This is a genomic window from Amycolatopsis sp. WAC 04197, from assembly GCF_003947475.1.
GTDB classification, from domain to species: Bacteria; Actinomycetota; Actinomycetes; order Mycobacteriales; family Pseudonocardiaceae; genus Amycolatopsis; species Amycolatopsis japonica.
Window position 1 is genome coordinate 170,419 of the sequence record NZ_QHJK01000010.1, and the last position, 55,890, is coordinate 226,308.

General features: G+C 69.4%; 55 protein-coding genes, 1 pseudogene and 1 riboswitch (2 of these 57 cut by a window edge). Of the genes and pseudogenes, 19 read left to right on the top strand and 37 right to left on the bottom strand.

Annotated features, from left to right (window positions below; genetic code table 11):
• The 8 genes from pcaC to DMC64_RS33355 all read right to left on the bottom strand — a co-directional run.
• Positions 1-359 carry the 5' portion of a 4-carboxymuconolactone decarboxylase gene (pcaC, locus tag DMC64_RS33320; RefSeq protein WP_125736735.1) on the bottom strand. It extends 46 nt beyond the left edge of the window, so the window shows 359 of its 405 coding nt (coding positions 1-359); the start codon lies at positions 357-359; the stop codon falls past the left edge of the window.
• Entirely contained in the window at positions 356-1,150 is a 795-nt protein-coding gene (gene pcaD / locus DMC64_RS33325; protein ID WP_125736736.1) for a 3-oxoadipate enol-lactonase, read from the bottom strand. The genes pcaC and pcaD overlap by 4 nt, the downstream gene beginning before the upstream one ends.
• Positions 1,143-1,691, bottom strand: coding sequence for a protocatechuate 3,4-dioxygenase subunit alpha (gene pcaG / locus DMC64_RS33330; protein WP_125736737.1), 549 nt, complete (start codon positions 1,689-1,691; stop codon positions 1,143-1,145). The genes pcaD and pcaG overlap by 8 nt, the downstream gene beginning before the upstream one ends.
• Positions 1,691-2,425, bottom strand: a complete 735-nt coding sequence (pcaH, locus tag DMC64_RS33335) for a protocatechuate 3,4-dioxygenase subunit beta (RefSeq protein WP_037342185.1) — start codon at positions 2,423-2,425, stop codon at positions 1,691-1,693. Before pcaH ends, pcaG begins: the two co-directional genes overlap by 1 nt.
• A gap of 28 nt (positions 2,426-2,453) precedes the next feature.
• Positions 2,454-3,632 carry a thiolase family protein gene (locus DMC64_RS33340; RefSeq protein ID WP_125736738.1) on the bottom strand — a complete coding sequence of 393 codons (1,179 nt, stop codon included), beginning with the start codon at positions 3,630-3,632 and terminating at the stop codon, positions 2,454-2,456.
• The gene (locus DMC64_RS33345; protein ID WP_037342182.1) at positions 3,629-4,384 is read right to left on the bottom strand and encodes a CoA-transferase subunit beta; all 756 of its coding nucleotides are present in this window, start codon (positions 4,382-4,384) and stop codon (positions 3,629-3,631) included. The genes DMC64_RS33340 and DMC64_RS33345 overlap by 4 nt, the downstream gene beginning before the upstream one ends.
• Positions 4,381-5,190, bottom strand: a complete 810-nt coding sequence (locus tag DMC64_RS33350; protein ID WP_125736739.1) for a CoA transferase subunit A — start codon at positions 5,188-5,190, stop codon at positions 4,381-4,383. The genes DMC64_RS33345 and DMC64_RS33350 overlap by 4 nt, the downstream gene beginning before the upstream one ends.
• A 147-nt stretch (positions 5,191-5,337) precedes the next feature.
• A complete protein-coding gene (locus DMC64_RS33355) occupies positions 5,338-5,865 on the bottom strand; it encodes a hypothetical protein (protein ID WP_125736740.1) in 528 nt (175 codons plus the stop codon).
• 159 nt (positions 5,866-6,024) lie between these two features.
• On the opposite strand from DMC64_RS33355, the gene DMC64_RS33360 reads away from it, so the two are divergent.
• Entirely contained in the window at positions 6,025-6,990 is a 966-nt protein-coding gene (locus DMC64_RS33360; protein ID WP_125736741.1) for a D-glycerate dehydrogenase, read from the top strand.
• A complete protein-coding gene (locus tag DMC64_RS33365) occupies positions 6,987-8,111 on the top strand; it encodes a glycerate kinase (protein ID WP_125736742.1) in 1,125 nt (374 codons plus the stop codon). Before DMC64_RS33360 ends, DMC64_RS33365 begins: the two co-directional genes overlap by 4 nt.
• Positions 8,112-8,139: 28 nt before the next feature.
• On the opposite strand, the gene DMC64_RS33370 is transcribed toward DMC64_RS33365, so the two are convergent.
• Together DMC64_RS33370 and DMC64_RS33375 are read right to left on the bottom strand one after the other, a co-directional pair.
• Positions 8,140-8,451 carry a hypothetical protein gene (locus DMC64_RS33370; protein ID WP_037342176.1) on the bottom strand — a complete coding sequence of 104 codons (312 nt, stop codon included), beginning with the start codon at positions 8,449-8,451 and terminating at the stop codon, positions 8,140-8,142.
• Positions 8,452-8,547: 96 nt separating this feature from the next.
• A pseudogene (locus DMC64_RS33375) lies at positions 8,548-8,748 on the bottom strand (hypothetical protein); the annotation flags it as partial.
• A gap of 172 nt (positions 8,749-8,920) precedes the next feature.
• Here DMC64_RS33375 and DMC64_RS33380 point away from each other — a divergent pair.
• The 4 genes from DMC64_RS33380 (at position 8,921) to shbA (ending at position 10,969) form a co-directional block, all read left to right on the top strand.
• The gene (locus DMC64_RS33380) at positions 8,921-9,376 is read left to right on the top strand and encodes a GtrA family protein (RefSeq protein WP_125736743.1); all 456 of its coding nucleotides are present in this window, start codon (positions 8,921-8,923) and stop codon (positions 9,374-9,376) included.
• Positions 9,377-9,412: 36 nt separating this feature from the next.
• Positions 9,413-9,763, top strand: coding sequence for a YidH family protein (locus DMC64_RS33385; RefSeq protein ID WP_125736744.1), 351 nt, complete (start codon positions 9,413-9,415; stop codon positions 9,761-9,763).
• Positions 9,760-10,062 carry a DUF202 domain-containing protein gene (locus DMC64_RS33390; protein WP_125736745.1) on the top strand — a complete coding sequence of 101 codons (303 nt, stop codon included), beginning with the start codon at positions 9,760-9,762 and terminating at the stop codon, positions 10,060-10,062. Before DMC64_RS33385 ends, DMC64_RS33390 begins: the two co-directional genes overlap by 4 nt.
• A 250-nt stretch (positions 10,063-10,312) precedes the next feature.
• Entirely contained in the window at positions 10,313-10,969 is a 657-nt protein-coding gene (gene shbA / locus DMC64_RS33395; RefSeq protein ID WP_016336345.1) for an RNA polymerase sigma factor ShbA, read from the top strand.
• A gap of 251 nt (positions 10,970-11,220) precedes the next feature.
• Here shbA and DMC64_RS33400 read toward each other — a convergent pair whose 3' ends face one another.
• Genes DMC64_RS33400 through DMC64_RS33410 form a run of 3 tightly spaced genes read right to left on the bottom strand, consistent with a single transcriptional unit; the run spans position 11,221 to position 13,312 of the window.
• A complete protein-coding gene (locus DMC64_RS33400) occupies positions 11,221-12,045 on the bottom strand; it encodes an amidohydrolase (protein WP_125736746.1) in 825 nt (274 codons plus the stop codon).
• Positions 12,042-13,013, bottom strand: coding sequence for an aldo/keto reductase (locus tag DMC64_RS33405; RefSeq protein ID WP_125736747.1), 972 nt, complete (start codon positions 13,011-13,013; stop codon positions 12,042-12,044). The genes DMC64_RS33400 and DMC64_RS33405 overlap by 4 nt, the downstream gene beginning before the upstream one ends.
• Positions 13,010-13,312: an L-rhamnose mutarotase gene (locus tag DMC64_RS33410; RefSeq protein ID WP_016336348.1), complete on the bottom strand. Its 303-nt coding sequence runs from the start codon at positions 13,310-13,312 to the stop codon at positions 13,010-13,012. The genes DMC64_RS33405 and DMC64_RS33410 overlap by 4 nt, the downstream gene beginning before the upstream one ends.
• A 106-nt stretch (positions 13,313-13,418) precedes the next feature.
• Here DMC64_RS33410 and DMC64_RS33415 point away from each other — a divergent pair, with 106 nt between their 5' ends.
• The gene (locus DMC64_RS33415; RefSeq protein WP_125736748.1) at positions 13,419-14,129 is read left to right on the top strand and encodes a FadR/GntR family transcriptional regulator; all 711 of its coding nucleotides are present in this window, start codon (positions 13,419-13,421) and stop codon (positions 14,127-14,129) included.
• A gap of 110 nt (positions 14,130-14,239) precedes the next feature.
• Here the strand turns inward: DMC64_RS33415 and DMC64_RS33420 are convergent, their stop codons facing one another.
• From DMC64_RS33420 to DMC64_RS33445, 6 genes are read right to left on the bottom strand one after another with little or no spacing between them, the layout of a single operon-like run.
• Positions 14,240-15,256 (bottom strand): ABC transporter permease, encoded by a 1,017-nt coding sequence (locus DMC64_RS33420; RefSeq protein WP_037342171.1) that lies wholly within the window; start codon positions 15,254-15,256, stop codon positions 14,240-14,242.
• Positions 15,253-16,773: a sugar ABC transporter ATP-binding protein gene (locus tag DMC64_RS33425; protein ID WP_125736749.1), complete on the bottom strand. Its 1,521-nt coding sequence runs from the start codon at positions 16,771-16,773 to the stop codon at positions 15,253-15,255. The genes DMC64_RS33420 and DMC64_RS33425 overlap by 4 nt, the downstream gene beginning before the upstream one ends.
• Positions 16,770-17,807, bottom strand: coding sequence for a sugar ABC transporter substrate-binding protein (locus tag DMC64_RS33430; protein WP_233629901.1), 1,038 nt, complete (start codon positions 17,805-17,807; stop codon positions 16,770-16,772). Before DMC64_RS33430 ends, DMC64_RS33425 begins: the two co-directional genes overlap by 4 nt.
• A gap of 25 nt (positions 17,808-17,832) precedes the next feature.
• Positions 17,833-18,594 carry an SDR family NAD(P)-dependent oxidoreductase gene (locus DMC64_RS33435; protein ID WP_038509646.1) on the bottom strand — a complete coding sequence of 254 codons (762 nt, stop codon included), beginning with the start codon at positions 18,592-18,594 and terminating at the stop codon, positions 17,833-17,835.
• Positions 18,591-19,892, bottom strand: coding sequence for an enolase C-terminal domain-like protein (locus DMC64_RS33440; RefSeq protein WP_125736750.1), 1,302 nt, complete (start codon positions 19,890-19,892; stop codon positions 18,591-18,593). The genes DMC64_RS33435 and DMC64_RS33440 overlap by 4 nt, the downstream gene beginning before the upstream one ends.
• Positions 19,892-20,752, bottom strand: a complete 861-nt coding sequence (locus DMC64_RS33445; RefSeq protein ID WP_125736751.1) for a fumarylacetoacetate hydrolase family protein — start codon at positions 20,750-20,752, stop codon at positions 19,892-19,894. Before DMC64_RS33445 ends, DMC64_RS33440 begins: the two co-directional genes overlap by 1 nt.
• A 230-nt stretch (positions 20,753-20,982) precedes the next feature.
• On the opposite strand from DMC64_RS33445, the gene DMC64_RS33450 reads away from it, so the two are divergent.
• Positions 20,983-22,242, top strand: a complete 1,260-nt coding sequence (locus DMC64_RS33450) for a Bcr/CflA family multidrug efflux MFS transporter (RefSeq protein WP_125736752.1) — start codon at positions 20,983-20,985, stop codon at positions 22,240-22,242.
• An 86-nt stretch (positions 22,243-22,328) separates the two neighbouring features.
• On the opposite strand, the gene DMC64_RS33455 is transcribed toward DMC64_RS33450, so the two are convergent.
• Positions 22,329-23,552 (bottom strand): NAD(P)/FAD-dependent oxidoreductase, encoded by a 1,224-nt coding sequence (locus DMC64_RS33455; protein WP_125736753.1) that lies wholly within the window; start codon positions 23,550-23,552, stop codon positions 22,329-22,331.
• 196 nt (positions 23,553-23,748) lie between these two features.
• Here DMC64_RS33455 and DMC64_RS33460 point away from each other — a divergent pair, with 196 nt between their 5' ends.
• The 3 genes from DMC64_RS33460 to DMC64_RS33470 all read left to right on the top strand — a co-directional run bounded on the left by DMC64_RS33460 (position 23,749) and on the right by DMC64_RS33470 (position 27,922).
• Positions 23,749-23,967, top strand: a complete 219-nt coding sequence (locus tag DMC64_RS33460; protein WP_039922712.1) for a hypothetical protein — start codon at positions 23,749-23,751, stop codon at positions 23,965-23,967.
• 58 nt (positions 23,968-24,025) lie between these two features.
• Positions 24,026-25,999 (top strand): SDR family oxidoreductase, encoded by a 1,974-nt coding sequence (locus tag DMC64_RS33465; protein ID WP_125736754.1) that lies wholly within the window; start codon positions 24,026-24,028, stop codon positions 25,997-25,999.
• A 114-nt stretch (positions 26,000-26,113) separates the two neighbouring features.
• Positions 26,114-27,922, top strand: a complete 1,809-nt coding sequence (locus DMC64_RS33470; RefSeq protein ID WP_125736755.1) for a hypothetical protein — start codon at positions 26,114-26,116, stop codon at positions 27,920-27,922.
• 70 nt (positions 27,923-27,992) lie between these two features.
• Here DMC64_RS33470 and DMC64_RS33475 read toward each other — a convergent pair whose 3' ends face one another.
• On the bottom strand, positions 27,993-29,309 hold the full coding sequence (locus tag DMC64_RS33475) for a PLP-dependent aminotransferase family protein (protein WP_125736890.1): 1,317 nt from the start codon (positions 29,307-29,309) through the stop codon (positions 27,993-27,995).
• A gap of 106 nt (positions 29,310-29,415) precedes the next feature.
• On the opposite strand from DMC64_RS33475, the gene DMC64_RS33480 reads away from it, so the two are divergent.
• Both DMC64_RS33480 and DMC64_RS33485 read left to right on the top strand, forming a co-directional pair.
• Complete coding sequence (locus DMC64_RS33480) at positions 29,416-30,243, top strand: ABC transporter ATP-binding protein (RefSeq protein ID WP_037342156.1); 828 nt, start codon at positions 29,416-29,418, stop codon at positions 30,241-30,243.
• 32 nt (positions 30,244-30,275) lie between these two features.
• A complete protein-coding gene (locus DMC64_RS33485) occupies positions 30,276-30,932 on the top strand; it encodes an O-methyltransferase (protein WP_037342155.1) in 657 nt (218 codons plus the stop codon).
• Between the two features lie 124 nt (positions 30,933-31,056).
• Here DMC64_RS33485 and DMC64_RS33490 read toward each other — a convergent pair whose 3' ends face one another.
• On the bottom strand, positions 31,057-32,997 hold the full coding sequence (locus DMC64_RS33490; protein ID WP_125736756.1) for a transglycosylase domain-containing protein: 1,941 nt from the start codon (positions 32,995-32,997) through the stop codon (positions 31,057-31,059).
• A 100-nt stretch (positions 32,998-33,097) separates the two neighbouring features.
• Between DMC64_RS33490 and DMC64_RS33495 the strand changes: the two genes are divergently transcribed.
• Together DMC64_RS33495 and DMC64_RS33500 are read left to right on the top strand one after the other, a co-directional pair.
• Entirely contained in the window at positions 33,098-33,427 is a 330-nt protein-coding gene (locus tag DMC64_RS33495; protein WP_007031391.1) for a helix-turn-helix transcriptional regulator, read from the top strand.
• Between the two features lie 4 nt (positions 33,428-33,431).
• Positions 33,432-35,102 carry a SulP family inorganic anion transporter gene (locus tag DMC64_RS33500; RefSeq protein WP_125736757.1) on the top strand — a complete coding sequence of 557 codons (1,671 nt, stop codon included), beginning with the start codon at positions 33,432-33,434 and terminating at the stop codon, positions 35,100-35,102.
• Here DMC64_RS33500 and DMC64_RS33505 read toward each other — a convergent pair.
• The 11 genes from DMC64_RS33505 to DMC64_RS33555 form a co-directional block, all read right to left on the bottom strand.
• Positions 35,076-35,786, bottom strand: coding sequence for a FadR/GntR family transcriptional regulator (locus tag DMC64_RS33505; RefSeq protein WP_052120855.1), 711 nt, complete (start codon positions 35,784-35,786; stop codon positions 35,076-35,078). The genes DMC64_RS33500 and DMC64_RS33505 overlap by 27 nt on opposite strands.
• An 88-nt stretch (positions 35,787-35,874) precedes the next feature.
• The gene (locus DMC64_RS33510) at positions 35,875-37,248 is read right to left on the bottom strand and encodes an L-serine ammonia-lyase (RefSeq protein WP_125736758.1); all 1,374 of its coding nucleotides are present in this window, start codon (positions 37,246-37,248) and stop codon (positions 35,875-35,877) included.
• A gap of 16 nt (positions 37,249-37,264) precedes the next feature.
• Positions 37,265-38,266: a lipoyl synthase gene (gene lipA, locus DMC64_RS33515; protein ID WP_016336367.1), complete on the bottom strand. Its 1,002-nt coding sequence runs from the start codon at positions 38,264-38,266 to the stop codon at positions 37,265-37,267.
• Positions 38,263-39,531: a serine hydroxymethyltransferase gene (glyA, locus tag DMC64_RS33520; RefSeq protein ID WP_037342146.1), complete on the bottom strand. Its 1,269-nt coding sequence runs from the start codon at positions 39,529-39,531 to the stop codon at positions 38,263-38,265. Before glyA ends, lipA begins: the two co-directional genes overlap by 4 nt.
• A gap of 1 nt (position 39,532) precedes the next feature.
• Entirely contained in the window at positions 39,533-39,910 is a 378-nt protein-coding gene (gcvH, locus tag DMC64_RS33525) for a glycine cleavage system protein GcvH (RefSeq protein WP_038509617.1), read from the bottom strand.
• A 17-nt stretch (positions 39,911-39,927) separates the two neighbouring features.
• Positions 39,928-41,019 carry a glycine cleavage system aminomethyltransferase GcvT gene (gene gcvT, locus DMC64_RS33530; RefSeq protein WP_125736759.1) on the bottom strand — a complete coding sequence of 364 codons (1,092 nt, stop codon included), beginning with the start codon at positions 41,017-41,019 and terminating at the stop codon, positions 39,928-39,930.
• Positions 41,020-41,027: 8 nt separating this feature from the next.
• Positions 41,028-43,859, bottom strand: coding sequence for an aminomethyl-transferring glycine dehydrogenase (gene gcvP / locus DMC64_RS33535; protein ID WP_125736760.1), 2,832 nt, complete (start codon positions 43,857-43,859; stop codon positions 41,028-41,030).
• A 43-nt stretch (positions 43,860-43,902) separates the two neighbouring features.
• Positions 43,903-44,004: riboswitch (glycine riboswitch) on the bottom strand.
• 556 nt (positions 44,005-44,560) lie between these two features.
• Positions 44,561-45,328 (bottom strand): 3-oxoacyl-ACP reductase, encoded by a 768-nt coding sequence (locus DMC64_RS33540; RefSeq protein WP_037342142.1) that lies wholly within the window; start codon positions 45,326-45,328, stop codon positions 44,561-44,563.
• 2 nt (positions 45,329-45,330) lie between these two features.
• Positions 45,331-46,695, bottom strand: a complete 1,365-nt coding sequence (locus tag DMC64_RS33545; RefSeq protein WP_125736761.1) for an aldehyde dehydrogenase — start codon at positions 46,693-46,695, stop codon at positions 45,331-45,333.
• Complete coding sequence (locus DMC64_RS33550) at positions 46,692-47,405, bottom strand: gamma-glutamyl-gamma-aminobutyrate hydrolase family protein (RefSeq protein ID WP_125736762.1); 714 nt, start codon at positions 47,403-47,405, stop codon at positions 46,692-46,694. The genes DMC64_RS33545 and DMC64_RS33550 overlap by 4 nt, the downstream gene beginning before the upstream one ends.
• Positions 47,386-48,750: a glutamine synthetase family protein gene (locus DMC64_RS33555; RefSeq protein WP_199755176.1), complete on the bottom strand. Its 1,365-nt coding sequence runs from the start codon at positions 48,748-48,750 to the stop codon at positions 47,386-47,388. Before DMC64_RS33555 ends, DMC64_RS33550 begins: the two co-directional genes overlap by 20 nt.
• 228 nt (positions 48,751-48,978) lie before the next feature.
• On the opposite strand from DMC64_RS33555, the gene DMC64_RS33560 reads away from it, so the two are divergent.
• Positions 48,979-49,503, top strand: coding sequence for a general stress protein (locus DMC64_RS33560; protein ID WP_016336377.1), 525 nt, complete (start codon positions 48,979-48,981; stop codon positions 49,501-49,503).
• A gap of 52 nt (positions 49,504-49,555) precedes the next feature.
• Here the strand turns inward: DMC64_RS33560 and aspS are convergent, their stop codons facing one another.
• The 3 genes from aspS to DMC64_RS33575 form a co-directional block, all read right to left on the bottom strand.
• A complete protein-coding gene (aspS, locus tag DMC64_RS33565) occupies positions 49,556-50,809 on the bottom strand; it encodes an aspartate--tRNA(Asn) ligase (RefSeq protein ID WP_199755177.1) in 1,254 nt (417 codons plus the stop codon).
• Between the two features lie 405 nt (positions 50,810-51,214).
• The gene (locus DMC64_RS33570; protein ID WP_125736764.1) at positions 51,215-52,441 is read right to left on the bottom strand and encodes a DUF1700 domain-containing protein; all 1,227 of its coding nucleotides are present in this window, start codon (positions 52,439-52,441) and stop codon (positions 51,215-51,217) included.
• Positions 52,438-52,761: a PadR family transcriptional regulator gene (locus DMC64_RS33575; RefSeq protein ID WP_034323457.1), complete on the bottom strand. Its 324-nt coding sequence runs from the start codon at positions 52,759-52,761 to the stop codon at positions 52,438-52,440. Before DMC64_RS33575 ends, DMC64_RS33570 begins: the two co-directional genes overlap by 4 nt.
• 164 nt (positions 52,762-52,925) lie before the next feature.
• Between DMC64_RS33575 and DMC64_RS33580 the strand changes: the two genes are divergently transcribed.
• The 3 genes from DMC64_RS33580 to DMC64_RS33590 are packed head-to-tail and all read left to right on the top strand — an operon-like array spanning position 52,926 to position 54,873.
• On the top strand, positions 52,926-53,303 hold the full coding sequence (locus DMC64_RS33580) for a GntR family transcriptional regulator (RefSeq protein WP_016336380.1): 378 nt from the start codon (positions 52,926-52,928) through the stop codon (positions 53,301-53,303).
• The gene (locus DMC64_RS33585) at positions 53,300-54,187 is read left to right on the top strand and encodes an ABC transporter ATP-binding protein (RefSeq protein ID WP_037342136.1); all 888 of its coding nucleotides are present in this window, start codon (positions 53,300-53,302) and stop codon (positions 54,185-54,187) included. The genes DMC64_RS33580 and DMC64_RS33585 overlap by 4 nt, the downstream gene beginning before the upstream one ends.
• A complete protein-coding gene (locus tag DMC64_RS33590; RefSeq protein ID WP_125736765.1) occupies positions 54,184-54,873 on the top strand; it encodes an ABC transporter permease in 690 nt (229 codons plus the stop codon). Before DMC64_RS33585 ends, DMC64_RS33590 begins: the two co-directional genes overlap by 4 nt.
• 124 nt (positions 54,874-54,997) lie before the next feature.
• On the opposite strand, the gene DMC64_RS33595 is transcribed toward DMC64_RS33590, so the two are convergent.
• A protein-coding gene (locus tag DMC64_RS33595) for an MAB_1171c family putative transporter (protein ID WP_125736766.1) crosses the window boundary here: on the bottom strand, positions 54,998-55,890 show its 3' portion. 292 nt of this gene lie beyond the right edge of the window; only the last 893 of its 1,185 coding nucleotides appear in the window; its start codon lies beyond the right edge, outside the window; its stop codon occupies positions 54,998-55,000.

A 55,890-nucleotide genomic window follows, 5' to 3' on the forward strand; every position in this document is an offset into this window, starting at 1 on the left:
AGTACCCGCTGGGCCACCGCGAACGCCGCGTTGGCGGCCGGGGCGCCCGCGTAGACGGCGGTGTGCAGCAGCACCTCGGAGATCTCCTGCGCGGTGAGTCCATTGTGGACGGCGGCGCGGACGTGCATCGCGAGTTCTTCGTGGGCGTGCAGCGCGGTGAGCGCGGCCAGGGTGACGCAGCTGCGGGTCTTGCGGTCGAGCCCGTCCCGCGACCAGACCGATCCCCAGGCGCCCCGGGTGATGTAGTCCTGGAACGGGCGGCTGAACTCCGTGGTGCGCGCGACGGCCCGGTCGACGTGCTCGTCCCCGAGGACCTCGCGGCGCACCCTCATGCCGGTCGCGTAGGGGTCTTCGCTCATCGGGCGGCCTCCAGATGTTCGAGGATCAGGGCGCTGAACCGCTCGGGCTGCTCGAAACTCCCGAGATGGGCGGCGTCTTCGACGACCTCGAGCCGCGCGTCCGGGATGCCGCCGGCGATCACCTCGGCGTGCTCGACCGGGGTGGCCGGATCCTGGGCCCCGGCGATGACCAGGGTCCGCGCCGCGATCTTGGGCAGATCGTCGACGAGGTCCATCCGTTCGATGGCCTGGCAGGACGCAGCGTAGCCCTCGGAGGGGACGCCCGCGATCATCTCGCGCAGGTACTCGGCCTGTTCCGGATACGCGGCGGCGTACCCGGTGGTCAGCCAGCGGCCGACCCCGGCCTCGGCGACCGCCGCGGTGCCGTGCTCCCGGACCGTCTTCGCCCGGTCCGCCCACATGCTCGGCGGGCCGAGTTTCGCGGACGTGCAGCACAGCACGAGACTCGCGATCCGGTCCGGGGCGTTGACGCCGAGCCACATCCCGGTCATCCCGCCGAGCGACAGCCCGACGACATGGGCTCGTTCGGCACCGTGCTCGTCGAGCAGCGCGAGCAGGTCACCGCCGAGATCCGCGAGCGTGTACGGCCCGGCGGGCACCGGGGACGCGCCGTGCCCGCGGGTGTCGTACCGGATCACCCGGAAACCCCGCTCCACCAAGGGTTTCACCTGCGGCTCCCACATGCGGTGATCGCTGCCGAGCGATCCGCTGAACACCACGATCGGGCCGTCGGCAGGCCCCTCCGCGACGCTGTGCACCTTCACCGGCTCGGATACCGAAGACCTAGACATCGAAGAACACCGTCTCCCCTTCGCCCTGCAACCGGATGTCGAACCGGTAGCCGTCGCCGGTCTTGGTGGCGATCAAGGTGCCTTGGCGCGCCTCCGGGACCGACGCCAGCACCGGATCCCCGGAGTTGTCGTTGTCCTCGAAGTAGATCCGCGTGACCACCCGGTGCAGGAGCCCGCGCGCGAACACCGAGACGTCGATATGCGGCGCCTGCTCGCCGCCCGCCGGTCCGGGCAGCGAGCCGGGCATGATCGTCCGGATCTCGTAGTCGCCGTTCGGGCCGGTGGGACAGCGGCCGAAGCCCCGGAACCCGCTCGCGACCGCTCCGCGCGGGTCGTCGGGGTGGTCGAACCGGCCGTCGGCGTCGGCCTGCCAGGTCTCGATCATCGCGTCCGGCACCGGTTCGCCGGCGCCGTCGAGGACGCGGCCGTGAATGCGGATCGCGGCCGGCTCGTCCGCGGGGACGACGTCCGGGCCGTCCGGCCAGGGCAGGCCGATGGACAGGTACGGGCCGACGGTCTGGGAAGGCGTCGTCTCCGGCATCAGTGCTCGTCCTCCTCGTCCTCGAAGACCGAAGCCTCCCGGCCGCGCACGACGATGTCGAACTGGAAGGCCAGCGCCCACTCGGCTTCCGTGCGGTCGAGGTCGAAACGCGCGATCATCCGCTGCCGCGCCTTCTCGTCCGGGATGGAGTTGAAGATCGGGTCCTGCGAGAACAGCGGGTCTTCCGGGAAGTACATCTGGGTGACCAGCCGCTGGGTGAACGCGCTGCCGAAGACGGAGAAGTGGATATGCGCCGGCCGCCAGGCGTTGTCGTGGTTCTTCCACGGGTACGCGCCCGGTTTGACGGTGGTGAAGGTGTAGCGCCCTTCGGAGTCGGTGAGCGTCCGGCCCGCGCCGTCGAAGTTCGGGTCGAGCGGCGACGGCCAGCGGTCGCCGGTGTGCCGGTACCGGCCGCCCGCGTTCGCCTGCCAGATCTCGACGAGCGAATCGCGGATCGGCCGCCCGTCGCCGTCGAGCAGCCGCCCGGTGACGATGATCCGCTGGCCCTGCGGCTCCCCCGCGTGCCCCTTGGTGAGGTCGTTGTCGAACTCACCGATCCGGCCAGGGCCGAGCGCGGGCCCGGTGACCTCGGTCAGCAGATGCGGGAGCACGATCAACGGCTCCTTGGGGTGCCGCAGCGCCGTCGACCGGTAGCCGGCGGAATCGAGCGGCGGATGCGTGCCCTCCGGATCGCGCCGGTAGCGCGGGAGCCTCAGTTCTGCGGGTGCCGACATGCTGTTCCCTCCAGCGCGGGTCAGTGGGTCACTGGGCTTCGACGACGATGGCCAGCCCCTGGCCGACGCCGATGCAGATGGCGGCCAGCCCCCATCGGCCGCCGGTGCGGCGCAGGTGGTGGGCCAGGGTGCCGACGATCCGGCCGCCGGAGGCGCCCAGCGGATGCCCGATCGCGATCGCTCCGCCGTTCATGTTGACGATCTCCGGGTCGAGCTTCGACCAGTCCCGCAGACAGGCCAGCGACTGCGCGGCGAAGGCCTCGTTCAGCTCCACCGCGGCCAGGTCCTCCCAGCCGATCCCGGCTCGCTCCAAGGCGATCTCGGCCGCGCGTACCGGGCCGATGCCGAAGACGTCCGGATCGACACCCGCCGCGCCCCGGCCGGCGATCCTGGCCAGCGGCGCCTTGCCCAGCCGCTTGCCCGCCGCCTCGTCGCCGAGCAGCAGCGCGGAGGCGCCGTCGTTCAGCGGCGACGCGTTCGCGGCCGTGACCGTCCCTTGTGGACGGAAGACGGGCTTCAGCTTCGCGAGCTTCTCCGGGCTGGAGTCCGGGCGGATACCTTCGTCGCGGGTGAGTTCGACCCCCGCGACCGGGACGACGTGGTCGTCGTAGAAGCCCTCGTCCCAGGCGCGGGCGGCGTTGACGTGGCTGCGGACGGCGAACGCGTCCTGCTCGTCGCGGCCGATGCCGTAGCGCTCCGCGAGCTGCTCGGTGGACTCGCCGAGCGAGACCGTCCACTGCTCGGGCATCTTCGGGTTGACCATGCGCCAGCCCAGCGCGGTGGAGTACAGCGTCTGGTTGCCCGCCGGGAAGGCCTTCTCCGGTTTCTGCATGACCAGCGGCGAGCGGCTCATCGACTCGACCCCGCCGGCGACCGCGAGCGAGGCGTCGCCGACCTGGATCGTCCGGCTGGCCTGCATGACGGCGTCGAGGCCCGAGCCGCACAGCCGGTTCACCGTGGCGCCGGGCACGGTGGTCGGCCAGCCCGCCAGCAGCGCCGCCATCCGCGCGACGTTGCGGTTGTCCTCGCCCGCGCCGTTGGCGTCGCCGAGTACGACCTCGTCGACGGTGGCCGGGTCGAGGTCGTTGCGCTCGGCCAGTGCCCGCAGCACGGTGGCGGCGAGATCGTCCGGGCGCACCCCGGACAGGGCGCCGCCGTACTTGCCGAACGGGGTACGGATGGCGTCGAACAGGAAGACGTCGGTCATGCGCTCGCCCTTTTGAGGTCTCGGAGGATGCGGAGTTCTGCCTCGGTCGGCGCCGGGGTGGTGCCCAGGTCGCCGGACACCTTCAGTTTCCACCCGGTCGCTTCGACGACCTGATCGACCTCTACACCGGGGTGCAGTTCGGTGAGCGTGAGCTCGGCGGTCTCCGGGTCGGGCCGCATCAGGCCGAGGTCGGTGACCACCAGCGTCGGCCCGGCGCCGGGGAGTCCGAGGCGTTCGCGATCGCCCTTGCCGGTGCCGTGGCCGAACGACGTCACGAAGTCGACCTTCTCGACGAACGTGCGGGGGCTCTGCCGGAGCACCACGAACACCTCGCGGCAGGAGGCGGCGATCTCCGGCGCCCCGCCCGCACCGGGCAGACGCACCTTGGGGTTGGCGTAGTCCGGGCCGATGACGGTGGTGTTGATGTTGCCGAACTTGTCCAGCTGGGCGGCGCCGAGGAAACCGACGTCGATCCGCCCCGGCTGGAGCCAGTAGTTGAAGACCTCGGGGACGCTGACCACGGCGTCCGCGGTGTCGGCGAGTTCGCCGTCGCCGATGGACAGCGGGAGCCTGGTCGGTTTGGCGCCGAGGCAGCCGGATTCGTAGATCAGCGTCAGGTTCGGCGCGTGCCCGCGGCGAGCCAGGTTGGCGGCCGTGCTGGGCAGGCCGATGCCCACGAAACAGGACATCCCGTCGCCGAGCGCGCGGGCCGCGGCGACGCTCATCATCTCGTCGGAGGTGTACTCGGTCATGCCTTCACTCCCGTCAGCTCGTCGAGCCAGCGGGTGAAGCTCTCCCTGTCCCGGCCGATCGCGTCCCATGCCTGGTAGGCGTCGTTGTCCCGTTCGTAGTAGCCCGCCGCGTACGACGGCCTCGCGCCGCCGGGAACCTCGGCCACGGCGGTGACGGCCCACGACGGCAGCACGATCGCGCCCGGCCGGGGCTCCAGCTCGTCGACGATCTCCTCGACGGTGACCAACGACCGTTTCGCCGCGAGCACCGCCTCCTTCTGGACGCCGGTGATCCCCCAGATCTGGACGTTGCCCGCCCGGTCGGCGCGCTGGGCGTGGACGATCGTGACGTCCGGGTTGAGCGCGGGGACCGCGGCCAGCCGCTCACCGGTGAACGGGCAGGTGATGGGTTTGATCGTGTCGGTCTGCGCCGGGAGATCGGTTCCGGTGTAGCCGCGCAGGACGGCGAACGGCAGGCCCGAAGCACCGGCGACGTACCGATTCGCCATACCCGCGTGGCTGTGTTCCTCTATCTCCAGTGGCACCGGCCAGGAGTGCTGGACCGCGTCACGGAACCGGTGCAGCGAGCCGACCCCGGGGTTGCCGCCCCACGAGAAGATCAGCTTGCTCGCGCAGCCCGCGCCGATGAGCTGGTCGTAGACGATGTCCGGCGTCATGCGGACCAACGTCAGGCCGGTGCGGTCCTGGCGGATGATCTCGTGCCCGGCGGCCACGGGGATGAGGTGCGTGAAGCCCTCGAGCGCGACGGTGTCGCCGTCGTGCACCAGCCGTGCCACGGCCTCCTTCAACGACAGCAGCTCCGCCATCCCCACCCTCCAGGCTGTTCATGATGCTGTTCGGATCGCGCACACATGTTCTACATATGAACATAGCTCAGCCGGCGCGACCGTGCAACCAAACGCGAACGTGGCCGGAACCCGGGATCCGCGAAGAAGATGGCGGAGCTGCTGTGGTCAGCCGAGCCCACTGCCGGGCGGGAACCATTCGACGGCCTTGAAATCCCCGCTTTCGACCCGTTCGAAGGTCGCGCTGCTCAGACACGGCGGCACGATCTGCTTGTGCTCGGGATCCGGCCCCCAGCTGTAGCCGAGCCGATCACGCTTGCCGCTGTCGTACACCGTCATCCCGACGCGGCGGTCCTTGAGGCCGGGGACGTCCGTGTCCTCGACGATGCCGGTGACGACGGCGACCGGGCCGCCGACGACCAGGCAGTCGATCCTGCCGCGGAAGTAGGCGGAGAATCCGTCGCCCACGTGGCTCACCCGGAACGTCCCCCCGCTCTCCGGGAAGAGACCGTGCGCGTCGAAGGCGAACCGGACGTCCTGGCCGTCCTTGCGCAGCATCTTGGCGCTGCCGACGAGACTCGGCTCGGCCGGTTCGCCCTTGCCCGCTTCCGCACCCGACGCCGGACCGGCCGCGACGAGTGTCGTGGCGAGGACCATCGCGGCGCCGACGGCCGCGAGTTCTCGTGATCGTTTCATGTTCCACCCCTTGAATCCCCTGGTCGCGGAGCGTTTCCGCACCACTCACCATCCCGGGATATCGGACGGTGACGACTCCCCCGCGCAGGGGAAGCGCCTCCCTCATAACGGGGATTTCCCGTATTTGGGATACCAACCGCCGCACACTAGGCTGAGCGCGTGACCTCGACGATCGCGGTGACCCGGTGGATTCCCGACGAAGCGCTGAAAGTGCTCGCCGAGGCCGGGGAGGTGAAACTGTCGCGCGCCGACCGGCCGCTGACGCCGGACGAACTGCGCGAGTTCGTCCGCGGCTCGTCCGCGATCGTCGGCATGCTGCACGACCGGATCGACGGGGAGGTCGCCGACGCGGCGGGCCCGGACCTGAAGGTCGTGGCGAACGTGGCCGTCGGCTACGACAACATCGACGTCCCGGCGCTGGCCGGCCGCGGCGTCACCGTCACCAACACCCCCGGCGTGCTCACCGACGCCACCGCGGATCTGGCGTTCGGGCTGATCCTCGCGGTCACGCGACGGCTCGGCGAGGGCGAACGGCTGATCCGCTCGCGCACGCCCTGGTCGTTCCATCTGGGTTTCCTGCTCGGCTCTTCGTTGCAGGACAAGACACTCGGGATCGTCGGGCTCGGACAGATCGGGCAGGCGGTCGCGCGGCGGGCGCTCGGTTTCGGCATGCGGATCGTCTACTCAGGACGATCGAGGGCCGACGAAGACGTCGAGAAGACCTTGGGCGCGAAGTACATGCCCTTCGACGAACTGCTGCGAAGCTCCGACGTCGTGTCCCTGCACTGCCCGCTGACGCCGGAGACCCAGCATCTCGTCGACGCGGACGCGCTGAAGGCGATGAAACCGGGCGCGTATCTGATCAACACCACACGCGGTCCCGTCGTCCACGAGGCCGCGCTGGCCGACGCGCTCGAAGCCGGGGAAATCGCCGGGGCCGGCCTCGACGTGTTCGAAGCCGAACCCGAGGTCGAACCACGCCTGCTGGATCGCGAAAACGTCGTCTTGACGCCGCATCTCGGATCGGCGACGGTCGAGACCCGTACTGCCATGGCCGTGCTCGCGGCCGAGAACGTCGCGTCGGTGCTCACCGGCGGAAACCCGCTGACGGAGGTTCGTCCATGACTCGTGTGGTCATCGCGCCCGACAAGTTCAAGGGAAGCTTGACCGCGGTCGAGGCCGCGGAGGCGATCGCCCACGGCGTCCGCGACGCGCTGCCCGAAGCCGAGGTTTCGTCCTGCCCGGTCGCCGACGGCGGCGAAGGAACACTCGACGTCCTCGTCGCGGCGGGTGGCCGTCTCGTGGAACTCCCCGTCCGCGGGCCGCTCGACGACACCGTCGACGCCCGCTACGTGACCCTCGACGGCACGGCCTACATCGAATCGGCCCGCGCCTGCGGGATCGAATTCGTCGAGCCGAGCCCGCAGGTGGCGCTCGCCGCGCACACCTGGGGCGTCGGGGAACTGCTTGCGCACGCGCTCGACAACGGCGCGCGGCAGCTGGTGCTGACCGTCGGCGGGACGGCGAGCACCGACGGCGGCGCCGGGATGCTGGCGGCGCTGGGTGCGGGGGTCTTCGACGCGTTCGGCGCGCCGGTCGGGCTCGGCGGCGGCACGCTGGGCCGGGTCGCGCTGGCCGAACTCGGCCCGGTGCGTGAACGGCTCGGTTCCGTCGAGGTCGCCGTCGCCACCGACGTCACGAACCCGCTGCTCGGCCCTCGAGGCGCGGCCGCGATCTTCGGCCCACAGAAGGGCGCGGGCCCGCGCGAAGTCGAGCAACTGGACGAGTCCCTGTCCCGCTGGGCGCAGGCGTTGCGGACCGCCGGTGCGCCCGATGTCTCCGATGTTCCCGGAGCGGGCGCGGGTGGCGGAGTCGCGGCGGGCGCGATCGCGGGACTCGGCGCGAGCGTCGAATCCGGTTTCCAGCTCATCGCCGGGCTCACCGGGGTCGCCGGCGCCATCGAACACGCCGACCTCGTGATCACCGGCGAAGGCTCGCTGGACGAGCAGAGCCTCGACGGCAAGGCACCGGCGGGCATCGCGGCCCGCGCACGGGAACACGCGGTACCGCTGATGGTGCTGGCCGGGCGGATCCAGCTGGACGAGAGCCAGCTCACCGGCCTCGGGGTCGTGGGCAGCGCCGCCCTGATCGACCACGCGCCTTCACTCGACCACGCGCGTGCGCACGCGGCGGAACTCCTGCGCGAGCGAGCCGGCGAGCTGGTCCGCGCCTGGGCCCGTACTTGAGCCTGGGCAGCGACGCCTGCCCGCGGGCTCAGCTACCGGGCTGGGGCTGAGCCTGCGGAAGTACGGCGAAGGCGACTTCGCCGGTTTCGTCCTGCTGGACGTCGAGGACCTTGTCGTCGAGCAACGCGGCCGCTTCCGGCTCCAAGAACACCTTCGGGCCGCCGTCGGCGCCGAGGACCTTGTCGCCGCTTTCCGGCTCCGGAGCGACGGAAACCGCGAGCTGGGGATTGTCCCCCTGCTGGGAATGCATGGCGAACCGCAGCCCGCCTCCGTCCTGGCCGTTCTCCTGCCCGGTCAGTGCGGTGATCGCCTCGGCGGCGGCTTCGGTGACTGTCAGCATCTCTGCCCTTCCTTCGTCGCGGTCTTGCACTTGACCGACCACGCTAGGGGGTGTCGGCATGGCCCGCCGTCTGAGTGAAGATCATTTCTCGCCGACGTCCGGCTCCTCCTCCGCCAGCCGCATGGCGTGCGACTCCCCTTCGCGGATCTCCGCGGGTGTGGTCCCGAACCGGTCGGCGCCACTCCAGTGCTCGGGCGGTTCGACCCCTTCTTCGAGCGGGTCGACGCGGAGTTCGTCCTCGTCGAGCGCCTCACTGGGATCCAGCGTTTCCGGCTCCGCGCTCTCACGATCGCTCATCGGCCGCTCCCTCCTGGTCGGACGTTGCCCGGGGCGTGCTGTACTCGACCCCGTCCCGGTGGCGTACCCGGCGTCTCCGCAGGCCAAACGGCGGCGCTGTCGCGGGGATCACAGTTTCTCAGGTGGTTCATTAGCTTCACAAGTTTGTGAAACAAGGAGTAGCGTCGTCGGTATGACCACCACCAGGTGGGCGCCAGGGCACCGGATCATCCGGCGCGCGCCGGAGCGGCACCACGAACTCGGCAACCACGCCGCTTGGTACGTCGTCGCCGGCGTCGCCGCCACCGGCCTGCAGGCGGTGCTGTTCCTTCTCCTGCAACCGATCCTCGGCCCGCAGTTGGCCAATCTGGTCGCGCTCGCGGTCACCACCGTCGGGAACACCGAGTTCCACCGCCGGGTCACCTTCGCCACCCGCAAGAGTCACGCGGGCAAGCGGCATTTCCAGGATCTGGTGACCTTCGCCTTCTACGCCGTGTACGGCTCGATCGTGCTCGCCTCCCTCGACGCGGTGGTCACCGAGCCGACCGCACTGGAACAGACCGGCGCACTGCTCGCGGCCAGCGTCGTGGGCGGCATCGCGCGCTTCGCGGTTCTTCGCTGGTGGGTCTTCGCGCGCCGGAACGCCTAGGCGCAGGCTGGCCGGACACCGCCTAGTCTTCATCGCGTGGCAGAGATCAACGGCCCGCACGACGGCGGCTCGGAACCCGACTACCGCTTCACGCTCGCCAACGAACGGACGTTCCTCGCCTGGCTCCGGACGGCACTGGGCCTGCTGGCCGGCGGCGTCGCCGTCCATCAACTGGTCCCCGATCCGAGCGCGCTGAGCACCGTCCTGGCCGGGCTGTGCGTCGTACTGGCCGCCGTGCTCGCGGCGAGCGCCTATCCGCGCTGGCGGCGGGTGCAGACCGCGATGCGCACGGGGCGGCCGCTGCCGAAGAGCGGGATGCTGCTCCTGCTGACCGCCGGAATCCTCGTGATCACCCTGACCGCCGCGGCACTGGTCGTCTTCTCGTGAACCCGGCCGATCACGGAGCGCAAGCGGAACGGACGGGGCTCGCCTGGCGCCGGACCGCGCTCGCGGCTACTGGCTGCACACTCCTTCTCCTGCACACCGCGGCCCGGCGAGGATGGGGCACGGCGGTCATCCCGGTCGCCTTCGCGGGGGCCATGGTGATCACCTTGACCGCCGTCGGCGCGATCCGTGAACGAGCACTGCGCCGTCCGGAAACCCCGAAACCTCTTAACCCGATCCTTGCTGTCACAACGTCGGCACTCGTCGTAGCGACGGCGGCCGCGCTGATCGCGGTGCGCTAAGTCCCGCGCACATCCAGCGACGCCGGAGCCTCTTTTCGCGACGCAGAGTCTCGGTTGTATTAAGCCGACTCCGGCGAACGGGCTATCTCTAGTTGAAATCTTTACTGCCGTCCGATCCACGCTTACGATTACGCTGCGTCGCAACGGCGGCAGATGGATCTGATCTTACGGAGCATCTGCCGCCCTCAATCGTTACGGAGTGTTGACCCCTCGACAGCGACGGTCGCAGGGTCGGCCGGGGAGGACGACCATGCAAGCAACTTCAAGCGCGTCCAGAACCGTCACCCCCGATGCGGTCCCCGGATACACGACTCCGGAGCACCTGCCTCGACCGGGCGGACGGCTGACGAAGGAGGACCTCGATCCCCTCGTCAAGGACGCGGGCGACGGGAATCCCGCCGCGATCCAGTCCCTGCTGCGGATGATCGGCCCCGTCGTGGTCCGGTACTGCCGCGCCAGAATGGGCGGCCGCGACCTGTCCTACCTGTCGGCGGACGACGTCGCGCAGGAAGTGTGCATGGCGGTGCTGAAAGCACTGCCCGGCTACCAGGATCGCGGCGGCTCGTTCCTCTACCTCGTGCACGCCATCGCCGCCAACAAGGTCGCCGACGCCTACCGCGCCGTCTCCCGCGACCGGTCGGAACCGGTACCGGAACTGCCGGAGCGGCCCATCGGCGACAACGAACCCGAAACCCACGCCCTGCACCTGGACCTCGGTGCCCGCCTCAACCGCCTGCTCTCCACCCTCCCGCGGGTACAGCAGGAGATCCTCGCCCTCCGCATCGCCGTCGGCCTGTCCGCCGCCGAAACCGCCGAGGCACTCGGGATCTCCGCCGGCAACGTACGCGTGACACAGCACCGCGCACTGGCCCGCCTGCGGACGATGGTCAAACAGGACGAGTTCTGATCTTTTCTCCCCCTGCCGCAGGTCGTCGATCGGCGGTTCTCAGGCGCCCGGACCCCGCGCCGCCCACTTTCTTCCTTCCCCCGGTTTCCCGCCGGGGTTTCGTCGTATCTCGTGACTCGCGTGAAGGTGGCGTCCTCGCCTGACGGGTTCAAGGGACGGTTCTCTTGTCCGGTTTCGCGGGGAGTCGTGAGTGGTAAAGAGGGTTAGAACGACCATCGCCACTCACGACCCCCGGGCAATACTGCGCAGCGTCACGTAAGGCGATAGGCCCGCCGCGCCGTCCCGTCGAAGAACTCCAGCCGCTCGGCGTCGCTCAGCGAACCCGTGAGCGAAAACGCCGTGTCCACGACGACCTCGTACGCGGCCGCCAGTTCGCAGACCGGCCAGTCGGAGCCGAACATCAGCCGCGAAGCCCCGAACGACTCCAGCACGTGCTCGGACCAGCGCGCCAGCTGACCGACCTTCCACCGCGCCCAGTCCGCCTCGGTCACCAGCCCCGAAAGCTTGCAGTACACGTTGTCCAGCTCCCCCAAGGCCGCGACACCGTCCGCCCACGGCTGCCATTCACCCGAGGCGATCGGCGGCTTCGCGGCGTGGTCGAGGACGAAAACCTGATCCGGCAACGCTTTCGCGGCGGCGAGGGCCGCGGGAAGCTGCGGCGGCTTGACCAGCAGGTCGTACGCCAGTCCAGCCTCGCCAAGAGCGGCGAGACCGCGCAGGACCTCGGGCCGCGTCAGCCACGACGGGTCCGGCTCGTCCTCGACCTGGTGCCGGATTCCCACCAGCGGCCCGGAAAACGCGGCCAAGCGCTCGGCGACGTCGGGAGCGGTGAGATCGGTCCAGCCGACGACGCCGGCGATCAGCGGTTCGTCCCGCGCCGCGGAAAGGAACTCGCGCGTCTCCTCCTCCGACGAGACCGTCTGCACCAGCACGGTCCCCTTCACCCCCGCCGCCTTCGTCACCGTGCGGAGATCGTCCACTGTGTACGGACGCCGGATCGGCTCCAGCGCCGTGCCGGTCATCCACGGGTAGTCCCGTCGCGACGGGTCCCAAAGGTGGTGGTGCGCGTCGATCACGACTGTCCTTCCTCCCGCAGCACGGTGTCCTCACGCAACAGTCCCGCACGGATCAGGTCCGTCCACAACTCGCGCGGCACCGGGCGGCGGAAGCGTTCGGCGTTGAGCCGGACCTGGTCCGGATCGTGCGCGCCGACGACGACGGACACCACCGAGGGATGCGCGGCGGGCAGCGCCAGCGCGGCTTGCGGGAGTTCGACACCGTGCCGCGCGCAGACGTCGGCGATCCGCTGGGCGCGTTCGACCAGTTCGGCCGGGGCCTCGGCGTAGTCGTACATCGTGCCCGGTGCCGTGGTCGCGAGGATCCCGGCGTTGAACGCGCCGCCCGCCACCACGTCCACCCCGCGTTCCGCGCACAACGGGAGGAGATCGTCGAGAGCGGGCTGGTCGAGCAGGGTGTACCGGCCCGCCAGCAGGATCACGTCGAGATCGAACCGGCGGACGAACTCCGCGAGCATCGGCGCCTGGTTCATCCCGGCGCCGATGGCGTCGACGACACCCTGCTCGCGCAATTCGAGCAGCGCGGGGAACGCTCCGTTGACAGTGTCCTCGAAGTGCTCGTCGGGGTCGTGCACGTAGACGACGTCGACGCGGTCGAGTCCGAGCCGCTCAAGACTGTCCTCAAGCGACCGAAGGATCCCGTCGCGGCTGAAGTCCCACCGTCGTTTGTACGCGGCGGGAACGACGAAACCCTGCGAGTCGGTCCGCGAAGCACCGTCGGGATCGGGCTCCAGTACCCGGCCGACCTTGGTCGACACCACGAAGTCCGCGCGGGGATACGCCGAAAGCGCCGCGCCCAGCCGTCGTTCCGACAGCCCGAGCCCGTAGTGCGGGGCGGTGTCGAAATAGCGGATGCCTTCGTCCCACGCCTGGCGGACGGTCGCTTCGGCCGTCTCGTCGGTGATGGCGTGGTACAGGTTGCCCAGCTGCGCGCAGCCGAGCCCCAGTGGGGACAGGGGAAGCTTCACGGAAGCTCCCAGACGAGGCCGATCCCCGAATCGTTGCCCGAGTAGTCGTCCTCGACGTCGAGCAGTTCGGACATCCGAGCTTGCCAGGGAATATTGGCCGGATGATCGCGCAGGACCGCGCGCATCTTCGCGTAGTCCTCGACCTCGACCACGTGGAACAGGTCGAGACCGTCCCGCCAGATCCGCCACGAACGCACCCCCGCACCGCGCAGGGCTTCGTCCAGGTCGGGCGGGATGACGGCGTGGACCGACTCGTATTCGGCCTCCTTGCCCGGCTTCAGCCGGGTGTGGAGTGCCACTCTTTGTAGTGCGACACCGTGGGTCACCGCGCCTCCTTCATTCGAAACATGGCACTCTGTCAACTAACACTCAAACATCCGAGGTCTTCGGGGAGGGCGGTGGAACATGCCGGTCACCGATGTCGCGATCGACAAGATCAAGGACATGATCATCTCCGGCGAGCTTGCTCCGGGCGACAGGCTGCCGAAGGAGGCCGAACTGGCCCAGCGGCTCGGCCTGTCCCGCAGTTCGCTGCGCGAAGCGGTGAAGGCACTGTGCCTGATCCGCGTGCTCGACGTCCGCCAGGGCGACGGGACGTACGTCACCAGCCTCGAACCGAATCTCCTCCTCGACGCGATGACGTTCGTGGTGGACTTCCACCGCGACGACACCGTGCTGGACTTCCTCGCCGTCCGCCGGATCCTCGAACCGGCGGCGACGGCGCTGGCCGCACTGCACATGAGCGACGAGGACATCGCGGAACTAGGCCGCCTGCTCGACGAACTGGCCGACTCGCCGACGGTGGAGGCGCTGGTCGCGAACGACCTGCAGTTCCACCGCAAGATCGCCGACGGCTCCGGCAATCCGGTGCTGTGCTCGCTGCTGGACAGCCTGTCCGGCCCCACCGCGCGCGCCCGCATCTGGCGCGGGCTCACCCAGGAGGGCGCGGTCGCGAAGACCCGCGAGCAGCACACGGCGATCTACGAGGCCATCGCGGCCCGTGAACCCGAACTCGCGCGTTCGTGGGCCACCGTGCACGTGGCCGGCGTCGAGCAGTGGCTCCGCAATGCGCTCGGCACCGCCGACGACCCCACCGCGGCCGCCGAAGCTTCCTGACACCGCTCTCTCCTCTCTCACGCCCTCTAACCGGCCCTTCGCGCGCTAGGAACGGTCCTTTCCTCGCAAAATTTGCAAGGAAAGGACCGTTCATCGCATCGGCGAGGGGGCTAGGTCTGGGCCTTCCCACCGGCGTAGCGGGAAATGATCAACGCGACCAGGATGATCACGCCGTAGATCGCCTTGAGCCATTCCGGCGGCACCTGCGCCACCTGCAGCAGGTTGGTGACGGTCTGCAGCAGCAGCACACCGGTGAGCGCCCCGACCAGGGTGCCCTTCCCACCGTCCAGTGAGACACCGCCGATCACCGCAGCGGCGAACACCTGAAGGATCAATCCGTCGCCCTGGTCCGCGCCGAGCGCGCCGACGTACCCGGTGTACGCGAGCCCGCCCAGCGCGGCCAGCACACCGGCCACGACGAAGACACCCCACGAGATCCGGTCGACGCGGATACCGGCGGCCCGCGCGGCTTCCCGGTTGCCGCCGATGGCGTACAGCGACCGGCCGATCCGGTGATACCGCAACCCCAGCCCGAACACGGTGAACAGCGCCGCGGCCAGCCACACCGACATCGGCAGCCCGATGAACGTGGTGGTGGCGAGCGCGGTGAACACGTCCAGCTGGTCGAAGAGCGTCTTCCCCTGGGTGGAACCGATCTGCGTGCCGCGCAGCACCGTCAACATCGCGAGCGTGACGATGAAGGCGTTCAGCTTCAGTTTGACGATCAGGAAACCGTTCACGAAGCCGACCGCGGCACCGGCCACCAGCACGGCGAGGATGCCCGCGAAACCGGGGATCTCGGTGCCGAATCCCGAAGAAGCCACCGGGATGACCAGCATCGCGCCCAGCGCGGGCGCCATGCCCATGGTGGATTCCAGTGACAGGTCGAACTTCCCGGTCAGCAGTACGAGCGATTCGCCCAGCACCACCATCGACAGCGCGGCGGAGGCGGACAGGATCCCGACGATGCTGCCGAAGGTCAGGAACGTGTCGCTGATCAGTCCTCCGATGATCAGCACCACGACGAGCGCCGGCACGAGCGCGAGTTCGCGCAGCCAGCGGAACTTCCGGCGCTTCGGCGGGGCCGTGAGCGTCGAAGTCTTCGGATCGGTCATCAGTTCGGTCACCGCTCGACTCCTTCGATGTCGGCCACCAGGTCGCCGTCGGACCAGCCCGCCCGGTGTTCGGCGACCACGGCGCCGGCACGCAGCACCAGCACCCGGTCGCTCAGGCGGAGATCGTCCAGCTCGTCGCTGACGATCAGCACCGCCTTGCCCTCGGCCCGCACCCGGTCGACGACCGCGAGCAGCGCCTCCTTCGATTTGACGTCCACACCCGCGGTCGGGTTGATCAGCACCACCAGGCGCGGGTCACCGGCCAGCGCACGGGCCAGGACGACCTTCTGCTGGTTGCCGCCGGAAAGGTCGGACACCGGCTGGTCCGCGCCGGCAGCGACGATGTCGTAGTCCCGCAACGCCCGCACGGCCCGGCCGTACCGCGCGCCCGGCGCGGCGAGACCGCCCTTGCCCATGCGATCCAAAATGGACAGTGTGGCGTTGTCCGCGATGGAGTGCTCCAGCACCAGTCCTTCGTGATGGCGATCCCTCGGCACACAGCCGATCCCGGCGCGGATCGCGGCCGGGATGTCGCCCGGTTTCAGCGGTTTCCCGTCCACCCGGACCGTGCCGGAGGACGGCGAACGGAGTCCGTACACGGTTTCGGCGACCTGATGCTTGCCGCTGGCGTTGCTGCCAGCAAGCCCGATCACCTCGCCGCGGTGGATCCGGAACGTCACGTCCGCGAAGCCGTCACCGGAAAGCCCGTCGACGGCCAGGACCTCGGCGGCGTCCTCGTCCAGCGCCTCGCGCGTGGCGGCGTCGCGGACGGAAAGGCCGCCCTGTTCGCCGGTCATCGCGTCGATCAGTTCGGCCCGGCCGACCTCGGAGACCGGCGCGGTCAGGATGTGCTTGGCGTCGCGCAGCACGGTCACCGCCTGGCACACCTCGTACACCTCGTGGAGGTGGTGCGAGATGAACAGGAACGTCACGCCGTTCGCCTGCATCTGCCGCATCCGCGCGAAAAGCCGGTCGATCGCCTGGCTGTCCAGCTGCGCCGTCGGCTCGTCGAGCACGATGAACCGGGCACCGTACGAGAGCGCCCTGGCGATCTCGACGAACTGCCGGTCCTCGACCGAGAGCTCGCCCGCCGGAGTGTCGACGTCGACCCTCACGTCCCAGGAGTCGAGCAATTCCCTAGCCTGACGGCGCAATCGCTGCCAGCCGATCGCGAAACCCTTGCCCGATTGGCGATTGAGGTACAGGTTCTCCGCGACGGTCAGCTGCGGGACGACCATCGCGTGCTGGTAGACGCAGGCGACCGCGCGTTTCCAGTCGTCCTGTCTGGACAAGGGCGGCGCGGGGACACCGCCGAACTCGACGTGACCGGTGTCCGTTTTGGACAGTCCGGTGAGGATGGAGACGAGCGTCGACTTCCCGGCACCGTTGCGGCCGACGAGCGCGTGCGACTCGCCGGGGTGCACGGTGAGGCTGACGTCGGACAGCGCCACGGTCGGCCCGTAGCGTTTGCCGACACCCTGTGCGCTGACCACCGGCACGGCGGCGGACCCGGCGGGCAGCGCGCTCACAGGTTGTTCCCCCAGAGTGCCTTGTCGTCCACGTTGTCCTTGGTGACGACGGGCGCGGGGAGCTGGTCTTCGAGGATCCCCGGCCGGACCTCGACGACGGTGCTGCCGTGATCGGTCGGCCCCGCCTTGAAGGTCTCCCCCGCCATCGCCTTCTTGATCCAGTACATGCCGTACTTGGCGTAGTCGTCGGCGGGCTGCGAGACGGTCGCGTCGAGTTCACCCGCGCGGATCGCGGCCAGCTCCTGGGGAATGCCGTCGTTGCTGACCAGCACCACGTGCTTCGGATCGCCGACCGGGAAGGAGAGGTTCTTGCGTTTGAGCGCCTGCTGGGTCGGTGCCAGGTACACGCCACCCGCCTGCATGTACACGGCCTTGATGTCCGGGTTCGCGGTCAGCAGGCTGTCCAGGCCGGACGAGGCTTTGTCCGCCTTCCATTCGGCGGCGACCTCCAGCACCTGGACGCCCGGGAACTTCGCCTTCATGCACTGCCGGAACGCTTCGGAGCGGTCGCGGCCGTTGACCGAGGCCAGATCGCCCATGACCTGCACGACCTTGCCCGAAGTGACCTTCGCGCCGATCGCCTCGCACGCCTTGGTGCCGTACGCCTTGTTGTCCGCGCGCACCACCATCGCGACCTTGCCGCCTTCCGGCGCGACGTCGACGGCCACCACGGGGACACCCTTGTTCTCCGCCGCCTTGAGGCCCGCCACGACGGCGGCGGAGTCCAGCGGCGTCACGACCAAGCCCTTGATGCCCTGGTTGAGCAAGGTGTTGATGTCGGTGATCTGCTTCGCCGGATCGCTGTCCGCGTTGACCGTGGGCAGCGCCTCGACGCCCTGCTCCTTCGCCTTCTGCGGTACGTAGTTGTTGTAGGCCTGCCAGAACGGCGAGGTCAGCAACGGGATCGTCGCGCCGACCTTGCCGCCCCCGCCCTGGGGAGCATTGGCTGCGTTGTTCTTAGTGGACCCGCAGGCCGACAGCGCCAGCCCGAGCGCGGTGGCCGCGGCGGCCACCTTGATCACCCTCGTACGCACCGCATCCTCCTTGATGGCAGCGAAACTACTGGTGGTGGACCGGGCCGCGCGGACGCAACCCGTACATCCCTCCGTCGACCGCGAGCGCCGTGCCGGTGGTCGAAGCCGACAGCGGACTGGCGAGATACACGACCGCGTTCGCGACCTCGTCCGCGGTGACCAGCCTGCCCATCGGCTGACGGGCGGCCAGCGCGGCGCGTTCGGCCTCCGGATCGCCCGCGGCGTCGAGCAGCCTGCCGACCCACGGGGTGTCCGCGGTGCCGGGGCAGACGCAGTTGACGCGGATCCGGTCGGCGAGGTGATCGGTCGCCATCGCCAGGGTCAGCGAGAGCACCGCGCCCTTGCTTGCCGAGTACAGCGCGCGGTTGGGCAGGCCCGCCCACGCGGCGATCGAACAGGTGTTGACGATCGCGGCCGACGGCGAGTTCTTCAGATGCGGCAACGCCGCCCGCGCGAGCCGTACCATGCCGACGACGTTGATGTCGAGCACCCGGTGCCATTCGTCGTCGCTGTTGGCGGTGACGTCGCCCTGCGCGCCGATACCCGCGTTGTTGACCAGGACGTCGAGCCTGCCGAATCGCTCGGCGACCGCGTCGATCGCCGAGCGGACCTCCTTGTCGGAGCCGACGTCGCAGCGGAATCCGGTGAGGCCTTCGGGAAGGTCGCCGGGATTCAGGTCGAGCACCGCGACCTTCGCCCCGCGCGCGGCGAGCAGGTCCGCGGTGGCCCTGCCGATTCCCGAGGCACCACCGGTGACGGCGGCGACGAGGCCTTCGAACTCACTCACTGGTTTGTCTCCGTCCACTCTGGACCGTCGGGGAAGGTGAACCGGCGCAGGGTCGCGTCGTGCATCCGGGCCGAGAAACCCGGCGCGGACGGGGCGACGTAGCGGCCGTCGACGACGGCGGCCGGATCGGTGAAGTGCTCGTGGAGGTGGTCGACCCATTCGATGGACCGGTCGGTGTCGCTCCCGGACACCGCCGCGAAATCGAACATCGACAGGTGCCGGACGAGTTCGCACAGCCCGACCCCGCCGGCGTGCGGGCAGACCGGGACCCCGAATTTGGCCGCCAGCAACAGGATCGCCAGGTTCTCGTTGAACCCGCCCACCCTGGCCGCGTCCAGTTGCAGCACCGAGATCGCGCCCGCCTGCAGCAACTGCTTGAACACCACGCGGTTCTGGACGTGCTCGCCGGTGGCCACCCGGATCGGGGCGAGCGCCTTGGCGATCGCGGCGTGCCCGAGCACGTCGTCCGGCGAGGTGGGCTCCTCGATCCAGTACGGGTCGTACGGCGCCAGCGCGGTCATCCAGGTGATCGCGGTCGAGACGTCCCAGCGCTGGTTCGCGTCGACGGCGACCCGGATGTCCGGGCCGACGGTCTCACGGGCGAGCTTCATCCGGCGGACGTCGTCCTCGAGATTCCCGCCGACCTTCAGTTTGATCATCTCGAAGCCGTCCGCGACCGCCTGTTCGGCGAGCCGGACCAGTTTCGCGTCCGAGTAGCCGAGCCAGCCGGGGGAAGTGCTGTACGCGCGGTAGCCGTCGCGCTCGATCTTGGCGATCCGTTCGGCGCGGCCGGGTTCGGCGGCGCGGAGGATGTCGAGCGCCTCCTGTTCGGTCAGCGCGTCGGAGAGATACCGGAAATCGACGAGGGAGACCAGGTCCTCCGGCGACATCCCGGCGGCGAACCGCCAGACGGGGAGACCGGCGATCCGCGCGGCGAGATCCCAGGCGGCGTTGACCACCGCGCCGATCGCCATGTGCGCGACCCCCTTTTCCGGGCCGAGCCAGCGCAGTTGCGAGTCGCCGACCAGTGCCCGCGACAGGTCGCCGAGCCCGGCCGCGTCGGTGGGCACGTCCCTGCCGACGACGTGCGGTTCCAGCGCGCGGATCGCCGCGGCCTGGACGTCGTTGCCGCGTCCGATGGTGAAGGCGAGCCCGTAGCCGTCCGGACCGCCGTCGGTGTGCAGCACGACGTACGCGGCCGAGTAGTCCGGGTCCGGGTTCATGGCGTCCGAACCGTCCAGCTCCCGCGACGTGGGGAAGCGGACGTCGAGCACCTCCATGCCCACGATCTTCGCCATCACGCCTGCCTGACGTTCTGACGCTGACGGCCGAGGCCGTCGATTTCGAGCTCGATGACGTCACCCTCGGTCAGGTACGGCTTCGGCTCGGGCTGGCCGAGCGCGACGCCCTGCGGGGTGCCGGTGTTGATGAGGTCACCGGGGCGCAGCACCATGTACTGGCTCACGTAGTGCACGATCTGGGCGACCGAGAAGATCATGTCCTTGGTCGACGAGTCCTGCTTCTTCTCGCCGTTGACCCACAACCGCAGGCCGAGGTCCTGCGGGTCGGCCACCTCGTCGGCGGTGACCAGCCACGGGCCCAGCGGGTTGAAGTTCTCGCACGACTTGCCCTTGTCCCAGGTGCCGCCGCGTTCGAGCTGGAACTCGCGTTCGGACACGTCGTTCGAGACGGTGTAGCCCGCGACGTACTCCAGGGCCTCTTCGACGCTTTCGAGGTAGCGCGCGGTCTTGCCGATGACGACGCCGAGCTCCACCTCCCAGTCGGTCTTGGTCGAGCCGCGCGGCACGAGCACGTCGTCCTCCGGGCCGACGACGACGTCGGGGGCCTTCATGAACACGACGGGTTCGGTCGGGACCTCGGCGCCGGATTCCTCGGCGTGCTGCCGGTAGTTGAGGCCGATGCAGACGACCTTGCCCGGCCGCGCGATCGGCGAGGCGACCCTGGCCGAGGTGAATTCGGGCCCGGCTTCGGGCAGCTCACCGGCGGCCAGCGCGGCCGCGACCCTGGCGACGCCGTCGCCCGCGAAGAAGCTGCCATCGATGTCGGCGGTCAGCGCCGAGAGGTCGCGCAGCGTGCCGTCCCCGGCACGTACGAACGGACGCTCACTTCCCGGCTCCCCGAGTCGCAACAGCTGCACGGATTTTCCCTTCCAGCCGAACCGTCAACAATCAACGGCTCCCACAGCAACGAACAGACATCCGATGTATACCCGACGACCTTCGCCAAGATCTAGGGGCCATCCGGATTTGTCCCGAAAATTGATCGGATCAGTCTTGCGAAGTCTGGGTGGCGAGACTCACAGCGGGAATAGTTACCTACTCTAAGCAAGTTGTTCGTCGCGGAACCTTGGCTGGGGAAAGGAAGAGCATGACCATCGCGCCCGAGCGAGTGGAAGAAACCGTCGCGCGCCCTCTCACGACCGGACGCGCCCGGTTCGTCCTGATCCTCGGCGGCCTGTCCGCCTTCGGGCCCTTGTCCATCGACATGTACCTGCCCGCGCTGCCGCAGATGGCGGGCGAACTGCGCGCGGCGGACGCGACCGTGCAGCTCACGCTCAGCGCGTTCATCATCGGGCTCGCCCTCGGCCAGCTGATCCTCGGACCGTTGTCCGACGCGATCGGCCGGCGCAAACCGCTCGTGGCCGGGCTCGCGCTCTACATGGTCGGCTCGATCCTGTGCGCCGTCGCCCCGACCGCCGAACTGCTCATCGCCGCGCGCGGGGTGCAGGCCTTCGGCGCCGCGGCCGGCATCGTGATCGCCAGGGCGACCGTGCGCGACCTCTACTCCGGCACCGCGATGACGAAGTTCTTCTCGCTGCTCATGCTGGTCAACGGCCTCGCCCCGATCCTGGCGCCGATCATCGGCGGCCAGATCCTCAACTGGACGTCGTGGCGCGGCGTGTTCGTCTGCCTGACCGTGTTCGGCGCGGTCCTGCTCGCCGTCGTCTTCTTCCTGCTGCCGGAACCCCTGCCCGAGGAACGCCGCACTCCCGCGCGGTTCGGCTCGGTGCTGCGGAAGTACGCGAGCCTGTTCGGCGATCGCGGCTTCCTCGGCTACGCGCTGGCCTCCGGGCTGATGTTCGGCAGCCTGTTCGCCTACATCTCCGGCTCCTCCTTCGCGCTGCAGGGTGTCTACGGGCTCAGCCCGCAGGCGTACAGCCTGGTGTTCGGGCTCAACGGCATCGGCATCGTGGCCGTCGGACAGCTGAACGGGCGCATCGTCGGACGTTTCCCGGAGCGGACGCTGCTGACCGTCGGCCTGGTGATCGCGGCGGTGGCCGGTTTCGGCGTACTGGCCGCGACGGTGCTGGACCTCGGGCTGGTCGGGCTGCTGATCCCGCTGTTCATCCTGGTGTCGAGTATCGGCATGGTGGCGCCGAACGCGAGTTCGCTGGCGCTCGCCGAACAGGCGCGGTCCGCCGGTTCGGCGTCGGCGCTGCTGGGCGTGCTGCAGTTCGTCGTCGGCGGGCTGGCGACGCCGCTGGTCGGGCTGGGCGGTCCGGGGACCGCGGTCCCGATGGGGATCGTGATGGCGGGCTTCGGCGTGCTGGCGCTGCTGGCCTTCGGGACCATGACGCGGCCTTCGCGGGCTTCGGTGCCTCTCGTGGCCGTCGCCCAGGAGGCCTGACCCCCTTCCCCGGATGTCATGAAAGGGCCGTTCAGGACGAAAAACGTCTTGAACGGCCCTTTCATGACATCCGGGGCACCACACCGTCAGACAAGCGAAGTGAGATCGGCGGTCCTCAACTGCTCCGCGGTCACCGCCGCGCGTCCCTCGACCAGGGCCTTCAAGGCGTCCCCGTCGTCCCACTGGTTGACGTTCATCGCGGCGGCCACCTGCCCGTCCCGCAGCCAGAACGCGGTGAAGTCCCGCGCCGCGAGATCGCCCCGCACCACGAGTTCGTCGGTTTCGGGGTCGGCGAGGCCGCGGTACTCGCATCCGAGGTCGTACTGGTCCGAGAAGAAATACGGACTCCGCAGGTACGGCTCGTTCTCGCCCAGCAGGTTCCCGGCCACGTGCTCGCCCTGCCACTTCGCGTTCGACCAGTGCTCGACGCGGACGCGTTTTCCGTAGCGGGGATGGAAATGCGCGGCGATGTCGCCGATCGCGTAGACGTCGGGCGCGGCCGTCCGCAGGCCGGCGTCGGCGCAGACACCGCCGTCGTCGGACAGTTCCAGCCCGGCGGCGTGCGCGAGATCGACCCGTGGCGCGGCGCCCACGGCCACCAGCACGACGTCGGCGGGAAGCTCGTCACCACTCCGAAGGCGGACGCCGGTCACCCCGTCCGGGCCGCCGGTGAAGCCGGCGACGCCTTCACCCAGCCGCCAGTTCACCCCGTGCTGGGTGTGAAGGTCCTTGAAGACGCCGGACACCTGCTCGCCCAGCACCGCGAGCAACGGCGAGCCGACCTGGTCGACCACGGTCACCTCGGCGCCGTGTTCCCTGGCGGCCGCCGCGGCCTCGGTCCCGATCCAGCCCGCGCCGACGATCACCACCCGCCGCGCGTCCTTGAACGCCGAGCGGAGCACCAGCGCGTCGTCGAGGGTGCGCAGGGTCCGCAACCCCGGCAGATCCCCACCGGGCACCGGCAGCGAGCGCGGCCGGGAGCCGGTCGCGAGCACGAGCCGGTCGAACCGGTGCTCGCCGCCCGCGTCGTCGTGCACGAGCCGCGCGCCGAGCTCGATCCTGGTCGCGGTCACCCCGCTCCGAAAGGCGATGTCCTTTTCGCCATAGAAACCTTCGCCGTGCACCCAGTCGGGTTCATCGGTCTTGCCCATGAGAAGTCCCTTGGACAAGGGCGGTAATTCGTACGGGCGATGTGTATCGGTGCCGAGAAGCACGATCTCGCCCTCGTAACCGCGTTCTCGCAGCGTCCCGGCGGCCGTCGCCCCGGCGAGACCGGCGCCGACGATGACGATCTTCCTGGGTTCGGACATCCATGACCTCCCAAGCAGTCCCTCCCCCGGACGCTACTCCCGTTCGTCCCCTTCCGGCCTAGCGAGAGCGGAAGTCGATCACGATATGCAGGATCGGTTAACCCATCAGTAGGAACATGGGGTAATCGGCGTCACGCCCCCGAAAGCGCCTCGTCCCAGCCTCGGACAAGAAAGGGAGATCATGGGATACGGGAGGATGAGGACGTTGGCACCCCGGGACGAATGGTCGGTCGGCTGCCGGGATCTCGCGGGCAGGCGCAGGGACGTGACGGTGTTCGTGAGCAGCGACAAGATCGTGCTCGTGGCGCCGCCCGGAGAGGCCGCCGTACTCGGGCCGCTGGACGTGGGGCGCCTGCGCGCCGCGCTCCGCGACGCCGTGGTCGCGGTGGCCGAACATCCGGACCACAGTGAATGACAACTACCGTTCCTACTTCTGAGTAGGTAGAGTCGGCCCCGTTCGGAAGGAGCCGGCCATGACCACCTACTTCGTGACGGGCGCGACGGGTTTTCTGGGAAAACGCCTGGTCGCGCGCCTACTACGGCGACCCGAGACCGTAGCCGTCCATGTTCTCGTGAGGGAGACCTCACGCGGGAAGCTCCCGAGCCACGAGAAGCTCGTTCCCGTCACCGGCGATCTGACCGAACCCTCGCTGGGCATCGATCCCGCCCGCGTGGGCCCCCTCGACCACGTCGTGCATCTCGGCGCGATCTACGACCTCACCGCGGACGAAGCGGCGAACCGCGCGGCCAACGTCGACGGCACGCGCAACGTCCTGGAGTTCGCCGCCGCCGCGAAGGCCGGGCTCTTCCACCACGTCTCGTCGATCGCGGTCGCGGGACAGTACGCCGGACGGTTCACCGAGGCCGACTTCGACCTCGGCCAGGGTTTCGCGTCGCCGTACCACGCGACGAAGTTCGAGGCGGAGAAACTCGTGCGACGACACGGGAAAACGCCGTTCCGCGTGTACCGGCCGTCCGCCGTGGCCGGCGATTCGCGCACCGGCGAGATGGACAAGATCGACGGTCCGTACTACTTCCTCCCCGCGATCTCGCGGCTCGCCGCGCTGCCCCGCCGTCTTCCGCTGGCCGCCCCGGATCTCGGCGCCACGAACCTCGTTCCGGTCGACTACGTCGTCGAAGCGATGGAACACCTCATGCACATCGACGCGCCCAGTGGCAGCACCTACCACCTCGCGTCGCCGCGACCGCAGCCGCTTCACGAGGTCTACAACGCGTTCGCGCGGGCCGCGGGCGGGCCGAAGATCTCCGCCGTCCTTCCCGCCCGGCCCTCCGGGGCGCTCAAGCGCGCGGGAACCCGGCTGGCGAAATCCGCGGCCGCCGGTTTCGACCGGGTCCCCGGCGGACGGTCGGCCCGCGCGGCGGTGCTCGCGGAACTCGGCATCCCGCTCGAAGTCCTGCCGCATCTGAGCATGGAGGTCGACTTCGACACGAGCGCGACCACGGCCGCGCTCGAAGGCAGCGGGATCACCTTGCCCCCGTTGAACGAGTACGCCGATCCGCTCTACCGGTACTGGCTCGCGCACCTGGATCCCGATCGCGGCCGCCGCCGTCCCGGGCCGGAACCACTCGACGGCCGCAAGGTCCTCATCACCGGCGCGTCGTCGGGTATCGGGCGCGCGTCGGCGCTCGCCGTCGCCGCGAAGGGCGGCGAAGTGATCCTCGTGGCCAGGCGCGCCGACGAACTCGAAGAGGTCCGCGAGCAGATCGTCGCGGCGGGCGGCAAGGCGTCCGCGTATCCGTGCGACCTCACCGACGGCGACGCCGTCGACGCTCTGGTCAAGGACGTGCTCGCCGCGCACGGCGCCGTCGACATGCTGGTCAACAACGCGGGCCGTTCGATCCGGCGATCGCTTTCGCTGTCCACCGAACGGTTCCACGATTTCGAGCGCACGATGGCCATCAACTACTTCGGACCCGTGCGGCTGACGCTGGGCCTGCTGCCGTCGATGACCGCGCGCGGTTTCGGCCACGTCGTCAACGTGACCACCCAAGGACTGCAGACCGACACCCCGCGGTTTTCCGCTTACCTGGCTTCGAAGGCCGCGCTGGAGGAGTTCGGGCTGACCGCCGGGCGGGAAACGCTTTCCGACGGCGTCACCTTCACCTCGGTCCGGATGCCGCTGGTGCGCACCGACATGATCGCCCCGACCGGTTCCTATCGCGGCATGCCGTCGAGCTCTCCCGAACGCGCCGCCGCGCTCGTGGTGAAGGCGTTGGAGAAACGGCCGGAGATCCTGAACCTGCCCGAGGGCACGGCCGCCGAACTGGTGACGCTCGTCGCACCGAAGACGGCCAGGTTCTTCGCCCACCTCGTCTACCGCGCGATGCCCGAGTCCGCTCCGGAATCCCGTGGCCTGCCCCGAAAGGCCCCGCTCGCCTCGGTGGCGGGCGCGGTCACCCGGCTGGTCTGGCGCCGTCGTCCCTGACGTCCCGCCGCCGGGGCTCGATCGGGGGACGCCCCCGGCCGCTACCATCGGTTTCCGATACGCCGGGGGGTCGGCGGGCACGGGCCGAGGTAGGGACGACCGGGAAGGGGCAGTGTGGACGTCGCCAGTCCCCCGCTGTCGACCGGACCGGGCGCGCAGGTGGTACGTCCGTCCAGGACAGTGCTGCGGCTGTCCCTGCACGCGGCCTGGGTGCTCGCGCTCGCCGTCGCCACCGAACTCCGGGTGGGGCGCTTCGGTTTCCACCCGTCGGACCAGGGTTTCATCCTCGCCCAGGCCTGGCGGGTGCGGCACGGGGAGGTGCCGCATTCGGACATCATCTCCGCGCGGCCGCTGGGTTCGGCGTACCTGCACATAGTCGACTTCCTGCTGCCGGGGCCGCTGTTCTTCGTCTCCAGCGTGCTCAGCATGCTGGAGATCATCCTGGCGACCATCGCGTTCGCCGTCCTGGTCACCCGCCGCCGCGTGCGGGACTGGGGGCCGGGACTCACCGGGCTGACGGCGGCCGCGTCGCTGCTGAACCTCAACGCGTTCCCGCTCATGGCGTGGCACACGATCGACGGGATCTTCCTGACCGCGTGCGGCGCCTGGGCGCTGGATTCGGGGCTGCGCAACGGTAAGGCGTGGCCTCGACGGCTCGGCCTGGTGCTGCTGGGCACCTCGGTGTTCGTCAAACAGAGTTTCGCGCCGGTGCCGCTGATCGCGCTGTGCTGGCTGTTGTTGCACCCGTCGCTGCGCGAGGGAGCGTTCCGCACCGGCCGCTGGTGGGGGCGGCTGGCCTGGGATCTGCTGGCGTTGGGCGCTTTCCTGGTCTTCTACGTCGGAATCGTCACCCTCGACGGCGGGCTCGGCGCGATGGCCGAGCAGCTCACCGGCGGGCTGCCCGCGTACGGCGAGCGGCTTCTCGGGCTGTGGCTGGAAAATCCCGCTTCCCTGTTGCGTCCACCGGTGCGGGGCTTGACGTTCTTCCTGATCGCCGGGGTGCTCCTTGCCCTGCTGGGGATCTTCCGCGACCGCGCCGGTTTCGCCGGGGCACTCCTCGCCCGGCTGCTGCTCCTGGCGGGGGTGGCGGTGGTGGTCGGCACCGTCGTCGACGGGCATTTCACCGGCGCGTCGCGCTGGGCGGACGTCCTCTGGTGGATCCTCGGTGTCGCGCTGCTGGTGAACTGGGTCGCGACGCGGCGATTCCCGAGAATGGGCGCGCTGGTCTTCGCGACCGGCTTCATGACCAGCCTGTCGTGGGGCAACGACACCCCGACGTTGTTCACCGGAACACTGGCGCTGACGGCGATCCTGCTGCTCGCGGACGCGCTGCCGCCACTGCCGGAACCGCCTCGCCGGGTGCGTCTGGTGGGTGCGACGGCGATGGGCCTGGTCGCGGTGCTGGCGTCGGGCTGGGCCGTGGTCGCGCATCACGACGAAGCCGCGTACCTCGACATGGCGCACGAGAAGCTGACCGGCGACCTCGGCACGGTGACGCCGTCGATGCGCGGCATCCGGACGAATCCGGGCACCTACACCTACATCTCCCAGATCCAGGACTGCGTCACGCGGTTCCCCGCCGGGCGCACGGCCGTCCTGCCCGACAACCCGTTCGCCTATCCCGCCTTCGGCCTGCGCAACCCGTTCCCGCTGGAATGGCCGCTGCCGCTGGAGATCGTCGCCGACGCCCCGGAACGCATGCTCGCGGCGGCCGACGGGCTCAACCGCGACGGCGACTACCTCGTGCTGTTCCAGACCGTGAGCATGCCGGTGCTGGCCAAGGGCGGGCCGGTGCCCTCCCAGGTTGCCGAAGACGCCCCGATCTTCGACTACCTCGGGCTGGAGAACGCGCTGCGGTCGCGCCTGACCGGGCAGACCGTCACCTGCGGCAGCTTCATCGGCAAATGGGCACCCCGCCCCTGACGCGTTTCGTCCTCTGAATGCGGTAGTTCGCGCTGCCAACTACCGCATTCAGAGGACGAAACGCGGGGAGTCAGTCGACGCCGGCGTCCTCGGGGCGGCCGGAGGCGAGTCCGGCGAGAACGTCCAAAGCGGCCGCGAGCGTTTCGAGCGGCGGCGACGAGACGGCGAGCCGCACCGCGTTCGGGGCGTGACCGGGGACGACGGCGAACGCGGCCGCCGGGGTGACCGCGATCCCGCGGCGCGCGGCCGCGGCGACGAAGGTCTCGGCGCGCCAGTGTTCCGGGAGCTCCCACCAGCAGTGGTACGCCTGCGGATCGGCGCGCAGGGTGAATCCGGCCAGGCGTTCCGCCGTCAACCGCTGGCGTTCCGCGGCGTCGAGCCGTTTCGCCCGTTCGACGGTTTCCAGCGTGCCGCCGGTGATCCACCGGGTGGCCGCTTCGACGGCGAGCCGGGGCGCGACCCAGCCGCCCGAGCGCACGGCCGCGGCGAGCCGTTCCGTCCATGCCGCCGGGACGGCGAGGAAGCCGGTGGTCAGACCCGGCGCGAGCCGTTTGGACATGCTGTCGGCGAACACCGTGCGTTCCGGCGCGTACGCCGCGAAAGGGCGGACCTCGGGCCGCAGGAAGGTGTAGATCCCGTCCTCGATCACCGGGATGTCCATCCGGCGCACGGTTTCGGCCAGCTCGACCCGGCGTGCTTCGTCCATTGTGGACCCGAGCGGATTGTGCAGCGTCGGCTGGACGTACAGCGCGCGGACGGACGCGGCTTCGAGCGCTTCGGGAATGAGGCCCCGGTCGTCGGTCTCGATTGGCACCAGCTGCACGCCGAGCCGCCCGGCGAGCGCCTTGACCACCGGGTAGGTGATGGCTTCGACGGCGAGCCGTTCCCCCATCGGCACGAAGGCGGCGATGGCGGCCGCGATGGCCTGGCGCCCGCTCCCGGCGAAGAGGACTTCGGGCGTCCAGCCGTCCTTCGCGATCAGCCCGGCGACGGCGTCACGCGCCTGCTTCGAGCCCGAGACGTTTCCCGGCCGCAACGCCGCTGTCAGGACGTCTTCGCGCAGAAGCGGCTCCAGCGCCTTCCCGACCAGCGCCGACTGTTCCGGAAGGACGGCGAAGTTGAGTTCGAGGTCGACCGTCGCACCGCCGGGCTCGGCGAGCGCGGTCTCCAACGGCGGCCGGCCGGCGCGGACGAACGTGCCCCGGCCGACCTCGCCGACCACGACACCCCTCCGGACGAGTTCGCCGTAGACCCGCGCGGCCGTCGAGTTCGCGATCCCGCGTTCCTTCGCGAAACGCCGCTGCGGCGGCAGCCTGTCGCCCGGCCGGAGCCTGCCCGCCTCGACATCGGCGGAGATCTCGTCCGCGACTATCCGGTAGTCCTCCATGCCGTCCTTCGATCGCACCGAGTGCATTCACACGATTGCACTGGGGATGATGCCATCTAAGGGACGGAACACCACAACGGCGGCGTCCTAGGTTAGCCTAACCTGCGTGGAGACCGTGGAAACCCTCACCGAGCAGAGCACGACGTCCCGTCTGCACGCGGACGCGCTGACGCTCGCCTACGACGGCCGGACCGTGGCCGAAGACCTCGGGGTGGTCATCCCCGACCGGTCGTTCACCGTCATCGTCGGGCCGAACGCCTGTGGCAAGACCACCCTGCTGCGCGCGCTCGCGCGGATGCTCAAACCGCGCCAGGGTTCGGTGTTCCTCGACGGCCAGGTGATCAGCTCCTTCCCCGCCAAGGAGGTCGCCCGGCGGCTCGGCCTGCTGCCGCAGAGCTCGATCGCGCCCGACGGCATCACCGTCGCGGACCTCGTCGCGCGCGGCCGGTACCCGCATCAGCGCCTGCTGCGCCAGTGGTCCCGTGAGGACGCCACCGTGGTCGCGGAGTCCATGCGCGCGACCGGCGTCGACGATCTCGCCGAGCGGCTGGTCGACGAACTGTCGGGTGGTCAGCGGCAGCGCGTGTGGATGGCGATGGCGCTGGCGCAGGAGACCGATCTCCTGCTGCTCGACGAGCCGACGACCTATCTGGACATCGCGCACCAGATGGACATCCTCGACCTGTGCGCGGAACTGCACCAGAAGCAGGGCCGGACGCTGGTCGCGGTGCTGCACGACCTCAACCACGCCGCCCGCTACGCGACGCACATGATCGCGATGCGCGGCGGAGAGGTCCTCGCGACCGGAGCGCCCGAAGAGGTCGTGACCGCCGCCAACGTCGAAAAGATCTTCGAGCTGCCCTGCCGGGTCATGCCGTGCCCGGAAACCGGTACCCCGCTGGTGATCCCGAAAGCCGGACGCCGCGCGGCCTGATCTCCTCGGAGTAGGTTGGCGGCGGAGGTGCCATGTCACAGCAACTGTGGTCCGAAGTGGACGACTATCTGTCCGGGGTGCTCGTCCCGTCCGATCCCGCCCTCGAAGGCGCGCGGAAGGCGTCGGACGAGGCCGGGCTGCCGTCGATCGCCGTCGCGCCGAACCAGGGCAAACTGCTCAACCTGATGGCGCGGATGATCGGCGCCCGGTCCATCCTGGAGATCGGCACGCTCGGCGGGTACAGCACGATCTGGCTCGCCCGCGCCCTGCCGCCGCAGGGCAGGCTCGTCACCCTCGAATACGACCCGAAGCACGCCGAAGTCGCGCGCCGCAACATCGACGCGGCCGGGCTCGGCGGGCTGGTCGACGTCCGCGTCGGCAAGGCGCTGGACCTGCTGCCGTCGGTCGACGGCCCGATCGACCTGGCGTTCATCGACGCCGACAAGGCCAACAACCCGGCCTACTTCGAGGCGTCGCTGAAGCTCGTCCGGCCCGGGGGCGTGATCGTGGTCGACAACGTCGTCCGCGGTGGCGCGGTGACCGACGCCGCCAGCGAGGATCCGAACATCCAGGGCATCAGGCGGCTGCACGAGATGATCGCCGCCGAACCCCGTGTCGACGCGACGGCGATCCAGACGGTCGGCAGCAAGGGCTACGACGGGCTGACCGTCGTGCTCGTGAAGCCCTGACGGACATCGCTCGGCCCGCCGGGCCGGGCCAGGTCCGTGAAGGCCTCCTTGAGGGACTCTGGGTCCCTCAAGGAGGCCTTCACGGACTTGCGAATCGCCACTCACGACCCACTGGGCCGAAGCATCACCGCGGCGCAGTCGTGGCGGGACGCGGTTCGGAGCCGTCCGGCCACCGCGCCGGCTGTCCTCGATGGACACCGTTCATGAAGCGCTGCCACATGTCCGACGGCAGCGTCCTGCCGGTCAGTTTCTCCCCGGCGGCGTCCCGCATCCGGCGCGGCTCGTCGGAGCCGACCCAGACCGCGGTCGCGAGCTGCGGCGTGTACCCGACCGCCCAGCCGCCCGCGTTGTCGTCCGTCTCGTCGAACCGGAAGTCGCCGGTCTTCAGCGCCGCCGGACGATCCTTCAGACCGGTGGCCAGCACCTGGCTCATCGTCCCCGCGATCCGGCGGCTCAGCGCCTCGTCGCCCCGGAACGCGGGCGTCTTGTCCGGCGGCCGTTCCCACACGACTTCGCCGTTCTCGTCCCGGATCTTCGATACCAGATGCGGGGTGGCGCGCATGCCATCGGCAGCGAAGGTCGCGTAAGCACCGGCCATGTCGCTGGGGCGTAAGGGATACCGGCCGACGGCGATCCCCGGGCCGATCAGGAACCCGTCCTTCTCCCGCAGGGTCACGGCGCCGTCGACGGACTCGGGGATCCCGGCCGCCCGGGCGCCGTCTCGGACCGCTTCGGCGCCGAGCTTCTTCGCCAGGTCGACGAACGGACCCTGAGCGCCCCGCCCCATCGCCTCGCGCAGCGTGCACTTCCCGCCTTCGCCGCATTGGTCCTGGAACTCGAAGGTCTCGCCGAGGAAATCGACCGACGGGGGCGCCTTCAGCGGTTCGTCCACGTTCACGCCCCGTTCGAGCCCGGCGGCGAGGATCAACGGCTGGAACGCCGTGCCGGTGCCGTACGGGGTGCCCGCGTAGTCGTGCACGCTCCAGCCACCGCCGTTGTAGGCGCGGATGGCCCCGGTCCCGGGCTCGACGGCGACCAGCGACGCGCGGAAATGCTCCGGCTGGCCCTTCAACCGCTCCTTGACCGCCTTCTCGGCTTCGGCCTGGGCACGCGGATCGATGGTCGTCTCGACCTTCATGGCGCCGCCACGCAGCCGGTCGAGCGGGTAGCCGACCTGCTCGAGTTCGGCGAGGACCTGCTGCTTGATGTGGTACTGCTCGTAGGTGACGCGACCGGCGCGGGTCTCCGACGGCGCCTGGATCGCGTCCTCCGGATAGGTCATGGCGACCGCTTCCGCCTGGCTCACATAGCCACGCGCGACCAGTTTGTTCACCACGTAGGACCAGCGCTTCATGGCGTGCTCGTGGCTGGAGGCGTACGGGTCGTGCACCGAAGGCGACTGGATCATCCCCGCGAGGAAGGCCGCTTCGCTCCAGGTCATCGAGTCGTCGAGTTTGCGGCCGAAGTAGGCGTTCATCGCCGACGCCGGGCCGTACGTACCGCGGCCGAACGAGATGATGTTGACGTAGCTTTCGAAGATCTCCTTCTTGGTCTGCTGCTGGGTGATCTTCGTGGCGAGCACGAGTTCGGAGAACTTCCGCGTGAGGGTGGCGTCCTCGTTGCCGGTGGACTTCTTGATGTACTGCTGGGTGATCCCCGAGCCGCCGCCGACCCCGGTCACCAGCGCGCGGCCGAGCCCGGTGAGGTCGAAACCCTCGTTGTCCCAGAAGGTCGGGTCCTCGGTCGCGACGATCGCGTCGCGCAGTTTCGCGGGGACGGCGTCGTAGGGCACGAACAGCCGGTCGCCGCCGGGCGGGACCACCTTGAGCAGTTCGGAACCGTCGGCGTTCTGCAGGACGACGGTCTTGTCGAGATCGGCGAGCACCTCTTGCGGGCTGCGGACGTCGAGCAGGACGTACGCGAGCCCGAACGCGACGACCGGGATGCCGATCACCAGGCCGAGCGTCCACGCGACGATCTTGCGCCACCTGCGCTTCTTCGGCTTCGGCTCCGGGGTGGCCGTGGTCTCCGACTCGGGTGCGTCTGCCTCATCCGGGTTTTCCACGCCAGGTTAGACGCCCGAACGAGTGAAAAGGTTGTGGGAAAGTCACCAAACTGCCTCCGGTTTACGACTTGAAGAATTCTTCATTTGATAATGTGGTCAGATGCCCGTCCCCCTGTACCAGGCCAAGGCGGAGTTCTTCCGCATGCTGGGCCACCCGGTCCGGATCCGTGTACTGGAGCTGCTCGCCGAAGGCCCGAAAGCCGTCCGCGAACTGCTCGCCGAGATCGAGGTCGAGGCCTCCAACCTCTCCCAGCAGCTGGCCGTCCTGCGCCGGTCGGGAATCGTCACCTCGACCCGCGAGGGCTCGACGGTGGTGTACGCGCTCGCCGGTGGTGACGTCGTCGAGCTCCTACGCGCGGCCCGGCGCATCCTCACCGAGCTGCTGGCCGACCAGAACGCCTTGCTCGCCCAGCTACGCGACGCGGAGTGACGGCGTGGCGGGTCTGAGACTTTCGGAACTGCGCTCGCTCCTGCCCGGTCGTGAAGACCTGCGAACGCTCAAGCGCGCTCCCCGGCGCGACCTCACGGCGGGCCTGACCGTCGCGATCGTCGCCCTTCCGCTGGCGCTCGGTTTCGGCATCTCGTCCGGCCTCGGGGCCGAAGCCGGGCTGGTCACCGCGATCGTCGCCGGCGCGCTGGCCGCGATCTTCGGCGGCTCCAACCTCCAGGTGTCCGGGCCGACCGGCGCGATGACCGTGGTGCTGGTGCCGATCATGGCCACGCACGGGGCGGGCGGCGTGCTGACGGTGGGCCTGCTCGCCGGGGTCTTGCTGCTCCTGCTCGCGGTCGCCCGCGCCGGCCGGTACATGCGCTACGTGCCGACGCCGGTGGTCGAGGGCTTCACGCTGGGCATCGCCGGGGTGATCGCCTTGCAGCAGGTCCCCGCCGCGCTCGGCGTCGCCACGCCGGAAGGCGAGAAGGTGGCCGTCGTCGCGGCGAAGGCGGTGGCCGATTTCGCCGGGCATCCGGCCTGGCCGTCGATCGTGATCGCCGCCGGGGTCGCCGCCCTGATGCTGCTCGGCGCGAGGTGGCGGCCGTCGATCCCGTTCTCGCTGGTCGCGGTGGCCGTCGCGACCCTCGTGAGTCATTTCGCGCAGCTGCCGGTCGCTCGGATCGGCGCGCTGCCCAACGGTCTTCCCGCGCCCTCGCTGGACTTCCTGGATCTGTCGACCTTGGGCGCGCTGGCTCCCTCAGCCGTCGCGGTCGCGGCGCTGGCCGCGCTGGAAAGCCTCCTGTCGGCCACGGTCGCCGACGCGATGAGCGTCAACGAACGCCACGACCCGGACCGGGAACTCTTCGGGCAGGGCCTCGCGAATCTCGTCACCCCGCTGTTCGGCGGCGTGCCCGCCACCGCGGCGATCGCGCGCACCGCGGTCAACGTCCGTGCCGGGGCGAAATCGCGGCTGGCCTCGTTCACCCACGCGATGGTGCTGGCGGTGATCGTCTTCGCGGCCGCGCCGCTCGTGGCCACGATCCCGATCGCGGCACTCGCCGGGGTGCTGCTGGCCACCGCCGTCCGCATGGTCGAGGCGGGCTCGGTCCGAGCGCTCCTGCGCTCCACCCGGCGCGACGCGCTGGTCCTCGTGCTCACCGCGGCCGCGACGCTGATCCTGGACCTGGTCACCGCGGTCATCCTCGGTCTCGTCGTGGCGGGCGCACTGGCGCTGCGGGCGATCGCGAAGGCGGCTCGTATCGAAGAGGTGGCGCTCGACCACGCCGATCACGTCGCCGAGGAGCGGGCGCTCCTGGACGAGCACATCGTCGCGTTCCGGCTCGATGGACCGCTCGTCTTCGCCGCGGCGCACCAGTTCCTGCTGGAGCTGTCCGAGGTCGCCGACGTCCGGGTGGTCATCCTCCGGATGTCGCGGGTGTCGGCCATCGACGCCACCGGCGCCCTCGTCCTGCGCGACGCCATCGAACGCCTCGAACATCGCGGGATCACGGTCCTGGTGTCGGGGATCAAACCCGGCCACGAGAAGGTGCTCGACGAACTCGGCGTCGCGGACCGGCTCCGCGCGGAGGGCCGGGTGTTCCCGGATACGCCGCACGCGATCGATTTCGCGCACGCGCTGCTGACCTCAAGCGAGGAACGCGCGAAGCAGTGACGCGGTCCCTTCGACGTGTTCCGTCATCGCCCGGCGGGCCGCCTCGGAGTCCCCGGCGAGGATCGCGTCGACGATGGCCTCGTGCTGGGCGTTGGAATGCTCCAGGTTCGGTTCCAGCAGCGGGATCATGTCGAGCAGCTGGTTGACCCGCATGCGCGCGTCCGCCATCGCCGTGGTCAGCGAGCCGGACGCGGTGACCTCGGCGATCGCCAGATGCAGCCGCGAATCCTTGCGCCGGTAGTCGCCGACGTCGGCCGCCGCGGCCTCGGCGAGCGTGCTCGTCAGATGCTGCCGGTCGGCCGGGCTGAGCGAACGCGAGGCCGCCATCTCGGCGGCGCCGGTCTCCAGGACGTGCCGGAGGCCGAGCGCGTCCTCCAGCGTGGCGTTGTCGACCTTCCGGCCGTCGGCGGCGGGCGGGTCGGGCAGGACGTCGTTGACGAACGTGCCGCCGTACCGGCCGCGCCGCGACTCGACGTAACCCGCGTCGGACAGCGCGCGGATGGCCTCGCGCAGCGTCACCCGGCTGACCCCGAGCCGCTCGGCGAGCTCACGTTCCGAGGGCAGCCGCTCCCCCGCGCCCACCACGCCCAGCCGGATCGCCTGGAGCAGCCTTTCGACGGTCTCCTCGAAGGCGTTGCCCGCGCGCACCGGGCGGAACAGCGCGTCACCCGCTTTCGACTCCACCACTCGAGTTTAGGCGGCCCGCAATTCGTCCTCTGGATGCGGTACTTGCGTGTGCAACTACCGCATCCAGAGGACTAAACGCGGGGCATCAGCATTCGATGACGTTCACGGCGAGGCCGCCGCGCGCGGTCTCCTTGTACTTCACGCTCATGTCGGCACCGGTCTCGCGCATCGTCTTGATCGCCTTGTCCAGCGTCACGACGTGCGAACCGTCGCCGCGCATCGCCATCCGCGCCGCGTGGATCGCCTTCGACGCGCCGACGGCGTTGCGTTCGATGCACGGGATCTGCACCAGCCCGCCGACCGGGTCGCACGTGAGCCCCAGGTGGTGCTCGACGCCGATCTCGGCGGCGTTCTCCACCTGCGCGGGTGAACCGCCGAGGACCTCGGTGAGCCCGGCGGCGGCCATGGCGCTGGCCGAACCGACCTCACCCTGGCAACCGACCTCGGCGCCCGAGATCGACCCCGTCTGCTTGAGGATCGAGCCGATCGCGCCCGCGGTGAGCATGAACGTCACGATGCCGTCGTCCGACGAGCCCCGGATGAACCGCTGGTAGTAGTGCAGAACGGCCGGGATGATCCCCGCCGCGCCGTTGGTCGGCGCGGTGACGACGCGGCCGCCCGCGGCGTTCTCCTCGTTGACCGCCAGTGCGTACAGACTCACCCAGTCCATCGCGTACAGCGGATCGCCGACGCCGTCCTCCGCGAGCAGCTTCTCGTGCAACGCCTTCGCGCGCCGAGGCACCTTCAGGCCGCCCGGCAGGACGCCCTCGTGCTCGCAGCCGTTGCGCACACATTCCGCCATGACCTGCCAGATCTCCAGCAGCCCTTCGCGGATCTCCTCGCGGGTGCGCCATGCGAGTTCGTTGCGCAGCATGATCTCGCTGATGGACAGCCCGGTGTCCTCGCAGTGCTTCAGCAGATCCGCGCCGGTGCGGAACGGGAACTCCAGCTTCGTCGAGTCCTCGACGACGACGGTGTCGGTCTCGTAGGACTCGTCGCGGACGAACCCGCCGCCGACGGAGTAGTAGGTGCGCTCGCGCAGCACCTTCCCGTCGGCGTCGAACGCGCGGAAGATCATCCCGTTCGGGTGCGCCGGCAAGGATTTCCGCCGGTGCATGGTCAGGTCGGTGTCCTCGGTGAACACGATCTCGTGCTCGCCCCGCACCTTCAGCCGGCAGGATTCGCGGATCGCCGCGATCTTGCCGGGCACGGTGTCGGTGTCGATCTCCTCCGGACGCTCCCCGGACAGCCCGAGCAGCACGGCCTTGTCGCTGCCGTGCCCGAACCCGGTCGCGCCGAGCGAGCCGAAAAGCTCGCTCTGGACGCGTGCCGTCGCGGTGAGGTCACCGTCGGCCGCCAGACCGTCCACAAAGGTCAGTGCGGCGCGCATCGGGCCCACCGTGTGGGAGCTGGAGGGGCCGATGCCGATCGAAAACAGGTCGAAGACGCTGATCGCCATTGATCTGCCCTCCTTCCTATCTGGCCAGCAGTGAGCTGGCCTCTTGGGCCGCGGGCCCTTCGGCGGCGAGATGGGCCAAATTCTCCGACAGCGCTTCGCCGCGGTGGGCCTTCGTCTGGGCGAAAAGGCGACCGGCCCGATACGACGAGCGTACGAGCGGCCCGGCCATCACACCAGCGAAGCCCATCGCTTCGGCCGCCTTCGAATGCTCGACGAACTCTTCCGGCTTGACCCAGCGGTCCACCGGATGATGCCGCGGCGACGGGCGCAGGTACTGGGTGATCGTGAGGATCTCGCAGCCCGCGTCGACCAGATCCTTCATCGCCGGAGCCACCTCCTCCGGCGTCTCACCCATACCGAGGATCAGGTTCGACTTCGTCACCAGACCGGCCTCGCGGGCCTTCGTGATGACCTCCAACGACCGCGCGTACCGGAAACCCGGCCGGATCCGCTTGAAGATCCGCGGCACCGTCTCCACGTTGTGCGCCAAAACCTCCGGCCGCGAACCGAACACCTCGGCCAGCTGGTCCGGATCCGCGTTGAAATCCGGGATCAACAGCTCGACACCGGTGCCCGGATTCAACGCGTGGATCTGACGGACGGTCTCCGCGTACAGCCACGCACCACCGTCCTCCAGATCGTCACGCGCGACACCGGTCACCGTCGAGTAGCGCAAGCCCATGGCCTGCACCGACTCCGCCACCTTGCGCGGCTCGGTCCGGTCCAGCGCCTCCGGCTTGCCCGTGTCGATCTGGCAGAAGTCACACCGGCGCGTGCACTGGTCCCCGCCGATCAGGAACGTCGCCTCGCGGTCTTCCCAGCACTCGTAGATGTTGGGACAACCGGCCTCCTCACACACGGTGTGGAGGCCTTCACGCTTGACCAAACCCTTGAGCTCCGTGAATTCCGGACCCATGCGCGCACGGGTCTTGATCCACGGCGGCTTCTTCTCGATCGGGGTCTGCGCGTTGCGGACTTCCAGCCGGAGAAGTTTGCGCCCCTCGGGGAGCGCGCTCATCGGTTGAGGTCCGCGTACAACGGGTGCTTCTTGGCCAGCAGTTCGACCCGGGAGGCCAGCGACTGGCGCAGGTCCTCGTCGAAGTCCGGGCGCAGCGCCTCGGCGATGATGTCGGCCACCTCGGCGAAGTCCTCGGCACCGAAACCGCGGGTCGCCAGCGCCGGGGTGCCGATCCGCAGGCCGGAGGTGACCATCGGCGGACGCGGGTCGAACGGGACGGCGTTGCGGTTGACCGTGATACCGACCGAGTGCAGCCGGTCCTCGGCCTGCTGACCGTCCAAAGTGGAGTTGACCAGATCGACGAGCACGAGGTGCACGTCGGTCCCGCCGGTCAGCACGCGGACGCCGGCCTCGCTGCAATCCGTGCGCGACAGGCGGTCGGCCAGGATCTTCGCGCCTTCGAGCACACGCTGCTGGCGCTCGCGGAACTCCTCGCTCGCGGCGATCTTGAGCGCGACGGCCTTGGCGGCGATGACGTGCTCCAGCGGACCGCCCTGCTGGCCGGGGAACACCGCCGAGTTGATCTTCTTGGCGAGTTCCTGGCGGGACAGGATGATGCCGCCACGCGGACCGCCGAGGGTCTTGTGCGTGGTCGTGGTGACGATGTCGGCGTAGGGCACCGGGCTCGGGTGCAGCCCGGCCGCGACCAGACCGGCGAAGTGCGCCATGTCGACCATGACCTTCGCGCCGACCTCGTCGGCGATACGGCGGAACTCGGCGAAGTCGAGCTGACGCGGGTACGCCGACCAGCCGGCGATGATCAGCTTCGGCTTGTGCTCCTTGGCGAGGCGCTCGATCTCCTCGATGTCGACGATCCCGGTCTCTTTGTCGACGTGGTACGCGACGACGTTGTAGAGCTTGCCCGAGAAGTTGATCTTCATCCCGTGGGTCAGGTGACCGCCGTGGGCGAGGTCGAGACCGAGGATGGTGTCGCCGGGATTGAGCACCGAGACCATCGCGGCGGCGTTGGCCTGCGCGCCCGAGTGGGGCTGGACGTTGGCGTGCTCGGCGCCGAAGAGGGCCTTCGCGCGGTCGATCGCCAGCTGCTCGATGACGTCGACGTGCTCACAACCGCCGTAGTAGCGGCGGCCGGGGTAGCCCTCGGCGTACTTGTTCGTCAGCACCGAACCCTGCGCCTCGAGCACGCCCACCGGGGCGAAGTTCTCCGAGGCGATCATCTCCAGGGTCGACTGCTGCCGGTCGAGTTCGGCCGCGACGGCGGTGGCGACCTCGGGGTCCACATCGGACAGGGCAGCGTTGAACATCTCAGTTCTCCTGGGTCAAGACGGCGTACGCCTGGGCGTCGAGCAGGGCGGGCACGTCGCCGGTCAGACGCACCTTCAGGAGCCATCCTTCGGCGTACGGGTCCGAGTTGATGAGCTCGGGGGTGTCCGTTGTGGCCTCGTTCACCTCGACGACCTCGCCGTCCACGGGTGCGTACAGCTCGCTGACCGACTTGGTCGACTCGACCTCGCCGAACACCTCGCCCGCGGTGACGGTGTCGCCGACCGAGGGAAGCTGGACGAACACGATGTCACCGAGCGACTCGGCGGCGAAGGCGGTGATGCCCACGGTGGCGACGCCGTCGGCGACGTTCAGCCACTCGTGTTCCTTCGTGTACTTCAGGTCCTGGGGAATGCTCATGATGTCGGAAGGGCCTTTCAGGCGCGGGAGTAGAAGGGCAGGGCGACGACCTCGACGGGCTCGATCCGGCCCCGGATGTCGACGGAAAGCTCGGTGCCGGGCTCGGAGTGCTCCCGGTCCACGTAGGCCATGGCGATCGGGTAACCCAGCGTCGGCGAGAGGGCACCGCTGGTGACCTCGCCGATCTCGGTCTCGCCCGCCAGGACGGTGTAGCCGTGACGCGGCGCGCGGCGGCCGGAGCCCTTGAGCCCGACACGGACCCGGGGAACGTCCTTCTTGGACAGCTCTTCGAGCGCGGCTTTGCCGACGAAGTCGTTCGGCTTCTCGAACTTGACCACCCGGCCGAGTCCGGCCTCGAACGGGCTCAGCTGGAGGCTGAGTTCGTTGCCGTACAACGGCATTCCGGCTTCGAGACGCAGGGTGTCGCGGCAGGCGAGACCCGCCGGGAGCAGGCCGTGCGGCTCGCCAGCCTCGGTGAGGATGCGCCAGACGGCGGGCGCCTCACCGGCCGGGACGTACAGCTCGAAGCCGTCCTCGCCGGTGTAGCCGGTGCGGGCCAGCAGGACGTCGTGGCCCTTCACGACGGCCGGGACGCTCGCGTAGTACTTGAGCGCGCCCAGGTCGGCGTCGGTGACGGCGCCGAGGATCTCGACGGCCTTCGGACCCTGGACGGCGATCAGCGCGACGTCCTCGGACTTGTTCTCGACGACCGCGTCGAAACCCGAGACCCGCTCGGCCAGCGCGTCGGCGACCACGGCGGCGTTGCCCGCGTTGGCCACGACCAGGAACTTCTCGTCAGCGAGGCGGTAGACGACCAGGTCGTCCAGCACGCCGCCGTTCTCGTCGCAGATCATCGTGTAGCGCGCCCGGCCCGGCTTGACCCCGGACAGGTTGCCGACCAGCGCGTAGTCGAGGGTGTCGGCGGCCTGCGGGCCGGTCACCTCGATCTCGGCCATGTGGGACAGGTCGAACAGGCCGGCGGCCTCGCGGACCGCCTTGTGCTCCGCCAGTTCGCTGGAATAGCGGATCGGCATCGACCAGCCCGCGAAATCGGTGAACAGCGCACCCAGTCCTTTGTGGACTCCGTGCAGGGACGTCTCTTTCGACATCAAGTGCCTCAGTTCTCGTAGGCGTTGAGCGGCGGGCAGGAGCAGACGAGGTTACGGTCCCCGCGCGCACCGTCGATGCGGCGCACCGGAGGCCAGTACTTGGACTTGCGGTTCACTCCGGCGGGGTACACCGCCAGTTCGCGGTCGTAGGGCAGGTCCCACTCGCCGACGAGGGTCTCGGCGGTGTGCGGGGCGTTGCGCAGCGGGCTGTTGTCCGCGGCCCACTTGCCCTGCGCGACGGCGTCGATCTCCGCGCGGATGGCGATCATCGCCGCGATGAAGCGGTCGATCTCGCCGAGGTCCTCGGATTCGGTCGGCTCGACCATCAGCGTGCCCGCGACCGGGAACGACATGGTCGGGGCGTGGAAGCCGTAGTCGATCAGGCGCTTCGCCACGTCGTCGACGCTGACGCCGGTCTCCTTGGTGAGCCCGCGCAGGTCGAGGATGCACTCGTGCGCGACCAGGCCGTCCTGGCCGGTGTAGAGCACCGGGTAGTGCTGGTTGAGGCGCTCGGCCACGTAGTTCGCGGCGAGCACGGCGACCTGCGTCGCGGCGGTGAGCCCGCCCGCGCCCATCATGCGGACATACGCCCACGAGATCGGCAGGATCGACGCCGAGCCGTACGGGGCCGCGCTGATCGGGCCGACACCGGTCTCGGGTCCGGCCTTCTCCAGCAGCGGGTGGTTCGGCAGGTACGGCGCGAGGTGCGCGCGCACCGCGACCGGGCCGACGCCGGGGCCGCCGCCACCGTGCGGGATGCAGAAGGTCTTGTGCAGGTTCAGGTGCGAGACGTCGCCACCGAACTCACCCGGCTTGGCGAGCCCGAGCAGGGCGTTGAGGTTCGCGCCGTCGACGTAGACCTGGCCGCCCGCGTCGTGGACGATCTTGGCCAGCTCGTCGATGCCGTTCTCGTACACGCCGTGCGTGGACGGGTACGTGACCATGATCGCGGACAGCGTGTCGCGGTGGGCGTCGACCTTGGCGCGCAGGTCATCGAGGTCGACGTTGCCCTCGTCGGTGCACTTGACCACGACGACGCGCATCCCGGCCATCACCGCGGAGGCGGCGTTCGTGCCGTGCGCGGACGACGGGATCAGGCAGACCTCGCGTTCGGTCTGGCCGTTGGCGTGGTGGTACGCGCGGATCGCGAGCAGACCGGCGAGCTCGCCCTGGCTGCCCGCGTTCGGCTGCAGCGACACCTTGTCGTAGCCGGTGACCTCGGCGAGCCAGCCCGACAGCTGCTCGACCAGGGTGTGGTAGCCCTCGGCCTGGTCGGCGGGCGCGAACGGGTGGATCCCCGCGAACTCGCGCCAGCTGATCGGCTCCATCTCGGTGGTGGCGTTGAGCTTCATCGTGCAGGAGCCGAGCGGGATCATGCCGCGGTCGAGCGCGTAGTCGAGGTCCGAAAGGCTCCGCAGGTAACGCAGCATCGCGGTCTCGGAGCGGTGCGAGTGGAAGACCTCGTGGGTGAGGTACTCGCTCTGGCGGCCGAGGCCCGCGGGCAGGGCCTGGGCGCTTCCGGCCTGGTTTTCGATCCCGAACGCGTTGAGCACCTTGGCGATGATCGCGGGCGTGGTGACCTCGTCGACCGCGATGCGGACGTGGTCGGCGTCGACCGGGCCGAGGTTGATCCCGTTCTCCCGCGCGACCGCGACGACCGCTTCGGCCTGGCCGGGCATGCGGGCGAGGACGGTGTCGAAGAAGCCCTCGTGGACGACCTCGACGCCGCCCTCGCGGAGGGCTCCCGCCAGTCCGGCGGCGAGTTCGTGGACGCGGGTCGCGATGCGCTTGAGGCCGTCCGGACCGTGGTAGACCGCGTACATCGCGGCGAGCACGGCGGGCAGGACCTGCGCGGTACAGATGTTGGAGGTGGCCTTCTCGCGGCGGATGTGCTGCTCGCGGGTCTGCAGGGCGAGGCGGTACGCGGGGTTGCCGTCGGCGTCGACCGAAACGCCGACCAGACGACCCGGCAGCGAGCGCTCGAGCCCGGCGCGGACGGCCATGAACCCGGCGTGCGGGCCGCCGTAGCCGAGCGGGACACCGAAGCGCTGAGTGGAACCGGCGGCGATGTCGGCGCCGAACTCACCCGGCGCGGTGATCAGGGTGAGGGCGAGCAGGTCGGCGGCGACGGTGTACAGCGCGCCGGCGGCCTTCGCGGTCTCGGAGATGGCGGAGTAGAAGCCCGCGCCGCGCAGCACGCCGGAAGCGCCCGGGTACTGGACGACGACGCCGAAGAACTCCTCCGGCAGGCCGGTGAGCAGGTCGCGGACCTCGACCTCGACGCCCATGGCCTCGGCGCGGGTGCGGACGACGGCGATGGTCTGCGGCAGGCATTCGGCGTCGAGGACGACCTTGTTCGACTTCGCCTTCGACGCGCGGCGCATCAGCATGACGGCCTCGGCGACGGCGGTGGACTCGTCGAGCAGGGAGGCGTTCGCGGTGGCGAGACCGGCCAGCTCGGAGACCATGGTCTGGAAGTTGAGGAGGGCTTCGAGACGGCCCTGCGAGATCTCCGGCTGATACGGCGTGTACGCCGTGTACCAGGCCGGGTTCTCCAGCACGTTGCGGCGGATGACCGCCGGGGTGACCGTGTCGTGGAAGCCGAGGCCGATCATCTGCGTCATCGGCTTGTTGAGCGCGGCGAGCGCGCGAAGCTCGGCGATGGCGTCCTCTTCGGACGCGGCGGGGGGAAGGTCGAGGTCGCGGGTGACGCGGATCGCGGACGGCACCGCGGCCTGCACCAGGGCATCGAGACTGCCGAAGCCGACCTCGGCGAGCATCTTGGCCTGCTCGGACTCCGAGGGGCCGATGTGCCGGTCGTCGAAGGACGTACTGGTCAAGGGAGCTCCTTGGGTCAGGCGCCGGATAGACCGGTGCGCTGGGAACTCCCCCTCTGTCATGGCACCTGAGAGTTTCACCACCGATGAGGGTGGCTTTCACCTTGGGTGAGGCGCACTTGCGCGCCTGCTTTCCAGAGTGGCCTCGCGTGAAGCGGTAGTGGGTACCTGAGAGATTCCGGGGAGTTTGCTCCTTCGGTGCCCCACCACGTTCGTGGGGGCTCTCCCGCTCCAGCTCGACGGCCCGATCTGCAGTTGTGCGCACACCGTACCTGGCCTGTTCAGCGCGCGTCTACTTCCCACCGACGACGTCACTTGCGAGTTCCGGCTCTGATCACGCGAGTTACGGCTCCAAGCACGCGAGTCACGGCCCCGATCACGCGAGTTACGCGTTCTCCATCACCATGTCGGCGCACAGGCGGGACATGTCCGCGCAGGTCAGCGGGTCACCGTCCCGGCCACCGGGGCGAGTGACGGCCCGCATTCAGAGGACTAAACGCGCCGGGTCAACTGGGCCCGGGGTGAAAGGGCCCTTCACCGCATGAGACGAGGGGAAAGCGTCCTTCGGCCCCCCCCGGACCGAGCGCGACGGCCGGCCCCGAGTCCGTGAAGCCTCCTTCCCTACTCTCAAGGTAGGGAAGGAGGCCTTCACGGACAGAGGAGCCGAGGAGCACCGCATTTAGAGGACTAAATGCGGGCAGGGGTCAGAGCGGCGTGACGTAGGCGCCCGAGATGCCGCCATCCACCAGGAACTGCGAAGCCGTGATGAACGAGGCGTCATCGCTCGCCAGGAACGCGACCGCGCCCGCGATCTCCTCCGGCTCCGCGAACCGCCCGACCGGCACGTGCACCAGCCGCCGCGCGGCCCGCTCCGGGTCCTTCGCGAACAGTTCCTTGAGCAGCGGCGTGTTCACCGGACCCGGGCACAGCGCGTTCACCCGGATGTTCTCCCGCGCGAACTGCACGCCCAGTTCCCGGCTCATCGCCAGCACCCCGCCCTTGGACGCGGTGTACGAGATCTGCGACGTCGCCGCGCCCATCACCGCGACGAACGACGCCGTGTTGATGATCGAGCCCTTCCCCTGCCGCTGCATATGCGGCAGGACCGCCTTGCAGCACAGGTACACCGACGTCAGGTTGACCTTCTGCACCTTCTCCCACGCGTCGATGCCCGTGGTGAGGATCGAGTCGTCCTCGGGCGGGGAGATACCGGCGTTGTTGAACGCGACGTCGACCGAGCCGAAGGTGTCCACAGTGGTCTGGAACAGGGCCTCGACCTGCTCGGCGTCGGTGACGTCGGCCTGCACGAACAGGCCGCCGACCTCGTCGGCCGCGGCCTTGCCCGCCTCGGCGGAGATGTCGCCGATGACGACCTTCGCGCCTTCGCTCGCCAGCCGCCGCGCGGTGGCGAGGCCGATCCCGCTGCTGCCGCCGGTGATGACGGCGACGCGGCCTTCGAAACGCTGAACCATTCCTATTCCTCCGTGCTGATGAAGACGTTTTTGGTCTCGGTGAAGGCGTCGACGGCGTCCGGCCCCAGCTCACGGCCCAGCCCGGACTGCTTGAACCCGCCGAACGGCGTCCAGTACCGGACGGACGAATGCGAGTTGACCGACAGATTCCCGGCCTCGACACCGCGCGCGACGCGGAAGGCGCGGCCGACGTCGCGGGTCCAGATCGAGCCGGACAGCCCGTACTCGGTCCGGTTGGCCATGGACACCGCGTCCGCCTCGCCGTCGAACGGGACCACGGCGACGACCGGACCGAAGATCTCCTCGGACGCCAGCGGATGCCGCAGGTCCGGCGGGGTGACGACGGTCGGCGCGAACCAGTACCCGGGACCGACGGGCGCGTTGCCCCGGAAGGCGACCGGCGCGGAATCGTCCACATAGGACGACACCTTCGCGTGATGCCCCGCCGAGATCAGCGGGCCCATCTCGGTGACCTCCAGCCGCGGATCCCCGACGACGACGCCGTTCACCGCGGGTTCCAGCAGCTCCATGAACTTCTCGTACACGCTCGACTGCACCAGGATCAGCGACCGCGCGCAGCAGTCCTGCCCGGCGTTGTCGAAGACGCCGTACGGCGCGGTGGCGGCGGCCTTCTCCAGGTCGGCGTCGGCGAACACGATGTTCGCGTTCTTGCCGCCGAGCTCCAGCGTCACCCGCTTCACCTGCGCGGCGCAGCCCGCCATGATCTGCTTGCCGACCTCGGTGGAGCCGGTGAACACCACCTTCCGCACCGCCGGATGGTCCACGAAGCGCTGCCCCACCACGGATCCCTTGCCGGGGAGCACCTGGAAGACGTCTTCGGGGATCCCCGCCTCGCGGGCGAGTTCGCCGAGGCGGATCGCGGTCAGCGGGGTGAGTTCGGCGGGTTTCAGCACGACGGTGTTCCCGGCGGCGAGCGCCGGCGCGAATCCCCAGCCCGCGATGGGCATCGGGAAGTTCCACGGCACGATCACCCCGACCACGCCCAGTGGCTCGTGGAACGTCATGTTCACACCGCCGGGCACCGGGATCTGCTTGCCGCTCAGCCGTTCGGGCGATGCCGAGTAGTACGTCAGCACGTCGCGGACGTTGCCCGCCTCCCAGCGCGCGTTGCCGATCGTGTGGCCGGCGTTGGCGACCTCAAGCGCGGCGAGGTTCTCGATGTCGGCGTCGACGGCGTCGGCGAACCGGCGCAGCAGCCGCGCCCGGTCGCCGGGGGCCACCGCGCGCCAGGCGGGGAACGCCGCGTGCGCGCGGGCGATCGCCGCGTCGGTCTCCTCGGCCGAGGTCAGCTCGACCGACCTCACCACCTCTTCGGTGGCGGGGTTGATCACCTCGAACGTGGTCATTCGCGCTCCTTCGCAGCTTTCACCAGCGCTTCGAAAAGCCTGATGTCGTCGGGGTTCTGTTCGGGATGCCATTGGACGCCGAGGACGAACCCGTCGCCGGGCAGCTCGGCCGCCTCGATGGTCCCGTCGGCGGCCCAGCCGGCCGGGACCAGCCCGTCACCGAGCTTGTCGATCGCCTGATGGTGGTAACACGGCACCTTGGTCTCGGTGCCGAGGATCGACGCGACGCGGCTGCCCTCGGCAAGCGTCACCGTAGTGGTGCCGAAGGTCGCGGGCGCGGGCTGGTGATCCTTGCTGTCCACCGTCTCCGGCAGGTGCTGGACGAGCGTGCCGCCCAGCGCGACGCTGAGCACCTGCAGCCCGCGGCACACGCCGAGCACCGGTTTCCCACTGTCCAAAGCGGACCGCAGCAGCCCGAACTCGAACGCGTCCCGGTTCGGCCTCGTGTACGTCGTCGCGTGCTGCTCTTGGCCGTAACGTGCCGGGTCGACGTCCGCGCCGCCGACCAGCACGAGTCCGTCCACGGCGGAGATCAGCCGATCGTGTGCCTCGCTCACCGGTGGCAGCAGGACCGGGATCCCGCCCGCCGCGACGATCCCGTCGACGTAGACGCGGTGGAGCAGCGCCGCTTCGGTCTCCCACACCAGGAACTTCGCGGGTTCCAAATAGGACGTGAGCCCGATCAGGGGTTCAGAGCCGTTCGAAGCCACGGATCCTCTCCCAGTCGGTGACGGCGGCGTCGTACGCGGTGAGCTCGACCTTCGCCGCGTTCAGGTAGTGGTCGACGACCTCGTCCCCGAACGCGGACCTCGCGAGTTCGCTCCCGTCCAGCAGCGCTGCGGCCTCCCGCAGGGTGGTCGGCACGGTCGGCTTGGCGGAACCGTAGGCGTTCCCCTGGAACTCCGGCTCCAGCTCCAGTTCGTTCTCGATACCGTGCAGCCCGGCCGCGATCAGCGCGGCCACCGCGAGGTACGGGTTCACGTCGCCGCCGGGGACGCGGTTCTCCGTGCGCAGCGAGTCCCCGTGCCCGACGACGCGGAGCGCACAGGTGCGGTTGTCCGTGCCCCACGCGACGGCCGTCGGCGCGAAGCTCCCGGGCACGAACCGCTTGTAGGAGTTGATGTTCGGCGCGAAGAAGTAGGTCAGCTCACGCAGTCCGGCGAGCTGACCGGCGAGGAAGTGCTCCATCAACGGCGAGAATCCACCTGGTCCGTCTCCGGCCAGGACGAACTCGCCCGCGGCCGAGCGCAGGCTGATGTGGATGTGGCAGGAGTTGCCCTCGCGTTCGTTGTACTTCGCCATGAACGTGAGACTCTTGCCCTCCTGCGCGGCGATCTCCTTGGACCCGGTCTTGTAGACGCTGTGGTTGTCGCAGGTGGTCAGCGCGTCGGCGTAGCGGAACGCGATCTCGTGCTGGCCGGGATTGCATTCGCCCTTGGCCGACTCGACGTACAGCCCGGCACCGCCCATGTCGTTGCGGATGCGGCGCAGCAGCGGTTCGATCCGGGCGGTGCCGAGCATCGAGTAGTCGACGTTGTACTGGTTGGCCGGGCGAAGATCCTGATAGCGCTTGTCCCAGGCCGATTCGAAGGTGTCGTCGAAGACGATGAACTCCAGTTCGGTGCCGACGTAGGCGGCGAGACCGCGCTCGGCGAGCCTGTCGAGCTGGCCGCGCAGGATCTGGCGGGGCGAGGGGGCCACCGCGCCGCCCTGCACGCGTTCGAGGTCGGCGAGGACCAGCGCGGTGCCCTCCTGCCACGGGAGCAGGCGCAGCGTGTCGAAGTCCGGGCGCATGACGAAGTCGCCGTAGCCGGTCTCCCAGGACGACATCGCGTAGCCGTCGACGGTGTTCATGTCCACGTCGACGGCGAGGAGGTAGTTGCACGCTTCGGTGGCGTGCTCGACGACCTCGTTGAGGAAGTACTCGGCGGCGCAGCGTTTGCCCTGCAGCCTGCCCTGCATGTCGGTGATCGCCACCAGCACCGTGTCGACGGTGCCGTCCTCGACCAGTTCCTGGAGCCGATCCAGCGTGAGCATGCCGCGCCTGTTCGCCATCAGCCTCACCTAAAGGTTCGAAGCGGTACCTTTGCGGCTTCTTCCTACCGGGTCGGTCGAAGCCGGTCAACTCGGTCAATGGTCTGGTTCGTTATCCATTGCTCACCGTAGTTGATCCCTGGGCGGATTGTCTGTGATGCCCGGCTGAGAAGATGCTGTGAATCCCGCCGCACCGGGAGGAGATCCGCGCATCCGGGACGTTGTACGGATCAAGAGAGGTGAGAAGGAATGACACAGGCATTCACGCAGCAGACCACGTTCACCGAGCCCCAGGGGCGGGCTCAGCTCCCGACGATGCCCAGTGGGTGGCCGATCGGCTCGTACGAGTCGTACTCCGAAGCGCAGCGTGCCGTCGACCACCTCGCGGGAACGGACTTCCCGATCACGGACGTCACGATCGTCGGTGTCGAGCCGATCCTGGTGGAGCGCATCGCCGGACGCATGGGCTGGAGCAAGGTGCTGACCAGCTCGGCGCTGTCCGGCGCGATGTTCGGTGTGTTCCTCGGGCTCGTGCTGAGCCTGCTGAACCCCGGCGCCGGGCTGGTGCCGATCATCGTCGGCCTCGTCGGCGGTATCGGGTTCAATCTGCTGTTCGGCGCGCTGGGGTACGCGTCGTCGAAGAACAAGCGAGGGTTCATCTCGCAGAGCCAGCTGGTCGCCCGGCGTTACGACGTCCTGGCCCAGCCGCGCAACGCCGAGAAGGGCCGCGCCCTGCTGGCCGATCTGGCCGCCAGGAGCGCGTTCAACCACTGAGCCTCACCCCACGCGAGCCGGCACCTCTCCACGAGGTGCCGGCTCGCGGCTTTCACGGGGTCAGCCGGTGCAGGTCGCGCGGAAAGAGCGTCGCCTGACGGACGTTGGGCAGCCCGAGCAACCGGGCGGTCCAGCGCTCGAGCCCGAGCGCGAACCCGCCGTGCGGCGGCATCCCGTGCGCGAAGACCGCCAGATAGTCCCGGTACGGCTCGGCGGATTCCCCGCGTGCCGTCAGCGCGGAGACGTAGTCCGCGTGCCGGTGCAGCCGCTGCCCGCCGGTCACCAGTTCCAGCCCGCGGAAGAGCAGGTCGAAACTGTTCGAGTACCCGGGCCGCGCCGGGTCCGGATGCGTGTAGAACGGCCGCTTCGCCATCGGATACCCGGTGACGAACAGGAATTCCGATCCGTGTTCGCGCAGCGCCCAGTCCGACAGCAGCCGCTCGTGCGCGGGCGCGAGGTCGGGCTCACCACGCGGGTCTTCGTCCGACAGCCGTGCGACCAATTCCTGGGCCTCCGTGAAATGGACCTCCGGAATCGCTTCGGGCACCTCGACTCCCGTCTCCGGGACCGCGGCGGCCATGCCCGCGATCGCCTCCCGCAGCACCGCCATCACGTCGCGATGGTCGCCGACGAAACCGAGTTCGGCGTCGAGACTCGTGTACTGCGCGAGATGCCGCGCCGTGTCGTGCGGTTCCGCGCGGAAGACCGGGCCGACCTCGTAGACCCGCTCGAAAACCCCGACCAGCGCTTGTTTGTAGAACTGCGGGGACTGCGCCAGAAAGGCCCGCCTGCCGAAATAGTCGATGCCGAAGACGTTCGCGCCGGACTCCGTGGCCGACGAGACGATCTTGGGCGTATGGATTTCGGTGAACCCGAGCCCGTCCAACGCCGACCGGAACCCGGCGACGCTCGCCGCAGTGATCGCGAAGACCTCTTTCAGCCGCGGATGCCGCAGCGCGACGGGGGCGTTGTCCAGCACCGTGGGCAACGCGGCGGGCACCGACGGACGGTAGAGAGCGAACGGCGGCGGCTCGGCGGGCTCGGAAAGCAGGCCGACGGCCGGCTCGGTCAGTTCCAGGCCGCCCGGCGCCTGAGGGTTCGCGGTGACGAGACCCTCGACTTCGACGACGGTCTCCTCGGGTGGGCCACCGGGTTCGGCGAGAACCACCTGGGTGAGTCCGGAACGGTCCCGGATCACCAGGAAGGTGACGGTTTTCAGACGGCGCCGGCGATGCACCCAGCCGGCGATACGGACACGGCCGCCGACGTGCCGGGACAGGTCGGCGGCGAGGACACGCGAGATCATCACAACTCCTGTACGGATGTGCGCGACCCCTTGGGAGTGCGGGCGAGAAGGGAACTCGCGGTACCACCGCACTTTCGCCGCCGCCGGAACGGCGGCCTCGAAGGCCCGTGACGAGGGCCGGACGGCGGGGCATGGGGCGCGGACGCCGTTCCTCCCCGCACTCGGGAGGGTCTTCACCGAGAGGCGCGAGGCCGCTTTCCCAGCTACCGGCGGCTCTCTGGGCTCGCGTGCCCTCTCGGCTACTCGTCTCCGTCAGCGCGTTGCCCCGGAGGTTACGTCCCCTTCGGCACTTCCCGCATCCGCATTTCGTCCTCTGAACGCGGTCGTTGGCATCGCGAACCACCGCATTCAGAGGACGAAACGCGGGTGGAGGCGGCCCCCGGCGTCCGCCTCCACCCGGGCCACCTAGCGTGTCGGCTGAGTGGAGTTCGACGGCGGCGCCTGGGCGGTCGTGGAAGGCGGCGCCGGGGTGATCTTCGGGATCGCCGCGCTGAACGGCACGTCCGTCCTTTCCAGACAGTAGCTGCGGTAACCGTTGTAGCCGTTGAGGTTTCCGTCGTTGTCCCGGACTCCCCGATCGAGCCGCGGCCGCGGATAGCGGTTGTCGTCGCCGATCTTCCGCTTCTCGCCCGTGCTCTGCTCGCAGGCGTACCGGGTCGTGCTGAGCGGGCGGCCGTTCTCGTCGTAGAGGTAGATCTCGGTCAGCGGTTTGCCTTCGGCGTCGAACGCGTAGATGTTCTCCACGTCCTGGCTGCCGTACGTCAGCTGCGGGTTCCCGTAGCTGTCGTTGTAGCTCGGCCCATAGGGGCTGTTGTAGGAACCGCCGCCATAGGACCGCTTCGCGATCAGGTCGACCGCCGCTCCCGCCCCGCCGAGCATGCTGCCGATGACGAACGCCGAGATCGGCACGGCCAGCCACAGCAGCCGCCGGTCGGTCTTCAGCTTCGGGCCCGCCCAGACCACCGCGACGGCGGCCAGCAGCATCAGCGGCAGCAACAGCACCGCCTCGGTGTCGCGCAGCACGAGCAGCAGGCCGAAGATGACCAGCACCGCCGCGCACAGCACCCACCACGCCGGCTTGAGCGTGCGGAAGTAGTTGACCCCCTTGCTGTTCCGGTTGTTCTGGAACGACGTCGCGATCTCGCGGAGCTTGACCACCTCGGGCAGCTCGACGATCGGGGCGACCCCCTTCCGCACCACGTAGGCGACGCTGATCGCGAGTACGGGTGCGACGAAAAGCAGGCCCAGCAACGGATCCACCCGCACCCACACCGCGGCCGCGAAGCCGAACAACGCGAAGCCGCCGACCGAGAACACCAAGCCCCAGAACGCGAACCGCGCTCCGCCGATCCCGGTCTTCACCTTCAGCACGGTGGTCTTGTCGCCCGAGTCGGGCGGACGCGGCGGATAGCCGCCGGACGCCCGCAATTCGGCGGCATAGCCTTCCGGGCTCCCCAGACGTTCGATCAAGGCGTCGACCTTGGGGTTCTCCCCCAGTTCCGCCTCCATCTCGGCGAGATGCGGCCGGACGTCTTCGAGGATCTCCTCGACTTCGCTCTCGGGCAGGTCGGCGAGCGCGCTCCTGACCCTCGCCAGATACACCCGCACGGCGGTCGGATTCTGCGTGCTCATGCTGCCTCTCCCAACAGGCTGTTCATTGTCGTGGCGAAAGTCCGCCAGGTCTGCCCCGACTCTTCGAGGCGCTGACGACCCGGCTCGTTGAGGCTGTAGTACTTGCGGTGCGGGCCTTCCTCGCTCGGCACCACATAGGACGTCAGCAGGCCTGCCTTGTACAGCCGCCGAAGCGTCCCGTACACCGAAGCGTCGCCCACTTCCTGCAACCCCGCGATACGGAGTCTTCGGAGCACGTCGTAGCCGTAGCCGTCCTCTCCGCGAAGCACCGCGAGAACGGCGAGGTCCAGCACGCCTTTAAGTAGCTGACTGATCTCCACAGTCGCGTCCCTCCCAGTCTTACGCAACAGAAGGTACCACGCATTGCACAGTAGTACGCACGGCGGAAGCCACTTGCGCCGACGGGGTGGTTCATGGGTTACTTAGTCCAGTAATGAACCACCGCACCCCGCGAGGGTGCTCGAAGACTGGGGACGGAGGTGTCGTGCTCGACGAAGGAACACCCCTGTTCGTGCAGATCGCCGAACAGATCGCCGACGACATCGCCGAGGGAAGCCTGGCCGAGGGGGAACGCGTGCCGTCAACCAACGAACTCGCCGCCTTCTACCGGATCAATCCGGCGACGGCGGCCAAGGGGATCAACGTGCTGGCCGACGACGGCCTGCTCGAAAAGCGCCGGGGTATCGGCATGTTCGTCGCCGCCGGCGCGCGGCAGAAGCTGCTCACCGACCGGCGGCAGCGGTTCGCCGAGCAGTACCTCGACCCGATGCTCATCGAAGCGAAGCGCCTCGGCATCGACGACGAAACCTTGATCTCGCTCATCCGCGGGAACGGACACCGGAACGGAGGACCCGCCGCATGACGCCGACCATTTCGACCACCGGCCTGACCCGGCGCTACGGCGACCACACCGCGCTCGGCGATGTCTCGGTCGACATCGAAGAAGGAAAGATCACCGGCCTGCTGGGCCGCAACGGCGCGGGCAAGAGCACCTTCCTGCGCATCGTCACCGCGCAGGAGTTCGCCAGCGCGGGCTCGGTCCGCGTGTTCGGCGAGACCCCGGTCGAGAACGAGCGGGTGCTGCGGCGCCTGGTGCTCGTCCGCGAAGACCAGCAGTTCCCGGACTTCAAGGTCCGGCACGCCCTTTCGGCGGCGTCGTGGTTCTACCCGAACTGGGACGCCGAACTGGCCGAAGACCTGCTCCGCGACTTCGATCTGCCGACGAAACGCCCGATCAAGAAGCTCTCGCGAGGGATGCGTTCGGCGCTGTCGATCACGATCGGGCTCGCGGCCCGGGCGGAGCTCACGCTGCTCGACGAGCCGTACGCGGGACTCGACGCCGTCGCACGCCAACTGTTCTACGACCGGTTGCTCGACGACTATTCGGCCCATCCGCGCACGATCCTGCTTTCCACGCACCTGATCGACGAGGTCGCCGATCTGCTGGAGCACGTGGTGATGATCGACAAGGGCCGCGTCGTCCTCGACGCGCCCGCCGACGAACTGCGCGGCACGGCCGTCACGGTTTCAGGCCCCGCCCTCGCGGTGGACGACTTCGTCGCCGGCCGCCGGGTGCTGCACCGCCGCAAGATCGGGTCGCGTGCTTCGATCACCGTCGCCGACGCGCTCGGCCCCGCCGACAAGGCGAAGGCGAAGGCCCTGCATCTGAAGCTGGAGCCACTTTCCTTGCAGCAGTTGATGGTGCACACCTCCAACGGACAGACCGCAGAGGAGGCGTCCGCATGAACACCCTGGTCAACGTCGCGCGCTACCACCTGGTGGACCGGCTCCAGTACATCGTCCTCCCGGTCGGCGTCACGCTCTTCGCCTTCGGGGTGAATCTCGCGATCTTCTCGCTGATCCCCGAAACCCCGGAGGAGAACTACTCCGGCGGCCTGTTCACGCTGTTCGTGTTCATGCTCGTCTGCGGGGCGCTGAGCATGACGAAATCGCTCCCGTTCGGGCTCGCGCTCGGTGTGTCGAGGCGGTCCTACTACCTCGGCACGATCCTGCTGGTCGCCGGGCTCTCCGCGGTGTACGCGGTGGGGGTCACCGTGTTCCAGGTGATCGAGGACGCGACCGGGGGCTGGGGGCTCGGTCTCAACTACTTCCGCGTTCCCTGGCTGCTCGACGGTCCCTGGTACCTGACGCTGCTCACCTCGTTCGTGTTCCTGTTGCTGATGTTCGTCTACGGCATGTGGTACGGCCTGATCTACCGGCGCGCCGCGGTGGTGGGTGTCGTCCTGTTCGGCGCGGCGCAGGTCTTGGTGCTGCTGGGCGGGGTGCTGCTGCTCAGCTGGACGGATTCGTGGCCGAAGCTCGGAGAGTTCTTCAGCACGCTGACCGTCGGCGGGATGACCGGGGTGCTCGCCCTGCTGGTCTGCCTCGCCGGGGCGGGCGGGTTCACCACGATGCGCCGCGTCACCGTCTGAGGTTCCTTACACACCAAGGAGTTTCGCAACCAGCGGCATAACTCGCGTGATCGGGCACGAAACTCGCGTGATTGGAGGCGGAACTCGGGTATGACGCCTTCAATCACGCGAGTTCCGGCTTGAATCACGCGAGTTCGGATTCGCGGACCCGGTCCCGAATGCGCCCGACCACGGCGGATCGTCGCCAGGCGCGGGTGACCTCCACCAGCCACGCCGCTTCGGTGGCGATGTCCGGCTCGTCGAGGTAGGTCGCCGGTACGTCGTCGGGGGCGTACCGGCGGCCTGCCTCGGAGGCGACGAGCGCGGCGGCCAAGGTCGCGGCCTCGACCGTCGCGGCCACGCGGGCTTCGGGGATCTTCGCCTTGCGTGCTTCGGCTTCGGCGACCGGCGGGAGGTCCGGATCGAAGTAGGGCCGCAGCGCGAGATGGCCGTCCCGGATCTCGATGACCCTGCGGTACAAGGCGAATTCCACGCCGCCCGGCATACCGGGGCCCGGGTCCAGCGCGATTCCCGGGACGGCTTCGCGCAAGGCGGCCCACAACGGTTCGATCCGCCGGTACGTCCGGTACGTGCCGAGCAGCCGGAACGGGGTGGCCAGCGCGGGGCCCCACACGCTGAGCGTCGCGCCCGCCCCGGCGAGCCCGACGCTCAGCGCCGCCAGGATCGCCGAGAGCGTGTCCTCACCGGCGTCGACCGCGCCGGTGGTGGCGAGGACGTAGATGTCGTCGACGTCCCAGAAAGTCCAGCCCAGCGCGGAAACCCCGCCGCCGACGAGCAGCCACAGCCCCGTGCGAAGCGGGCCGGGATCGGCATGCCGCGCGAAGCGGGCGAAGACGATCGAGAACGTCAGCAGGCTGATCAGGCCGTAGACGAGGAAAAGAACGTTGTACGCGACGAACCAGCCGAGCCCGCCCGGTCCGGCGGCGGTGTGCTCGCCGACGCGATAGCTGCCGGAGAGGAAGAAAAGCGCGATCTCGGCGGCCACGACGGTCCACGACAGCAGGGCGTGCCAGCCGA

Excerpts from the sequence above, each read along its gene's own strand:
- pcaD (WP_125736736.1), bottom strand. The coding sequence starts at position 1,150 with ATGTCTAGGTCTTCGGTATCCGAGCCGGTGAAGGTGCACAGCGTCGCG.
- pcaG (WP_125736737.1), bottom strand. The coding sequence starts at position 1,691 with ATGCCGGAGACGACGCCTTCCCAGACCGTCGGCCCGTACCTGTCCATC.
- pcaH (WP_037342185.1), bottom strand. The coding sequence starts at position 2,425 with ATGTCGGCACCCGCAGAACTGAGGCTCCCGCGCTACCGGCGCGATCCG.
- DMC64_RS33340 (WP_125736738.1), bottom strand. The coding sequence starts at position 3,632 with ATGACCGACGTCTTCCTGTTCGACGCCATCCGTACCCCGTTCGGCAAG.
- DMC64_RS33345 (WP_037342182.1), bottom strand. The coding sequence starts at position 4,384 with ATGACCGAGTACACCTCCGACGAGATGATGAGCGTCGCCGCGGCCCGC.
- DMC64_RS33350 (WP_125736739.1), bottom strand. The coding sequence starts at position 5,190 with ATGGCGGAGCTGCTGTCGTTGAAGGAGGCCGTGGCACGGCTGGTGCAC.
- DMC64_RS33355 (WP_125736740.1), bottom strand. The coding sequence starts at position 5,865 with ATGAAACGATCACGAGAACTCGCGGCCGTCGGCGCCGCGATGGTCCTC.
- DMC64_RS33365 (WP_125736742.1), top strand. The coding sequence starts at position 6,987 with ATGACTCGTGTGGTCATCGCGCCCGACAAGTTCAAGGGAAGCTTGACC.
- DMC64_RS33370 (WP_037342176.1), bottom strand. The coding sequence starts at position 8,451 with ATGCTGACAGTCACCGAAGCCGCCGCCGAGGCGATCACCGCACTGACC.
- DMC64_RS33380 (WP_125736743.1), top strand. The coding sequence starts at position 8,921 with ATGACCACCACCAGGTGGGCGCCAGGGCACCGGATCATCCGGCGCGCG.
- shbA (WP_016336345.1), top strand. The coding sequence starts at position 10,313 with ATGCAAGCAACTTCAAGCGCGTCCAGAACCGTCACCCCCGATGCGGTC.
- DMC64_RS33415 (WP_125736748.1), top strand. The coding sequence starts at position 13,419 with ATGCCGGTCACCGATGTCGCGATCGACAAGATCAAGGACATGATCATC.
- DMC64_RS33440 (WP_125736750.1), bottom strand. The coding sequence starts at position 19,892 with ATGGCGAAGATCGTGGGCATGGAGGTGCTCGACGTCCGCTTCCCCACG.
- DMC64_RS33450 (WP_125736752.1), top strand. The coding sequence starts at position 20,983 with ATGACCATCGCGCCCGAGCGAGTGGAAGAAACCGTCGCGCGCCCTCTC.
- DMC64_RS33455 (WP_125736753.1), bottom strand. The coding sequence starts at position 23,552 with ATGTCCGAACCCAGGAAGATCGTCATCGTCGGCGCCGGTCTCGCCGGG.
- DMC64_RS33460 (WP_039922712.1), top strand. The coding sequence starts at position 23,749 with ATGAGGACGTTGGCACCCCGGGACGAATGGTCGGTCGGCTGCCGGGAT.
- DMC64_RS33465 (WP_125736754.1), top strand. The coding sequence starts at position 24,026 with ATGACCACCTACTTCGTGACGGGCGCGACGGGTTTTCTGGGAAAACGC.
- DMC64_RS33475 (WP_125736890.1), bottom strand. The coding sequence starts at position 29,309 with ATGGAGGACTACCGGATAGTCGCGGACGAGATCTCCGCCGATGTCGAG.
- DMC64_RS33485 (WP_037342155.1), top strand. The coding sequence starts at position 30,276 with ATGTCACAGCAACTGTGGTCCGAAGTGGACGACTATCTGTCCGGGGTG.
- DMC64_RS33495 (WP_007031391.1), top strand. The coding sequence starts at position 33,098 with ATGCCCGTCCCCCTGTACCAGGCCAAGGCGGAGTTCTTCCGCATGCTG.
- DMC64_RS33510 (WP_125736758.1), bottom strand. The coding sequence starts at position 37,248 with ATGGCGATCAGCGTCTTCGACCTGTTTTCGATCGGCATCGGCCCCTCC.
- lipA (WP_016336367.1), bottom strand. The coding sequence starts at position 38,266 with ATGAGCGCGCTCCCCGAGGGGCGCAAACTTCTCCGGCTGGAAGTCCGC.
- glyA (WP_037342146.1), bottom strand. The coding sequence starts at position 39,531 with ATGTTCAACGCTGCCCTGTCCGATGTGGACCCCGAGGTCGCCACCGCC.
- gcvH (WP_038509617.1), bottom strand. The coding sequence starts at position 39,910 with ATGAGCATTCCCCAGGACCTGAAGTACACGAAGGAACACGAGTGGCTG.
- gcvT (WP_125736759.1), bottom strand. The coding sequence starts at position 41,019 with ATGTCGAAAGAGACGTCCCTGCACGGAGTCCACAAAGGACTGGGTGCG.
- DMC64_RS33540 (WP_037342142.1), bottom strand. The coding sequence starts at position 45,328 with ATGGTTCAGCGTTTCGAAGGCCGCGTCGCCGTCATCACCGGCGGCAGC.
- DMC64_RS33545 (WP_125736761.1), bottom strand. The coding sequence starts at position 46,695 with ATGACCACGTTCGAGGTGATCAACCCCGCCACCGAAGAGGTGGTGAGG.
- DMC64_RS33555 (WP_199755176.1), bottom strand. The coding sequence starts at position 48,750 with ATGGCGAACAGGCGCGGCATGCTCACGCTGGATCGGCTCCAGGAACTG.
- DMC64_RS33560 (WP_016336377.1), top strand. The coding sequence starts at position 48,979 with ATGACACAGGCATTCACGCAGCAGACCACGTTCACCGAGCCCCAGGGG.
- aspS (WP_199755177.1), bottom strand. The coding sequence starts at position 50,809 with ATGATCTCGCGTGTCCTCGCCGCCGACCTGTCCCGGCACGTCGGCGGC.
- DMC64_RS33570 (WP_125736764.1), bottom strand. The coding sequence starts at position 52,441 with ATGAGCACGCAGAATCCGACCGCCGTGCGGGTGTATCTGGCGAGGGTC.
- DMC64_RS33585 (WP_037342136.1), top strand. The coding sequence starts at position 53,300 with ATGACGCCGACCATTTCGACCACCGGCCTGACCCGGCGCTACGGCGAC.
- DMC64_RS33590 (WP_125736765.1), top strand. The coding sequence starts at position 54,184 with ATGAACACCCTGGTCAACGTCGCGCGCTACCACCTGGTGGACCGGCTC.